At 69.6% G+C, this 51,410-nt stretch carries 43 protein-coding genes, 2 tRNA genes and 1 pseudogene; 8 read left to right on the forward strand and 38 right to left on the reverse strand.

Annotated features, from left to right (window positions below):
- Nucleotides 1–129: pseudogene (locus tag ABZ624_RS36365) on the forward strand (UTP--glucose-1-phosphate uridylyltransferase); the annotation flags it as partial.
- Nucleotides 130–229: 100 nt separating this feature from the next.
- Here ABZ624_RS36365 and obgE read toward each other — a convergent pair.
- From obgE to ABZ624_RS36435, 14 genes are all read right to left on the reverse strand, one after another.
- Nucleotides 230–1,675, reverse strand: coding sequence for a GTPase ObgE (obgE, locus tag ABZ624_RS36370; RefSeq protein WP_360098820.1), 1,446 nt, complete (start codon nucleotides 1,673–1,675; stop codon nucleotides 230–232).
- Between the two features lie 133 nt (nucleotides 1,676–1,808).
- A complete protein-coding gene (rpmA, locus tag ABZ624_RS36375) occupies nucleotides 1,809–2,063 on the reverse strand; it encodes a 50S ribosomal protein L27 (protein WP_023550764.1) in 255 nt (84 codons plus the stop codon).
- A gap of 14 nt (nucleotides 2,064–2,077) precedes the next feature.
- Nucleotides 2,078–2,398: a 50S ribosomal protein L21 gene (gene rplU / locus ABZ624_RS36380; protein ID WP_003990208.1), complete on the reverse strand. Its 321-nt coding sequence runs from the start codon at nucleotides 2,396–2,398 to the stop codon at nucleotides 2,078–2,080.
- Between the two features lie 191 nt (nucleotides 2,399–2,589).
- Nucleotides 2,590–3,651 carry an iron-containing alcohol dehydrogenase family protein gene (locus tag ABZ624_RS36385; RefSeq protein ID WP_360098822.1) on the reverse strand — a complete coding sequence of 354 codons (1,062 nt, stop codon included), beginning with the start codon at nucleotides 3,649–3,651 and terminating at the stop codon, nucleotides 2,590–2,592.
- Nucleotides 3,639–4,391, reverse strand: coding sequence for a phosphocholine cytidylyltransferase family protein (locus ABZ624_RS36390; protein WP_360098824.1), 753 nt, complete (start codon nucleotides 4,389–4,391; stop codon nucleotides 3,639–3,641). Before ABZ624_RS36390 ends, ABZ624_RS36385 begins: the two co-directional genes overlap by 13 nt.
- A gap of 100 nt (nucleotides 4,392–4,491) precedes the next feature.
- Nucleotides 4,492–8,964 carry an Rne/Rng family ribonuclease gene (locus ABZ624_RS36395; RefSeq protein WP_360098826.1) on the reverse strand — a complete coding sequence of 1,491 codons (4,473 nt, stop codon included), beginning with the start codon at nucleotides 8,962–8,964 and terminating at the stop codon, nucleotides 4,492–4,494.
- 262 nt (nucleotides 8,965–9,226) lie between these two features.
- The gene (locus ABZ624_RS36400) at nucleotides 9,227–10,003 is read right to left on the reverse strand and encodes a TIGR03936 family radical SAM-associated protein (RefSeq protein WP_360098828.1); all 777 of its coding nucleotides are present in this window, start codon (nucleotides 10,001–10,003) and stop codon (nucleotides 9,227–9,229) included.
- Between the two features lie 46 nt (nucleotides 10,004–10,049).
- Entirely contained in the window at nucleotides 10,050–11,141 is a 1,092-nt protein-coding gene (locus ABZ624_RS36405; protein WP_360098830.1) for a hypothetical protein, read from the reverse strand.
- A 54-nt stretch (nucleotides 11,142–11,195) separates the two neighbouring features.
- Complete coding sequence (locus ABZ624_RS36410) at nucleotides 11,196–13,727, reverse strand: amino acid permease (protein WP_360098893.1); 2,532 nt, start codon at nucleotides 13,725–13,727, stop codon at nucleotides 11,196–11,198.
- 284 nt (nucleotides 13,728–14,011) lie between these two features.
- Nucleotides 14,012–14,476 (reverse strand): hypothetical protein, encoded by a 465-nt coding sequence (locus ABZ624_RS36415; RefSeq protein ID WP_360098832.1) that lies wholly within the window; start codon nucleotides 14,474–14,476, stop codon nucleotides 14,012–14,014.
- Between the two features lie 146 nt (nucleotides 14,477–14,622).
- Nucleotides 14,623–14,898 carry a hypothetical protein gene (locus tag ABZ624_RS36420; RefSeq protein ID WP_360098834.1) on the reverse strand — a complete coding sequence of 92 codons (276 nt, stop codon included), beginning with the start codon at nucleotides 14,896–14,898 and terminating at the stop codon, nucleotides 14,623–14,625.
- 138 nt (nucleotides 14,899–15,036) lie between these two features.
- Nucleotides 15,037–17,430, reverse strand: a complete 2,394-nt coding sequence (locus ABZ624_RS36425) for a GH92 family glycosyl hydrolase (protein WP_360098836.1) — start codon at nucleotides 17,428–17,430, stop codon at nucleotides 15,037–15,039.
- Between the two features lie 165 nt (nucleotides 17,431–17,595).
- Nucleotides 17,596–18,027 carry a hypothetical protein gene (locus tag ABZ624_RS36430; RefSeq protein WP_360098838.1) on the reverse strand — a complete coding sequence of 144 codons (432 nt, stop codon included), beginning with the start codon at nucleotides 18,025–18,027 and terminating at the stop codon, nucleotides 17,596–17,598.
- 114 nt (nucleotides 18,028–18,141) lie between these two features.
- Nucleotides 18,142–18,594, reverse strand: a complete 453-nt coding sequence (locus ABZ624_RS36435; protein ID WP_360098840.1) for a hypothetical protein — start codon at nucleotides 18,592–18,594, stop codon at nucleotides 18,142–18,144.
- A 467-nt stretch (nucleotides 18,595–19,061) separates the two neighbouring features.
- Here ABZ624_RS36435 and ABZ624_RS36440 point away from each other — a divergent pair, with 467 nt between their 5' ends.
- The 5 genes from ABZ624_RS36440 (at nucleotide 19,062) to ABZ624_RS36460 (ending at nucleotide 24,592) form a co-directional block, all read left to right on the forward strand.
- Nucleotides 19,062–19,616, forward strand: coding sequence for a hypothetical protein (locus tag ABZ624_RS36440; protein WP_360098842.1), 555 nt, complete (start codon nucleotides 19,062–19,064; stop codon nucleotides 19,614–19,616).
- Between the two features lie 1,781 nt (nucleotides 19,617–21,397).
- A complete protein-coding gene (mycP, locus tag ABZ624_RS36445; protein ID WP_360098844.1) occupies nucleotides 21,398–22,708 on the forward strand; it encodes a type VII secretion-associated serine protease mycosin in 1,311 nt (436 codons plus the stop codon).
- 1 nt (nucleotide 22,709) lies between these two features.
- On the forward strand, nucleotides 22,710–23,150 hold the full coding sequence (locus tag ABZ624_RS36450; protein WP_360098846.1) for a hypothetical protein: 441 nt from the start codon (nucleotides 22,710–22,712) through the stop codon (nucleotides 23,148–23,150).
- A 3-nt stretch (nucleotides 23,151–23,153) separates the two neighbouring features.
- A complete protein-coding gene (locus ABZ624_RS36455; protein WP_360098848.1) occupies nucleotides 23,154–24,392 on the forward strand; it encodes a hypothetical protein in 1,239 nt (412 codons plus the stop codon).
- A 5-nt stretch (nucleotides 24,393–24,397) separates the two neighbouring features.
- Nucleotides 24,398–24,592 carry a hypothetical protein gene (locus ABZ624_RS36460; RefSeq protein ID WP_360098850.1) on the forward strand — a complete coding sequence of 65 codons (195 nt, stop codon included), beginning with the start codon at nucleotides 24,398–24,400 and terminating at the stop codon, nucleotides 24,590–24,592.
- A gap of 324 nt (nucleotides 24,593–24,916) precedes the next feature.
- On the opposite strand, the gene ABZ624_RS36465 is transcribed toward ABZ624_RS36460, so the two are convergent.
- From ABZ624_RS36465 to ABZ624_RS36515, 11 genes are all read right to left on the reverse strand, one after another.
- The gene (locus tag ABZ624_RS36465; RefSeq protein ID WP_360098852.1) at nucleotides 24,917–26,887 is read right to left on the reverse strand and encodes a TIGR03960 family B12-binding radical SAM protein; all 1,971 of its coding nucleotides are present in this window, start codon (nucleotides 26,885–26,887) and stop codon (nucleotides 24,917–24,919) included.
- Between the two features lie 70 nt (nucleotides 26,888–26,957).
- Complete coding sequence (locus tag ABZ624_RS36470) at nucleotides 26,958–28,490, reverse strand: CYTH and CHAD domain-containing protein (RefSeq protein WP_360098854.1); 1,533 nt, start codon at nucleotides 28,488–28,490, stop codon at nucleotides 26,958–26,960.
- Between the two features lie 97 nt (nucleotides 28,491–28,587).
- The gene (gene rodA, locus ABZ624_RS36475; RefSeq protein ID WP_360098856.1) at nucleotides 28,588–29,787 is read right to left on the reverse strand and encodes a rod shape-determining protein RodA; all 1,200 of its coding nucleotides are present in this window, start codon (nucleotides 29,785–29,787) and stop codon (nucleotides 28,588–28,590) included.
- Entirely contained in the window at nucleotides 29,784–32,042 is a 2,259-nt protein-coding gene (mrdA, locus tag ABZ624_RS36480; RefSeq protein WP_360098858.1) for a penicillin-binding protein 2, read from the reverse strand. Before mrdA ends, rodA begins: the two co-directional genes overlap by 4 nt.
- A 116-nt stretch (nucleotides 32,043–32,158) precedes the next feature.
- Nucleotides 32,159–32,839, reverse strand: a complete 681-nt coding sequence (gene mreD, locus ABZ624_RS36485) for a rod shape-determining protein MreD (RefSeq protein WP_360098860.1) — start codon at nucleotides 32,837–32,839, stop codon at nucleotides 32,159–32,161.
- Between the two features lie 13 nt (nucleotides 32,840–32,852).
- Nucleotides 32,853–33,791 carry a rod shape-determining protein MreC gene (mreC, locus tag ABZ624_RS36490; RefSeq protein ID WP_360098864.1) on the reverse strand — a complete coding sequence of 313 codons (939 nt, stop codon included), beginning with the start codon at nucleotides 33,789–33,791 and terminating at the stop codon, nucleotides 32,853–32,855.
- A gap of 165 nt (nucleotides 33,792–33,956) precedes the next feature.
- Nucleotides 33,957–34,976, reverse strand: coding sequence for a rod shape-determining protein (locus ABZ624_RS36495; RefSeq protein ID WP_031158632.1), 1,020 nt, complete (start codon nucleotides 34,974–34,976; stop codon nucleotides 33,957–33,959).
- A gap of 314 nt (nucleotides 34,977–35,290) precedes the next feature.
- Entirely contained in the window at nucleotides 35,291–35,704 is a 414-nt protein-coding gene (gene ndk, locus ABZ624_RS36500) for a nucleoside-diphosphate kinase (RefSeq protein WP_351245956.1), read from the reverse strand.
- Nucleotides 35,705–35,768: 64 nt separating this feature from the next.
- Entirely contained in the window at nucleotides 35,769–36,131 is a 363-nt protein-coding gene (locus ABZ624_RS36505; RefSeq protein ID WP_351245954.1) for a DUF4233 domain-containing protein, read from the reverse strand.
- Nucleotides 36,132–36,140: 9 nt separating this feature from the next.
- A complete protein-coding gene (locus ABZ624_RS36510; protein WP_360098866.1) occupies nucleotides 36,141–37,655 on the reverse strand; it encodes a folylpolyglutamate synthase/dihydrofolate synthase family protein in 1,515 nt (504 codons plus the stop codon).
- Nucleotides 37,656–37,961: 306 nt separating this feature from the next.
- Nucleotides 37,962–40,586 carry a valine--tRNA ligase gene (locus ABZ624_RS36515; protein ID WP_360098868.1) on the reverse strand — a complete coding sequence of 875 codons (2,625 nt, stop codon included), beginning with the start codon at nucleotides 40,584–40,586 and terminating at the stop codon, nucleotides 37,962–37,964.
- Nucleotides 40,587–40,723: 137 nt separating this feature from the next.
- Here ABZ624_RS36515 and ABZ624_RS36520 point away from each other — a divergent pair, with 137 nt between their 5' ends.
- Entirely contained in the window at nucleotides 40,724–41,713 is a 990-nt protein-coding gene (locus tag ABZ624_RS36520; protein ID WP_360098870.1) for a hypothetical protein, read from the forward strand.
- Between the two features lie 178 nt (nucleotides 41,714–41,891).
- On the opposite strand, the gene clpX is transcribed toward ABZ624_RS36520, so the two are convergent.
- The 5 genes from clpX to ABZ624_RS36545 form a co-directional block, all read right to left on the reverse strand.
- Nucleotides 41,892–43,178, reverse strand: coding sequence for an ATP-dependent Clp protease ATP-binding subunit ClpX (clpX, locus tag ABZ624_RS36525; RefSeq protein WP_360098872.1), 1,287 nt, complete (start codon nucleotides 43,176–43,178; stop codon nucleotides 41,892–41,894).
- Between the two features lie 171 nt (nucleotides 43,179–43,349).
- Complete coding sequence (locus ABZ624_RS36530; RefSeq protein WP_360098874.1) at nucleotides 43,350–44,015, reverse strand: ATP-dependent Clp protease proteolytic subunit; 666 nt, start codon at nucleotides 44,013–44,015, stop codon at nucleotides 43,350–43,352.
- A 67-nt stretch (nucleotides 44,016–44,082) separates the two neighbouring features.
- Complete coding sequence (locus ABZ624_RS36535; RefSeq protein ID WP_360098895.1) at nucleotides 44,083–44,688, reverse strand: ATP-dependent Clp protease proteolytic subunit; 606 nt, start codon at nucleotides 44,686–44,688, stop codon at nucleotides 44,083–44,085.
- 259 nt (nucleotides 44,689–44,947) lie between these two features.
- The gene (gene tig, locus ABZ624_RS36540) at nucleotides 44,948–46,336 is read right to left on the reverse strand and encodes a trigger factor (protein WP_360098876.1); all 1,389 of its coding nucleotides are present in this window, start codon (nucleotides 46,334–46,336) and stop codon (nucleotides 44,948–44,950) included.
- Between the two features lie 190 nt (nucleotides 46,337–46,526).
- Nucleotides 46,527–46,603, reverse strand: a tRNA-Pro gene (locus ABZ624_RS36545).
- Nucleotides 46,604–46,763: 160 nt separating this feature from the next.
- Between ABZ624_RS36545 and ABZ624_RS36550 the strand changes: the two genes are divergently transcribed.
- A tRNA-Gly gene (locus tag ABZ624_RS36550) sits at nucleotides 46,764–46,834 on the forward strand.
- A 69-nt stretch (nucleotides 46,835–46,903) separates the two neighbouring features.
- Here ABZ624_RS36550 and ABZ624_RS36555 read toward each other — a convergent pair.
- From ABZ624_RS36555 to ABZ624_RS36590, 8 genes are all read right to left on the reverse strand, one after another.
- The gene (locus tag ABZ624_RS36555; protein ID WP_360098878.1) at nucleotides 46,904–47,902 is read right to left on the reverse strand and encodes a tyrosine-type recombinase/integrase; all 999 of its coding nucleotides are present in this window, start codon (nucleotides 47,900–47,902) and stop codon (nucleotides 46,904–46,906) included.
- Between the two features lie 146 nt (nucleotides 47,903–48,048).
- Nucleotides 48,049–48,261 (reverse strand): excisionase family DNA-binding protein, encoded by a 213-nt coding sequence (locus tag ABZ624_RS36560; RefSeq protein WP_360098880.1) that lies wholly within the window; start codon nucleotides 48,259–48,261, stop codon nucleotides 48,049–48,051.
- On the reverse strand, nucleotides 48,254–49,651 hold the full coding sequence (gene repSA, locus ABZ624_RS36565) for a replication initiator protein RepSA (RefSeq protein WP_360098882.1): 1,398 nt from the start codon (nucleotides 49,649–49,651) through the stop codon (nucleotides 48,254–48,256). The genes ABZ624_RS36560 and repSA overlap by 8 nt, the downstream gene beginning before the upstream one ends.
- A 4-nt stretch (nucleotides 49,652–49,655) precedes the next feature.
- Nucleotides 49,656–49,838 carry a hypothetical protein gene (locus ABZ624_RS36570; RefSeq protein WP_360098883.1) on the reverse strand — a complete coding sequence of 61 codons (183 nt, stop codon included), beginning with the start codon at nucleotides 49,836–49,838 and terminating at the stop codon, nucleotides 49,656–49,658.
- A gap of 91 nt (nucleotides 49,839–49,929) precedes the next feature.
- On the reverse strand, nucleotides 49,930–50,163 hold the full coding sequence (locus ABZ624_RS36575) for a hypothetical protein (RefSeq protein WP_360098885.1): 234 nt from the start codon (nucleotides 50,161–50,163) through the stop codon (nucleotides 49,930–49,932).
- 17 nt (nucleotides 50,164–50,180) lie between these two features.
- Complete coding sequence (locus ABZ624_RS36580; RefSeq protein WP_360098887.1) at nucleotides 50,181–50,732, reverse strand: GGDEF domain-containing protein; 552 nt, start codon at nucleotides 50,730–50,732, stop codon at nucleotides 50,181–50,183.
- A gap of 5 nt (nucleotides 50,733–50,737) precedes the next feature.
- Entirely contained in the window at nucleotides 50,738–51,031 is a 294-nt protein-coding gene (locus tag ABZ624_RS36585) for a SpdD protein (RefSeq protein ID WP_360098889.1), read from the reverse strand.
- Nucleotides 51,032–51,053: 22 nt separating this feature from the next.
- A complete protein-coding gene (locus tag ABZ624_RS36590) occupies nucleotides 51,054–51,209 on the reverse strand; it encodes a hypothetical protein (protein WP_360098891.1) in 156 nt (51 codons plus the stop codon).
- Nucleotides 51,210–51,410: the final 201 nt, after the last annotated feature.

A 51,410-nucleotide genomic window follows, 5' to 3' on the forward strand; every position in this document is an offset into this window, starting at 1 on the left:
ACCGGCGACCGCGGCGACTATCTGCGTGCCATTGTCAGACTCGCGTGCGAACGTGAAGACCTGGGCCCGGACTTCCGGACCTGGCTCCGCAGTTATGTCGGCCAGGAGCTGGCGGGCGACGACAGCTGACACCGACACCGAGAAGGTGAGAGGGCGGGCCGGAGGAGAACCTCCGGCCCGCCCTCTTTCGTTGCCGCTGCTCCGCGCGGCGGGGCGGGAACGGCTCTGGCTAGAACGGCTCGAAGTCGTCGAACTCCCGGCCGGCCTCGTCCCGTTCGGCCTGCCGGTCCCGGCGCCGCTGGGCGGCAGGACGGGACTCTTCGAGGCGGTGGTCCTCGCCACGACGCCCGAGCATCTCCGCGCCGGCCATGACCGACGGCTCCCAGTCGAACACGACCGCGTTCTCCTCGGGGCCGATGGCGACGCCGTCACCGGAACGGGCACCCGCCTTCATCAACTCCTGCTCGACACCGAGACGGTTGAGCCGGTCGGCGAGATAACCGACCGCCTCGTCGTTGTTGAAGTCGGTCTGCCGCACCCAGCGTTCGGGCTTCTCGCCGCGCACCCGGAACAGCGGCTCCCCGCCGACATCCTCGCGGGTGACCGTGAAGCCCGCGTCGTCCACGGCCTTGGGCCGGATGACGATCCGGGTCGCCTCCTCCTTCGGCTTCGCGGCGCGCGCCTTGGCGACCAGTTCACCGAGCGCGAAGGACAGCTCGCGCAGTCCGATGTGGGCGACGGCCGACACCTCGAGGACGCGGTAGCCGCGCTCCTCCAGGTCGGGGCGGACCATCTCGGCGAGGTCCTTGCCGTCCGGTACGTCGACCTTGTTCAGGACGACGATCCGGGGCCGGTTGCCGAGGCCGCCGTACTGCCGCAGCTCCTCCTCGATGACATCGAGGTCGGAGAGCGGGTCACGGTCGGACTCCAGGGTCGCGGTGTCCAGCACGTGCACCAGGACGCTGCACCGCTCCACGTGCCGCAGGAACTCCAGGCCCAGGCCCTTGCCCTGGCTGGCACCGGGGATCAGGCCCGGCACGTCCGCGATGGTGTAGACGGTGGAACCGGCGGTGACGACACCGAGGTTCGGTACGAGCGTCGTGAAGGGGTAGTCGGCGATCTTCGGCTTGGCCGCGCTGAGCACGGAGATCAGCGAGGACTTGCCGGCGCTCGGGTAGCCGACCAGCGCCACGTCGGCGACGGTCTTCAGCTCCAGGACGATGTCCCGCAGGTGCCCGGGCTCGCCGAGCAGCGCGAAGCCGGGCGCCTTGCGGCGGGCGGAGGCCAGCGCCGCGTTGCCGAGGCCGCCGCGGCCGCCCTGGGCGGCGATGTACGAGGTCCCGTGCCCGACCATGTCGGCGAGCACGTTGCCCGCCTTGTCCAGGACGACCGTGCCGTCCGGCACCGGCAGGACCAGGTCCTCGCCGTCCTTGCCGGAGCGGTTGCCGCCCTCGCCGGGCTTGCCGTTGGTGGCCTTGCGGTGCGGCGAGTGGTGATAGTCGAGCAGCGTCGTGATCGACTGATCGACGGTGAGGATGACGTCACCGCCGCGTCCGCCGTTGCCGCCGTCCGGGCCGCCGAGCGGCTTGAACTTCTCGCGGTGTACGGAGGCACAGCCGTGACCTCCGTTACCCGCGGCGACATGCAGTTCGACGCGGTCCACGAAGGTGGTCATGGTTCAGTGCCTCCAGATAGTGCGGGTATGTCCAGTCGTTGACACAGGGGTCAACACGCGAAAGGCGGACCCGCCTTCCCGAACGGGAAGTGAGGTCCGCCTCGCGAAAGCGTTCGGTGCTGAATCAGGCGATTCAGGCGACCGGAACGATGTTCACGACCTTGCGGCCACGGTGGGTACCGAACTCCACCGCACCGGCCTGCAGCGCGAACAGCGTGTCGTCGCCGCCACGGCCGACACCGGCGCCGGGGTGGAAGTGGGTGCCGCGCTGGCGGACCAGGATCTCACCCGCGTTCACGACCTGACCGCCGAAGCGCTTCACGCCGAGCCGCTGGGCGTTGGAGTCGCGACCGTTCCGGGTGGACGATGCGCCCTTCTTGTGTGCCATCTGTTCTCAGTCCCTTACTTCGCAGCCGTGGGGATCTCAGTGACCTTGATCGCCGTGTACTGCTGGCGGTGGCCCTGGCGACGGCGGTAACCGGTCTTGTTCTTGTAGCGCAGAATGTCGATCTTCTGGCCCTTGTGGTGGTCCACGACCTCGGCCTGGACCTTGATGCCGGCCAGCACCCACGGGTCACTGGTCACAGCGTCGCCGTCGACAACGAGCAGGGTCGAGAGCTCGACCGTGTCGCCAACCTTGGCAGTGGAAATCTTGTCAACCTCAACGATGTCGCCGACAGCAACCTTGTGCTGGCGACCACCGCTGCGCACGATGGCGTACACGCGGATCTCACTTTCGCTCGTTCAGAACCGGCACCCCCGCAGGCCAGCCGCCCAGAAACGACACGGACGACCTCTCCCGGCCAACCCAGTGACCGGGAGGAAGAGGTTTACGGGGATGTGGCGTGCTCAGTGGACACGCCGACGGTCAAGGTTACGGGGCACGGCCGTAGGGGTCAAACTGGGCGCCCAGCTCAGGCGGCGACCGCGGTGACGTAGTCCGCGTACGCCTCCTTGATGCCCCTCGACGACAGCTCGAGGTGCTCCAGGACGGTGTACCGGCCGGGCCGGGTCTCCGGGGCGAACTCCACGGCCCGGACGAACTCGTCGTCGCTGAAGCCGATCTCCTCCGCCAGCACGGGCAACCCGTGCCGGCGCAGCACGTCGGCCATCAGCCGGGCCCCCTCGTGATCGCCCCGCAGGTGCGTGGCGAAGGCGGCACCGAGACCCACCTGCTCGCCGTGGCTCGCCGCCCGCTTCGGATACAGCAGGTCGAGCGCGTGACTGATCTCATGGCAGGCGCCCGACGAGGGGCGGGTGTGTCCGGCGATCGACATGGCGACGCCCGACAGCACCAGCCCTTCGGACAGCACGGTCAGGAACCCGTCGTCACCGCATCCGCCCGGATGGCGCAGCACGGCCTCGCCCGCCTGGCGGGCCATGGCGGCGGCCAGGCCGTCGAGCTTCTCGCCGTTGACGCGGTTGGACAGTTCCCAGTCCGCGACCGCGGAGATGTTGGACAGGGCATCGCCGATGCCCGATCGCACGAAGCGGATCGGGGCCTCCCGTATCACCGTGAGGTCGATGAGGAGGGCGATGGGGGTGGGCACGCCGTACGAGCCGCGGCCGGCGTCGTTGTCCAGGATGGACACGGGCGAGCAGATGCCGTCGTGGGAGAGGTTGGTGGCGACGGCGACCATGGGCAGTCCGATGCGCGCCGCGGAGTACTTCGCGCAGTCGATGATCTTGCCGCCGCCGAGTCCGACGACGGCGTCGTAGTGGCCGGACTTCATCTCGTCGGCCAGCCGGATCGCGTCATCGAGGGTGCCGCCGCCGACCTCGTACCAGGTGGCGCCGGGCAGCGAGGGGGCGATGCGCTCCCGCAGCCTGGCGCCCGAGCCGCCGCTGACGGCCACCGCGAGCCGGCCGGAGTGCGAGATGCGCTGGTCGGCGAGGACGCTCGCCAGGTCGTCCAGGGCACCCGGGCGGATGTCCACGACGACCGGCGAGGGAATCAGCCTGGTCAGTACCGGCATGCGATCTTCCGTCCCCGGGCGAGATCGTCGTGGTTGTCGATCTCGACCCACGGCACGTCGCCGATCGGCTGGACGTCGATCTTGAAGCCGCGGTTCACCAGCTCCTGGTAGCCGTCCTCGTAGTACAGCTGCGGGTCGCGCTCGAAGGTGGCCCTCAGGGCGTCGGCCAGCTCCTCGGCGGCGTCGCCCTCGATGAGCGTGACGCCGATGTACTCGCCGGTCGCCTCGGCCGGGTCCATCAGCTTGGTGATGCGCTGGACGCCCTTCTCGGGGTCCACGACGACCTTCATCTCCTCGTCCGCCAGGGACTTCACGGTGTCCAGGGCGAGGATGATCCTCTTGCCGTCGCCACGGGCCGCGAGCAGCGTCTTCTCGACGGAGACCGGGTGCACGGTGTCGCCGTTGGCGAGGATCACACCGTCCTTGAGGGCGTCACGGCCGCACCACAGGGAGTAGGCGTTGTTCCACTCCTCGGCCTTGTCGTTGTCGATCAAGGTGAGCTTGAGGCCGTACTTCTGCTCCAGGGCCGCCTTGCGCTCGTAGACGGCCTCCTTGCGGTAGCCGACGATGATCGCGGCCTCGGTCAGACCCACCTCGGCGAAGTTGCCCAGGGTCAGGTCGAGGACGGTGAGGGCGTCCGGTGCGTCCTCTGCCCCGACGGGCACGAGAGCCTTGGGCAGAGTGTCGGTGTAGGGGCGCAGACGCCGTCCGGCACCAGCCGCCAGCACGAGGCCTATCATCGCGGTTCTCTCCTTTGTTTCACATGGGTGCCGGCCCCACCGCAAACGGGTGTGGTCCTGTCCGCACGGGGACAGGACCACACCGTGTCACAGCGGCAGGTCAGCTCTCGTCGGCGGAGGCGGACGACACCGTCTGCGGGGCCGCCGTGGTCTTCTTCGCCGTCGACTTCGCGGCGGCCGTCTTGACGGTCTTCGCCGCCTTCTTGGCCGTCGTCTTCTTGGCGGCCGTCTTCTTGGCCACGGTCTTCTTCGCCGCGGTCTTCTTGGCGGCTGCCTTCTTCGCCGTGGCCTTCTTGGCGGTCTTGCGGGCCGCCTTCTTGGCCGGAGCGGCCTCCTCGGCCGGCACCTCGGCCGCCTCCTCGGCGACCGGGGCCTCCTCCGCCACGGCCGACGGAACGACCACGACGGCCGTCTCCTCGGACGCGGTCGGCGCGCTGGCCACGCGTACGGCACGGCGGCGCGGGCGGGCCGGGGCGGCGCTCTCGGCGGGCGCCTCCTCGACCGGAGCCGTGGCCCCGGGCTGTGCCACCGGCGCCTCGGCCGCGGACGCGGTCTCGGGCACCGTCACCACGGCCGCCTCGGCGCCCGCGGGGGAACCGGCCGGCGCCGACACCTTCCGGGTCGCACGACGGCGCGTACGGCCCTTGGGCGCGGCTTCCCCGGCGGCCTCGGCCTGCGGCGCCGGAACCACCTGGTCCTCGACGGCCACCGGCTCGGCCAGGGCCTCGGCGGCCGGCTCCGGGCGCACGGGGCGCGTCGCCGCCTCCTCGGCGGTGACCTCCTGAGCGGTCGGCGCCTCGGCCGCCGGGGCCTCCGCCTGAGCGACCTCGGCCTGCGGAGCCTCCTCGCGAGGAGCCCTCGCGGCCCGCTCCGCCTTCGGAGCGCCCGCCGGAGCCGAGGCCCGGCGGCTCGCCCGGCGCCGGGTACGGCCACGGGTGGCCGCCGCCTCCGCCTCGGCGACGCTGCTGTACAGCTCCTCGTCCGGCGCGAAGTCCGGGGCCGGCAGGGCGACCGGCTCGGCGACCTCGGCGGCCACCTCGACGGCCGTCTCGACCTCCGGCTCGACGGCCTCACCGGTCTCCACCGCCACGGCGGCGGTCTCGTGCACGTGCTCGTGCACGTCACCGCCCCGGCCGCGCTTCTTGCGCTTGCCGCCACCGCCGCCCGCGGCGGCCGGCTGCTCCATGTGCACGATGACACCGCGGCCGTTGCAGTGGACGCAGGTCTCGGAGAAGGACTCCAGCAGGCCCTGGCCCACCCGCTTGCGGGTCATCTGCACCAGGCCCAGCGAGGTCACCTCGGCCACCTGGTGCTTCGTACGGTCGCGGCCCAGGCACTCCAGCAGGCGGCGCAGCACCAGGTCCCGGTTGGACTCCAGCACCATGTCGATGAAGTCGATCACGATGATGCCGCCGAGGTCGCGCAGCCGCAGCTGGCGCACGATCTCCTCGGCCGCCTCCAGGTTGTTCCTGGTGACCGTCTCCTCCAGGTTGCCGCCCTGGCCGGTGAACTTGCCGGTGTTGACGTCGACGACGACCATCGCCTCGGTCCGGTCGATCACCAGCGAACCGCCGCTGGGCAGCCAGACCTTGCGGTCCAGCGCCTTGGCCAGCTGCTCGTCGATCCGGTACGTGGCGAAGACGTCGACCTCGGAGGTCCACTTCGAGAGCCGCTCAGCCAGGTCCGGGGCGACATGCGAGACGTACCCGTGGATGGTCGACCAGGCCTCGTCGCCGCTGACGACGACCTTGGAGAAGTCCTCGTTGAAGATGTCGCGCACGACCCGGACGGTCATGTCCGGCTCGCCGTACAGCAGCGTCGGGGCGTTGCCGTTCTTCGACTTCTTCTGGATGTCCTCCCACTGCGACTGCAGCCGCTCGACGTCCCGGCGCAGCTCGTCCTCGCTCGCGCCCTCGGCGGCGGTACGCACGATGACGCCCGCGTCCTCGGGGACGATCTTCTTGAGGATGGTCTTCAGCCGGGCCCGCTCGGTGTCGGGCAGCTTGCGGCTGATGCCGGTCATCGAGCCCTCGGGGACGTACACGAGGTAGCGGCCCGGCAGGGAGACCTGGCTGGTCAGACGCGCGCCCTTGTGCCCGATCGGGTCCTTGGTGACCTGTACGAGGACGGACTGCCCCGACTTCAGCGCGGACTCGATACGACGGGGGCCGTTGGCCATCCCCAGCGCCTCGAAGTTGACCTCACCGGCGTAGAGAACGGCATTCCGCCCCTTGCCGATGTCGATGAAGGCGGCCTCCATCGACGGCAGCACGTTCTGGACCTTGCCCAGGTAGACGTTGCCGACGTACGAGGTCGACTGCTCCTTGTTGACGTAGTGCTCGACGAGCACGCCGTCCTCCAGGACGCCGATCTGCGTGCGCTCGCCGTGCTGGCGCACGACCATCACGCGCTCGACGGCCTCGCGGCGGGCCAGGAACTCGGCCTCGGTGATGATCGGAACGCGGCGGCGGCCCTGCTCGCGCCCCTCGCGGCGGCGCTGCTTCTTGGCCTCCAGACGGGTCGAGCCCTTGATGGACTGCACCTCGTCCGACGGCTCGCTGGGCTTGCGCGGCTCACGGACCTTGACGACCGTGCGCTCCGGGTCGCCCTCGCCGGGCTCGGTGTCGGCGGCCGTGTCACCGGCGCGGCGCCGGCGACGGCGCCGGCGACGGCTGCTGGAGCTGGAGAAACCGCCCTCGTCCTGGGCCTCCTCGGCGTCCTCTTCCTCCTGCTCGGCGGTGTCCTCGGCGTCCTGCGCGGCCTGCTCGGCGGCCAGTTCCTCGGCCTCCGTGCCCTCGCCCTCGCCGTCGGCGGCGTCACCGCGACGACGGCGGCGGCCGCCCCGGCGGCGACGGCGACGCGAGCCGGACTCCTCGAAGCCCTCGGCGCCCTCCGTCTCCTCGGCCTCCTCGCCCTCCTCGGCCTCGGCGAGGTCCTCGACGGGCTCCGGTGCCTGCTCGGGCTCCTCGGGCTGCTCGGCCTGGGCGGTCTGCGTCTCCTCGGCGGCGGCGCCCCGGCGGCGACGGCGGCGGCGCGAGCCGGTCTCGGCGGGCTCCTCCGCCTGCACCTCCGGCTCCTCCGGCTCCTCCGGCTCGGCGGCCTCAGCGGCGGCCGCGGCCGCGGCGCGCTCGGGGGTCTGGAACCTCGGCTCGGTGAACACCGGCGCCTGGAAGACGGCGACGGCGGGCCGGGCGGGCCGGCGCGGGGCGTCGCCCTCGGCGTCCTCGGTCTCGGCGGCCGGCGCGGGCTCGGAGAACCCGAACACGGGGCGCACGGCCCGACGCCGGGCACGACGCGGAGCGGCCTCCTCGGTGGGGGCCTGCGGCGCCTGGGCGGCGGTGGCGGCCTCGGTGGTGTGCGTGCTGACGGGGACCTCCGGGGTGTGTGCCCCGGCACCGGCGTCGGCGGACGCGGCCTCGGCGGCGGTCTTCTCGGTCTCGGCCTCGGCGACGGGAGCGGCGGCGGCCTCGGCGGGCGCGGACACGCGGCGCGTGGCCCGGCGCCGGGCACGACGCGGAGCGGCCTCCTCGGCGGCACCGCTCACCTCTGCGGCAGCGGAGGCGTCGGCGGCGGGGGCCGCCTCTGCGACGGCAGCAGCCGGGGCTTCCTCGGCGGCGGCCTTCGGTGCCCCGACGGGCGCGGACGCGCGGCGGGTGGCACGGCGGCGGGTGCGGCCGGCGGGCGCGGCCTCCTGCGCGGGGGCGGGCGTCCCGGCGGCGGCAGGCTCCTCCTGGATCGTCCCGGCCTCGGCGGCCGTGGCCGTACCCGAAGCGGAGGCGGCCGGTACGACGGTCTCGACGGCCTCCGCGGAGACGGGGGCCCCGGCCGGCGCGGACGTGCGGCGCGTGGCCCGGCGGCGCGGCCGGCCGGCGGGAGCCTCGGCCTCGGTGGGAGCGCCAGCCCCGGCGGGAGCCTCGGCCTCGGTGGGAGCGCCAGCCCCGGCGGGAGCCTCGGCCTCGGTGGGAGCGGCAGGAGCAGCAGCCTCGGCGGCCTCCTCCGCCGCTCCGGTGGCGCGGGTCGGCGCAGCCACGCTGCGCGTGGCGCGGCGGCGGACGCGGCGCGGGGCGGCCTCCTCCCCGACGACGACCTCGCCGCCCTCGGCGACGGCAGCGGGCTTCTCGGTCTCGGCGACGGCGGGCGTGGCCGGTACGACGGTCTCGGCGGCCTCGACGGTCGACGGTGACCCCGTGGGCGCGGACGCACGGCGCGTGGCCCGGCGGCGCGGACGGCCGGAGGAGGCGGCCTCCTCGGCGCCGGGCGCCGGGGCGGGCTCTGCGGTCTCGGGGCTCTCCACGTCGGCCTCCACAGCCGCTTCTTGGGCCTCGACGGCCTCCATTGCCTCTTCGGCCTCAGCGGCGGCTACGGCCTCCTCGGTGCCCTCCGCCGCAGCGGCCTGGGTGATCTCGTCCGAGTCCGCGGCCGGTATGGCCGGCACCGTCACCTCGGCGGGTGCCTCGGTGCCGGCGGGCGGCCCCGCCGGGCGGGAGGCGGCACGGCGACGCCTGCGCGGCGGCAGGGTGTCGCTCGGAGTGTTCAGTTCGGAACCCTCGCGGGGTTCGGTCGGCTCGAGCATGCGGGCGGTTCTCCCGTCAGGCTCCCGGGCGCCGCGCCTGGTCCGGCGACGGTCTCTGTGGACCGTCCGCCGTTGACGTCCGCGGCCCGCGGGATCCGCGATGGCCGCCGTCCGGGGCGCGGGCGCCGCACGGGAGCACTCTGTGTCCTGTCTCGCCGGTTCCGTACGCCTTGTCGGTACGGCCTGGCGAAAGTCTTCTGGTCGGTGCGCTGCCCGACCCAGGTGGCTCCCGAGTACGAGGGCGGCGCTACGACGTCCGTCCCTACGCGGGACCTTCCGGCGTCGGCGCCGTCGCGGCGGCAGCCGGCGGGGCCGTCAGGGCCTCGGCTGCCTCGCGGTCGGGCGCGAGCGGGTCGGTCACCGTGCCGGTCTCTTCATCGAACAGCCCCTGCGCCAGCCTGGTCACCGCTGCGGGGACCGGCGGCGCCAGGTCGGCCACGGCGCGGAGACCGGACAGGACGTCGTCGGGTCGTACGGCAGGCGTCACGTGCCGAACAACCAGCCGCAGTATCGCACAGGGCTGGTCGGTCGGCCTATCAGCCGGTGAACCGTGCGTTTCCAGGCTCACCACGGCCGGGCGGGCGTCGAAGGTACGGACGCCGTTCTTGGTCATCCGCTGCACCTCGACGGTCCCGGCCTTCCGGAAGGCCTCGGCCGCGCGCTCGGCGTCGGCCGGGTCGACGCCGTCCAGCCGCAGCTCCCACACGGAAGCCGTGAGCCGGTCGGCGAGGCCCGAGGTCCGCGCCTCGACCGCCTCGGTCACGTCGAGCCCGGCGGGCAGCGACTCGTCGAGGAGGACGCGCAGCGTCTCCGGGTCGCGCGGTGCGGTGAGCGCGATCTCCAGATACTCCGCCTCACTGCCCGTGCCGGTGGGTGCGGCATTGGCGTACGACACCTTCGGGTGCGGCGTGAACCCGGCCGAGTACGCCATGGGCACCTCGGCGCGGCGCAGCGCCCGCTCGAAGGCGCGCTGGAAGTCTCGGTGGCTGGTGAACCTCAGGCGGCCGCGCTTGGTGTAGCGCAGTCGGATGCGCTGCACCGCGGGTGCGGGCGGCGGGCCTTCGGGCTGTCGCTTGCCCAGTGTCCTAGTCCTTCGTGAGTGCGGTCGTACTGCTACCAAGAGTACGTGTCGCGGGGCCCTGAGGTTCCCGCCGGTCCACCGCGGCCGGTTGCCGGGGCTCGCCGAACAGCATCCGCCGGAAGTCCGCGCGGGCCTGCCGTACCGTGTCGCGGGCGCCTGCCAGCGCCTCGCGCACGGACCGGCCCAGCACGCGCGCACCCTCGGCGACGGGCCGCAGGACCGCGTCCCGGACGACGTGGCCGACCGGGGTGAGGACGGTCAGGTACACCCAGCGCACCGGCTCCACGAAGATCCACCGGAAGAGGGTCCGGAGCGCGCGGCCGACGGCCCGCGAGATGCGTCCGGCGATCCGCCAGGCGTGCCCGAGGGCGTCCCCGGCCTCCCGCGCGACGAGGGCGAGGAAGCGGCCGACGGGCGCGAGGACCCAGCGCCACAGCGCGAGGGCGGGCAGGACGAGGAGGACGCGCAGGGTCCAGTACAGGGCGACGCCGACGCCGGTGGCGATCACACCGAGCAGCCACCCCAGCCCGCGTAGGCACCAGGCGACGGCACGTCCGACGGGCGCGAGGACCCAGTCGTACAGCCACCGCGCGGGCACGACGAGCAGATACCGCACCAGCCAGGCGACGGCCGTGTACACGCCGGTGCCCACGGCGGCGAGCACGGCGCCGATGCCCCTCACCAGCCGGGCGACCGCGTGTCCGACGGGGCACAGCACGCGCGCGTACACCCCGCGCGCCAGCCACGCGACGGCGTGCCCGACCGGCGTGAGCACATACCGGTACATCCACACGGCCGGTACGACGACGAGGACGGTGCCCAGCCACGCGAGCGCCTTGCCGACGGGCACCAGGACATAGCGCCACAGGCCCACGAACGGCCAGACGAACAGGGCCGTTGCGGCCCACGTCAGTGCCCGGCCGAACGGCCCGAACACGGTGTCCCGCAGAAGCCTTCCGGTGATGACGAGCACGTCCCACCCCATCCGCACCGGCACCACCAGCACCAGGACGAGAATCCGCAGGGGGACGCGGATCGCGACGGTGAGGCACCCTTCCGGCTGCCGGGGCTGGGGAGGCGGCTTGTGCAGTTCCATACAGGGGTAGACGCCGGGCCCGTCCGTTCGGATCCGGTCAGGTCGTGCGCTCGGTCACGGCAGGTCCTGTTCGGTCCAGATCGTCTTGCCCGTCGGGGTGTAGCGCGTGCCCCAGTGGTGGGTCATCTGGGCGATGATGAACAGGCCCCGGCCTCCCTCGTCGTCGCTCGCGGCGTGCCGCAGGTTGGGCGAGGTGTGGCCGGTGTCGGAGACCTCGCAGGTCAGGGTCCGGTCGCGGATCAGGCGTACCTGGATCGGGCCGCCGGCGTAGCGGATGGCGTTGGTGACCAGTTCGCTGACGATGAGTTCGGTGGTGAACGCCAGGTCGTCCAGCCCCCAGTCGCCGAGCTGCTTGGTGACGGCGGTGCGGATGGTCGCCACCGCCGCCGGGTCCGCGATCAGCGCCCACTCGGCGAACCGGTTCCGGTCGAGCCGGCGGGTGCGGACCGTGAGCAGCGTCGCGTCCATGTCCACCGCCCCGGGCAGCAGGGCGGTCACCGCCCTGTCGCACAACGCCTCCAGAGACGCGTCTGCGCCGCCGAGGACCTGGCAGAGCCGCGCGAGTCCGGCGGCACGGTCGTCGGCCGCCTGGAGGAGGCCGCCCGTGAAGAGGGCGACGAGACTGCCGGGCGCCACCTCCACCTCCATGCTCCGGTAGGGCGGGCCGCCGACACCCAGCGGCGGTCCGGGCGGCAGCTGAAGGGGGTCGACGGCGCCCCCGTACGGCGCGACGACCGCCTGCACCGACTCCCCGGCCCGCGCCAGGCTGCACTTGCCCGAGACCGGGTCGTACACCGCGTACAGGCAGCTCACGCCCAGGGCCGCGTCGGGCTGCTGCCGCCGGATGCCCGGGCCGTGGCCGGGGCCGCTGTCGTGCCCGGTCTGGTCGACCAGGTCGTCCAGGCGGGACAGCAGCTCGTCCGGGGCCAGGTCCAGCCGGGCCAGCACGCGCACCCCCGTGCGCAGGCGCCCCATGGTGGCCGCGGCGCGCAGGCCGTGGCCGAGCACGTCCCCGACGACCAGCCCGACCCGGGTGCCGGACAGGGGGATGACGTCGTACCAGTCGCCGCCCACCCCGGAGCCGCTGTCGGCGGGCAGATAGCGGCTCGCCGAGTCCACGGCGGCGTGCTGCGGCAGACGGCGCGGAAGCAGGCTCCGCTGGAGTTTGAGGGCCACGCTGTGGCCCCGGGTGACCAGCGGCATCAGCAGGAGACCGATCAGCAGCGCGCCCAGGCCGAGCACCGTGACCCCGCCCGTCCTGCCGATCAGGGGCAGGTCGACGGTGGTCGTGCCGTACCGGGGGTCGGCGTAGACGACGAAGGTGGCGTAGAGGAACAGCAGGGCCATGGCCAGCCCGCCGAGCCCGGGCAGTACGCCTTTGAAGACCAGGTCCCGGGCGCTGCGGGTGAGGACCTTGCGGTGGTACCAGACGCAGGCGAAGCCGGTCAGTCCGTACTGGAACGCGATCGCGAGACCGACCGAGTCGATCGAGTCGGCCAGGACGTTCTGGCTGAACGACGCCAGCAGGCCGAACAGGGCGATCGAGGCCGCTCCCATGCCGACGGTTCCCCAGGTCGGGGTGAGGAACCTGCGGTGGACCCGGGCGAACCGGGAGGGGACCGCCTTGTGGACCGCCATCGAGAAGACGGTCCTGGCCAGCGGCAGGATGGTGGTCTCGGCGGAGGCCAGCGCGGAGGTCAGCACCATCAGGATCAGCAGTCGCGACAGCAGCAGCCCCGTGCCCTGGCTCCCGAACACGGCCTCGCCCAGTCCGGAGAGCACATCGTCGGTGTTGTGCGTGTTGCCGAGTCCGATGCCCGAGGTGCCGACTCCCGCGAACGCCTGCGCCGAGGTGGACACCAGCGCGTACATGACCAGGAGCAGCACGGTGGACAGAACGGCGGCGCGCCCGGGGATGCGGGTGCTGTCGACGGTTTCCTCGTTGACCGAGAAGGCGGTGTCCCAGCCCCAGTAGATGAAGACGCCCGCGAGGACGCCCGAGGTCAGGGCCGTCGCCGATGGCACCCGAAAGGGGTTGAACCAGGACGCGGAGACATGGATCGCCGTCGGCGGAGGATCGGTGTAGACCCTGATCAGTGCGGCGACCGCGAAGAGGACCAGCATCACCACTTCCAGGCACAGCAGCCAGCGCTGGACGGCCGCCGAGACCTCGATGCCGACGTAGCAGATCACGGTCAGCACGGCGATCCAGACGACGCCCGCCAGGGTGGTCCACAGCCGGCTGCCGGCCAGCTCGTCCAGGCCCACCAGCCGGAAGCCGTAGGCGGCGGCGATCGCGGCGAGGTTCGCCATGACGATGATGTTGGCGACGATGATGCCCCAGCCGCCCATCCAGCCGGTGCGCGGCCCGAAGGCGCGGGTGGCCCAGATGAAGGTGGTCCCGCAGTCGGCGTTGCTCGCGTTGAGCTCCCGGAAGGCGTACGCGACCAGGAGCATCGGGATGAACGCCAGCATCGTGACGACCGGGGCCTGCAGTCCGACCCCGGCCACGATGAGACCCAGCGTGGCGGCCAGGCTGTACGCCGGGCCGGTGGACGCCAGGCCCATCGCCACCGAGGAGAACATGCCCAGGGCGTCGTTCTTGAGCCCCTTACGGCCGACCGCCGTCCCGGGAGCGGGGCGGCCGGCGGACTCGGCGCCGCCAAAGTGCCTCACACTTGATTGCAACGCCGGGGCGCTTGCCTCCGCAACAGCGCGGGGCGGCGGGCGGCACCGGGCAGCGGGCGGCACCGGAAACACCACTGAGCCCCCTCCGCATCGGGACGGGGCTCAGAAGGACGCTTCCTCAGCAGGTCTGCCAGCGGTCGCTGCCAGCGATGGCTGTCAGCGGTCGCTGTCAGTAGTTGCTGTCAGTAGTTGCTGGGAATGACGCAGAAGTCGATGTGGCTGAGGTCCGCGAACTTGCCGCTCGGGTTGATCGGGGTGTGGAGCGATCCGTCCATCGTGATGCCCGCGGGGAAGCCCGTTGTGCTGTCGTAGGTGTAGACGTTGGCGCCGCCGGTCCCGCCCTTGGCGGTGACCTTGACCGCGGCGCGGTGATCAGTCGCGGGGATGCTGAAGCTGAACACCTGTCCCGCCGAGGTGTTGGTGACGGTGATCTGGAAGGTTCCGTCACCGGGAATCGAGACGGTCCCGGTGGCGGGGTCCTCCACCCGGAACCCGGTCGCGCCCGCGGGACAGGACACGGGCGGGTTGTCGTCCACTTCCACGGGCTGCACCCCCGCGTTGCTCGGCGGGCCCGCCTGGGCCAACGCCGGACCGGCGGCGGCGCCGAGTGCCGCGGCCGCGGTCAGACCGGCGCCGGCGATCCTCACCCCCCATCTCGCCCGTCCCGACCACGTCTTTGCTGGCGCTGCTCCTCGCATGACGAGCATTCCTCCTTTTTCCTCGGACACCGCTGGTACCGGATCTCGGATACCTGAGCTCGCCAACGATCACATGGTCAGACCGTCATTCTGTGTTACGACTCCTTTCCCTGGACCGTTCGGGTGAGAGGCTTGGCAGCCTTCCCGGGAAGGTGGGCCGCGACCAGCTGCACAAGAACCAGGATGGTGATCGCCACCACCAACCAGACGGCCTCGTGCAGCACGCTGGTCATCGTGTCGCCGTTGACCACACAGGCCATTACGCCGGCCAGGGCGATCGTGCTTTTATGGCGGCTGCCACTTCCGCACACAACAGTCTGGAGTGGGTGGACTTCGAGTGCAGAAAATCCACCGAAACCGTGAATGGACATTGGCCTCCTTGGTTACTCGGAAGGCTTGACCTGCGGTGATACTCCGCTATACCACACAGTACTAAAAAATGCCGCGCCGGCTCAATTGACACGCCCTTGAGCCACATACCGATTTCAGGAAAAGCACGGCGGTCTCGGTCAATGAATTCCCGTCGCCGGGTGGTGCCCGCGCGCGTGACACCTGCCGGGATGGTGGGGCCGGCCCCGGCCGAGGTGACGGTGGCATCGTCCGGCGTGACAGCCTCGCAGTGCACAGGGGTGCCGGGACGGGGTCTGCCCGCCGCGGAAGGACGGCGGGGCGTCACTCCGTGCGGCACCCCAGGTCGTATCGGGGACGTCGCCGAGCGTGTAGTCGAGGGTCCCGCCATGACGGACGAAGGACTCCGGGAGCCAGGCCCTGGAGGATCTGACGCCGTTGACCTTCAGGGCATGCACATAGGGCCTGTCCGCGCCCGCACCGGGCGCACGGATTCTCATCGGCCGGCCGGCGTCACGGTGCACGGTGACGGCCGGGAACAGGGGGCCGGCCAGGACCAGTTCGGCCCGAGCCGGCACCTGCGGATACATGCCGAGCGCCGACCAGACGTACCAGGACGACAGGGTGCCCAGGTCGTCGTTGCCCACCTCGCCACCGGGGCCGGGGCCCCACAGGGTGTTGACGGCGCGGCGGACCACGTACTGCGTGCGGTAGGGGGCGCTCGCGTAGACGTACGTCCAGGGAGAGTTCAGGGACGGTTCATTACCGAGGAAGGCGTGCGGCGCGGCCGGCCCGGCGTTGAATTCGGTGAAGAACTCGTCAAGCCGCGGAACGACCTTGTCGTTGCCGCCCATCGCCGCAAAAAGCCCGGCGAGGTCGTACGGCACCATCCACTCGTATTGGGCGGCGTTGCCCTCGACATAGCCTTTGCTGTCGGCCGGGTTGAACGGCGACCTGAAGGAGCCGTCGCGACTGCGCGGCTGAATCCAGGAGCTGGCGGGGTTGAACAGGTTCCGCCAGTATTGTGCCCGCTTCATGAACGTCGTCTCGGTGTCGGTGTCCCCGAGCCGTCCGGCCAGCGCCGCGATTCCGAAGTCGGCGGTGGTGTACTCAAGGGTGGTCGACGCGTCGTCGGGCAGGTATCCGAGCGACAGGTAGTCGGCGAGACCGGGCCGCTCGACGTAACGTGCGCCGGCCTTCTGGATGGTGGTCGCGCCCTTGACCATGGACGCCAGGGCTGCCTTGGCGTCGAAATCGGTGGCCCCGAAGGCGTACATGCTGGCGAGGATCGAATGGTACGGGTCGCCGTTCATGACGCCCGCGAAGTCGTTGTCGACCGACCACCGGTCCCACACGTCATGGGCCTGGCGCGCCTGGTTGTACATGGACTGGGCGATGTCCGAGGCCACGTTCGGCGCGAGGAGGGCGAGCAGTTGCGCCTCACAGCGGTATATGTCCCAGCCGGAGAAGTTGGCGTACTGGTGGTGGCCGCCGTGGACTGTGTGGACCCGGCCGTCGAAGCCGATGTACCGGCCGTTCACGTCGTCGAAGACGTTGGGCTGGAGGAGAGAGTGGTAGAGGGCCGTGTAGAAGGTTGTTCGCTGGACGTCGGTGCCGCCGGCGACCTCGATCCGGTGCAGCCGGGCGTTCCACTGTGTCCGGGTGTCTTCAGCAACGGTGTCGAACGACGCCGAGCCCTGCTCCCGCGCCGCGTTCTCGGCGGCACCGGCAACGCTTACATACGACAGGCCGACCTTGACGCCCACGGTGCGTGACCGGGTGGTGTCGAAGGTGACGTAGGCCCCGTGCTGGGCCGGGGCTGGGCCGACCGTCCTGCCGCCGGGGGCGACGACGCCGTTGTGCCATGTGCCGACAGAGGCGAAGGGCTGGTCGAAGGTGACCGAGAAGTACACACGGTAGCGGTTGCCGCTGCCGCAGAAGCCGCCGCCGGTGACATAGCCGGTGACAGCGCGGCGAGCCTCGTCCACGGTCGCTCGGGCGTCGGACGCGCCGCGCAGGGAGCCGGAGAGACCGATGAGGAGGGACGCCGCACGGCCGGCGGGGTAGGTGAAGCGGCCGGCGCCGGAACGCTGGGTCGCGGTCAGCTCGACCTTCGTACCGGAGGCGAGCGTGACACCGTAGTAGCCGGGCCGCGCCGACTCGGCGTCGTGCGAGAAGCCGTCCAGATAGGTGTCGGGCTCGGTGGCCGGCGACTGGTCCACCGTGCCCACGTGGGGCATGAACGGCAGGTCCTGGGCGGCGGTGCAGCCGGCGCCGGAAAAGTGCGTCAGGCTGAAGCCACGGATCTCATGGTCGGTGTAGTCGTAACCGCCGGGCCGGGGACTGCGGGTGTCCGGGCTCCACTGCACCATGCCGAAGGGAGCGTCGGCGCCGGGGAAGGTGTTGCCTCCGTCGTAGCTGGTACTGCCGGTTTTCTCGGTGCCGACGAACGGGTTGACGTACGGGGTGAGGTCCTGCGGGATGCTGCCGGCCGCCTCGTCGGCCGCTGCCCGGACGGGGGGCGTGGCAGCGGTCGGTATTCCGGCAGTGACCACTATGGCCAGGACTAACCGGCCCCATCGCCACGCATTCGTCAGCACTGGCACGGGAAGCCTCCTCCGCCAAACCGCCCTCTCAAACCTCCCCGTCACCAGGAGTATCCATGGCTTGAACGGTGAGTGAGCAAGTGGGTGTGGCAAACGAGGCGCGGGCGGTCCGGATCAGCCCTGGACCGGCTCCGCCGAGACACCGTCCCAGGTGAACCGGTGACGATTCCTGTCCCGGTCGAAGGCCAGGCCGATGTCGATGCCGGCTATGCCGCAGTTCTCCCGCAGACACTCGATGACGGCCGCGGCGGCGACTTCCTCCTGGTAGTCCGTCAGCATGGGCACGTCCCAGTCGTCCACCCGCACCATCAGGGCGTCGCCTCCGTCCCTGAGAGCATCCAGCTGCCCTGCCACCAGCCCGAGGCCGAACGCCATCCATGTCTCGTCCGCCGAGGTGAGTCCCTGCGGCAGCTGCCACCAGACACCCGAGTCGTCGATTCGGCGCGCCTCGCGCGGCGGCTCGGCCATGGGCCGGACATCGAGGGTGACGCGTGCGACGAGCCCCCACGGACCGACGCGCCTCTTGTACGTATGCGTGAATGCCACGAGTGTCCTCTGCCGGGTGTGGGTGAAGAGATCAGCCGTGCGTTCGCGTTCGAAGGGTGCCGCGAACAGATTCGGTGCGGGCCACTCACCTGGGGCGACCGTGGTCCGCCTCCGTCACCGGGCGCCCGCCTCGGACACCCACGTGCCCGCCTTGCGGACCTCCGGCCCCTCGACGTGCGCGGCACCGGCCGCGTACAGCAGCCACAGCAGGTCGAGGGACCCGAAGAAGGACTCCCCCCCCCACGGACCTCCCGCACCTCGCCGCAGGTACGCGGTGCGGCCGTCCTGGGCGAACCCCTCCCGCACCTCACCGTCCCGGGCGGAGACCGCCGTGAACCAGTCGGGGAATGCATCCGCCGGCAGCTCCTCGTCGCCGAACTGCGCCGTACAGGCCAGGTGGAGCGCGGCGGCGGAAAGGACATCGCGTACGCGCCGCGCATACGCCTCCGGGGCACCGTCGGCGACGTCGACGGTGAAGGCGGCCAGCACCGGCGGAGCCGACTCGGCCCGGGGACGCTGCCGTACCCGAATCCGTTCGGCCGCGACGGTCTCGTGGCTGTGGATCACTGCCCGATCCTGGCTCGCGCCCTTGGCCGGTGAGCCACTCGACCCCCTGCCTGTCGCCTCAGTGCGCGTGACCGCTCGAAGCCGGCGTCGGACCAGCGTTCTTGACCGTCAGGGGGAGCAACTTCTTGCCGGTCGGGCCGATTTGTATGGCTGTGTCCATCTGCGGGCGGGGAGCCATGCACACTCGCGCCACGCTCGCGGCTGACACATGGGGCTGTCGCCGACCCGCTTCTGCAGTTCGACCTGGGCTCCGCCCCAGCGCGGGAGGCGCCGGGGAACAGGGCCGACCGTAAGGCGTGGTCATTTTCCAGCCAGCCGTGCCCCGGGGCGGCGTAAGAGTTCCGTGATCAGGCAAGGTCACGACTATCGTGCCGGGGTTGCATCTGTTGCGGATATCAGATGGCAGGGGCACCACAAGTGACTGGCTAAGGTGCTGCTGAGGGGATGACTGCACGGGGGAGGACTCGATGGCCGACAACGCGGGGGATCCGCAGGCAACTGCCGCTGCGCTGGAATCGGCCGCCGGTGCGCTGGCCGCGTCCGGCATCGGCCCGATCGCAGGTGTAGGTGCCGTCATGGCCCGGGAGTTGCGGGTCGAGGCCGAGACGCTGACGGCCTTCAAGAACCGGGTGAACGACCTCCTGAATCGGCTGGAGAAGTCGAAGGCTGCCCCGCACAGGATCGCGGACGGCGCCCTGCCGGCAGGGCGGTTGGGCAACTTCGACGAAGCAGACGCGCTCCACGGTGCCTACACCCAGGTGCATTCCCAACTGGAGCGCCTTTCCAAGGTGCTGGCTCTGCAGATCGAGGGGCTGATGGTCACGGTCGACGCGTCGAAGAGCAACTATCACAATCTCGACGCCGACGTTCGCGATCGCCTGCACCGCATCCGTGTGGAGGCCGACAAGCTGGCTGTCGATGAGGTCGGGCCGGGATCAAAGGGACACGCTCACGGCGGGGCGGATGCGTCCGGCCATGGCGGACACAGCTCCACGTCGGACTCGCAGACAGGTGGCCTGTGATGCCCGTGGTGATGAGACAGCGCGACGGCATGCTCAGGGCAGCAAAGATGGTGGGGGCCCATGTCTGACTTTGTCAGCCGCATGTGGGAGACGGTCAGGCAGGAGCGGTTCCTGGTCCAGGACCCCGAACAGTTGTGGGCCATGGTGGAGTCGGCCGACGGGCCGACGGCCAGCGGTCTCGGTGAGCTTCTGAAGGAGGCCGCCAAGACGATCAAGGAGATCGGCGGCGATCTGCGGACCCACAGCATGGCGGTCGAGTGGGAAGGCGAGGGCGGCCAGGCGTTCCGAACCTGGTGCTACCAGGCAGCGCTGGCCACACTGAGCCTGGGTGATTACAGCGAGAACGCGGGTAAGTGGTTGGGCCACGCGGCGGACACGCTGCACGAGGTCAAGCCGCAGCTTGAGATGCTACGGAACCAGAGTGTCAGTGCGCGCTCGGTGCTTGACGCGCATGCGGCGAAGGCGACGAACGTCGGCGATCACGGCGGCGGCCCGTCGGACTCCGCGGTGGCGAAGGCCAAGACCCAGTACGCCAACACCCGTGCTGAGGCCGGCGGGCTGATGATGAAGCTTGCTCAGTCGTACACGACGTCGACGGAGCAGATCAGCGCGCTGGCTGCACCGACGTTCCCGGAGTTGCCTCAGCGGTTCGTGCCGGATCGGTTCGGCGGCGAAACCCACATTTCCGCCCCTACCGACGGGCGGAAGGGGACTTACCCCGGGATGCCCGTGCGAACAGAGGTACCAGCACGGCAGACGACCGTCGACTCCAGCGTGAGCCGGACAAGTCCTGTACCGAGGGTCTCCGTGCCACACCATCCAACGGATGTACCCAGCGTGTCAGATGTGCCGCTGCCGCGACATCACGTAGATGCCGCGAACACGGTGATCGACAGCACAGGCACCCTGCCGTCTCCGGTGATTCCTGCCTCCCCGTCAGCGCCGCCTGTCGGAGCGGGGGGCAGTCCGGACGGTCGGGCACCGGTGGTGACCGGACCGCTCCCGCCGGCGTTTGGGACCGGAACACCCTTGCCTCCCAGCGTCCGAGGAGGGAGCGAGCTTCCTGTGTACGGGGGCCGGGGCCCTCTGGCCACGCCATCCGGACCGGGGACGTCCGCAGGCCCGCGTATTCCAGGACGCGGATTCTCCGGCCCCTACGGCCCCGGTGCGACCGGCGGTCAGCCCGGCGCTGAGCCCGGGCCGACTGGCTCCCCCTCGGCCAGGAGCGGCGGTGGCATCACTGGCGGTCGTCCCGTCTCGCCAACGCCCGGACGGCCTGGCGGTGCGTTTCCACGTGGCAACGTCATCGGTGGCACTCCGAACGAGCAGCAAGCTCCCAGCGGCCGTGGCGCCGGGCTGAGAAGCCGTGCTGCAGGGGCCACGCCAGCCCGCGACGACGACGGCGCTGCGAGCCGGGAGGGTGTGACGCGAGGGCGAATGCCTGCCTCGTCCAACCCGATCGTCGGGGGGCAGCCCCGACCTTCCCGAGACCGCAAGCGGGCAGGTTTCGCCTCGCGAGGTGTCCGACCCGCAAACGAAGTGTGCGCAGACGAGCCGCTGCAGCAGCGAGGTGGACCATCCCGTGGTGCCTCCACCCCCGTCCCGAAGCCTGATGACCGTGCAGCCCGGGCCAGGCGCGCTGGCAGCCGCGAGACCGACCAGGCGGAGGGCAGGGAGCACCAGGCAGAGGAAGACGCGGAGCATCAGGCAGAGGAGAAGAAAAACCGACCACTCCCGCCGCCACTGCCCAAAGGGCCCGATGGAGACCTACGACGAGAAGGATGACCATGCGCAGCCGCAGTGAGCGGGCCAGATGGCGCAGCAAGGCCGTGTCCGCGGCCGCGGGAGCCTTGTTGGCGAGCATTGCCGTTACTCCCGCGCACGCTGACAGCGTCCGCGAGCGGCAGTGGTACCTCGATGCCATGCACGCCGATGAGATGTGGAAGACCAGTACGGGCAAGGGCATCACGGTCGCGGTGATCGACACCGGTGTCCAGGCCGACATTCCGGACCTGCGGGGCCAGGTCGTGGCTGGCAAGGATTTCTCGAAGCGCGCCGGTGACGAACGTACGGACTACGACGGTCACGGCACCACCATGGCCGTGCTCATCGCCGGCACGGGTGCCAAGGGTGCCACTACGGGCTCGTACGGCCTGGCCCCCGGGGCCAAGATCATGCCGATCCGCACTCCGGGCTTCATCGAGCGCAACCGCGCCGACGGCAACCAGGACGACTTTCCCACCGCCACGGCGAAGGCCATTCGGTTCGCGGCCGATTCCCGCGCTCAGATCATCAGCATTTCGGGAGGCAGTGCCGCGAACTCTCGGGAGTTGACGGATGCTGTCGCCTATGCGCTGTCCAAAGGCAAGCTGATCTTCGCTGCTGTGGGCAATGACGGCGACGCCCTCAACGAAGTCAATTACCCGGGCGCCACTCCCGGCGTAGTGGGCGTCGGAGCGATCGACAAGACCGTCAAGGCGACGAAGGAGTCCGAGCACGGCCCCCAGGTCGATCTGGTCGCGCCGGGCGATGACATTATCTCCGCCTGCCTCGGCGGCACAGAACTGTGCAGTTCACACGGCACCAGCGACGCCACCGCCCTCGCCTCCGCCTCCGCTGCCCTGATCTGGTCCAAGCACCCGAACTGGAGCAACAACCAGGTCCTGCGGGTCATGCTCGACACCGCGAGCAAGCCGACAAGCGGCAAGGAGCGCACCGACTACATCGGCTACGGCGCCGTCCGCCCCCGCATCGCGCTGACCAATCCCGGCGACCCCGGCCCTGCCGACGTCTACCCGCTGCCCGACTTCAAGCAAGCGGCATCCAACGCGCCCAATGGGGCGGCCACGGCCTCTGCGAAGGATGAAAGCAGGCCATCGGCGAAAGCATCCGCATCGACGGGCGGTGGCTCTGCACTGCCATGGATCCTCGGGGGTGCGGGAGTTGTCGTGGTTGCGGGTGGGTTTTTCGCCGCTGGGGCGGTGCGCAGACGCCGACGTGCAGCGGCGGTAGCCCAGGCTCACCCGGCCATGCCGACTGAGCCGGGGCGGACGCCGTGGTACGGAGACAGCAACTACGGGGGGAGGCCCTGAGATGGCGTGGGATGAGTGGGAGCAGCTGAAGGCCGACGCGCTGGCCCGCAGGCAGGACGGCATGCGGCTGGACAGCGCTGCCGACGCAGCGGGCGGAGGTGGTACCGGAGCTGCGCCGGACCTGAAGATGAACCACGCGGGCAACAAGGCCGCGGTCAAGGCGCTGCGGGAGGAAATTCGGCCTGACACGGATAAGGCCGGCAGCCACGCCGACGACTCCTCCTCCACAGCGGCCCAGAAGTTCAGTAGTTGGGCCACCGGATCCGCCCTCAAGGCCGCGCACGCGGAGTGGGAGCTGCAGGTCAAGAACCTGAAAGGGCGTCTGGGAGGAGACCAGAACGCCCTGGAGAAGACCCATCAGGACTTCCGATATACCGACATCGGCGTCAAGAGCCGGATAGCGCAGATAGACATGGGATCCATTCCCGGAGAGGAGGGCTAGGAGATGGGAACGGGCAATCTCACCTATCAGGACGTGGTCACCGTCGACCTCAATGTGCTGATCACAGCGGCCAAGGACTGGGACGACATGGCCCGCACCTTCGACGACCTGGGAGGCCTGTACGGGGCGAAGGTGGAGTCCATAGCGAACGACGGCTCCTGGACTGGCGTCAGTAGCAACGTCGCTTATACACGGTTCACCAACACACGTAAACAATTCACCGATGCCCATACGGAAGCCCACGCAATCGCCTCCCTTCTCCGGAGCGCCCACGAGCGCTTCTCCAAGCTGATCGGCCATGTGAGGAACCTGGTCGAGCAGGCTGAGAAGGACGAGATGACTGTCAACGGCGTCGGTGAGGCGGTTTATGACTTCAGGAAACTCACCCCGATGCGCCACGACCCGGATTACCCGAAGTACGTGACGCAGGTGAAAGACGCCGAGGCCGCCTGGACGAAGAAGATCAAGGATGCCGTGCAGGCGGTCGACGACGAAGATCAAGTCGTGGGCCGCGCTCTTCGCGAGGCAGCCGGCGTCGGGAGCTTCCTCGAACAGATATTGGACCCTCTGGGCCAGGCTCAAAGCTTCAACGGGGCGGCAGTCGGCGACCTAACCACATATGAGAAGGAAGTCAAGAAGGAGGAAGCGGAGCAGAGGGCAGAAGCGGAGCGGAAGAAGAAGCACGACGATACCGTGCGGACTATCGGCAATGGCATCGTCAAGGGACTTTCGATCTTTAACGGGGAGCCCGGTCCCGACCTGGGAAGTAAGTTCATTGGAACGCTAATCGACGGCGTCGCTAACGCCACAGGCTACAACAAAACGCGGGGGATCACCCTCGGCGTGGGAGCCGGCTGGGGAGGCGGAGGAATCGGATACTCGATCACTTTGGCGGAGACGCAAACACCGGACGGGAAGACCCAGATCGGGATCCTGACGTCGAAGTCCATACATTCCGCTGGTGCCGATTTCGGCGTTTCCGCAACGGCCGGTGAGTTCTATAGTAACGCCGATGACATTGGTCAGCTCGAAGGCAAGGGCTGGGATAAGGGTGGATCCGCCAAGCTCGGTCTCGGCCTGTACGGGAACCATCAGACGGAGGTCGGAACGACTAACTCGAAGGGCAAAGGCGTCAACGTCATCGAGTATGGGTTGGGGGCCGGTCTGGGTGCCGAGATCGGCGGCGGGTACAGTGACGCCAAGTCGCGTTGGCAAACAGAAGTCGGATCGGAAAAGAAGTGAATGGCTTGGACCCGGGACCGCTGCTCTTTTTCATCTTCGGCTGGTTCTTCGCCCTGAACATCAAAGGGATTGCAGACCGGACATACCAACATGCAGCCCGTTTCTTGCCAATGATCGGGGGCTCAGTCACACTTCGGATCATGGGCTGGATCTGGATCTTCGTGGGCGGCACGCTTGTCGCCTTGGACTTCTTGAGTTGAGTGGATCCCTGGGGCGGCGCTTTCCTGTGCAGGTGCGTGCTGACTCTCTGACCCGATAAGAATCCACTCAGCTACGAGCGCTCCTCCCATCAGGGAGGAGCGCGGGGGGCAGAACGTTCAGGCAAGCTGCAGGTCCCTCAGACCCACTCCACCTCGGAAACGATGTACGGGGTACTTCCAGGGCCCGGCAACGGCGTCCGAGACGGCGTCGGCGGCGTCGACGGGCGAGGGACCGAAGCGCCAGCCGCAGCCAGCGCAGCCGCCACCTCGTCCTCACTCGCCCCCGCCAGCGCCTCCATCACCCGATCGAGTGCCTCGTTCACGTCAGTGCTCGTGACCGCTCGAAGCCGGCGTCGGACCAGCGTTCTTGACCGTCAGAGGGAGCAACTTCTTGCCGGTCGGGCCGATTTGTATGGCTGTGTCCATCTGCGGGCAGACGCCGCAGTCGAAGCACGGGGTCCAGCGGCAGTCCTCGACTTCTGTTTCGTCGAGGGAGTCCTGCCAGTCCTCCCAGAGCCAGTCCTTGTCCAGGCCGGAGTCGAGGTGGTCCCAGGGCAGGACCTCCTCGTAGGTGCGCTCGCGGGTGGTGTACCAGTCGACGTCCACGCCGTAGGGGGCGAGGGCCTTGTCTGCGCAGGCCATCCAGCGGTCGTAGGAGAAGTGCTCGCGCCAGCCGTCGAAGCGGCCGCCGTCGTCATACACCGCGCGGATCACCGCGCCGATGCGGCGGTCGCCGCGCGAGAGGAGGCCCTCGACGATGCCCGGCTTGCCGTCGTGGTAGCGGAAGCCGATCGAGCGGCCGTACTTCTTGTCGCCTCGGATCTTGTCTCTCAGTTTCGCCAGGCGGGCATCCGTCTCCTCGGCCGAGAGCTGCGGGGCCCACTGGAAGGGGGTGTGGGGCTTGGGGACGAAGCCGCCGATCGAGACCGTGCAGCGGATGTCGTTCGAGCCGGAGACCTCGCGGCCCTTCTGGATGACGTGGGTCGCCATGTCGGCGATCTGCAGCACGTCGTCGTCGGTCTCCGTGGGCAGGCCGCACATGAAGTACAGCTTCACCTGGCGCCAGCCGTTGCCGTAGGCCGTGGCGACGGTGCGGATGAGGTCCTCCTCGGACACCATCTTGTTGATGACCTTGCGCATGCGCTCCGAGCCGCCCTCGGGGGCGAAGGTCAGGCCGGAGCGGCGGCCGTTGCGCGTCAGCTCGTTCGCGAGGTCGACGTTGAAGGCGTCCACGCGGGTGGAGGGGAGCGAGAGGCCGATCTTGTCGTCCGCGTAGCGGTCCGCCAGGCCCTTGGCGATGTCGCCGATCTCCGAGTGGTCCGCGGAGGAGAGGGAGAGGAGGCCCACCTCCTCGAAGCCCGTGGCCTTGAGGCCCTTGTCGACCATCTCGCCGATGCCCGTGATCGAGCGCTCGCGCACCGGGCGGGTGATCATGCCGGCCTGGCAGAAGCGGCAGCCTCGGGTGCAGCCGCGGAAGATCTCCACCGACATGCGCTCGTGGACCGTCTCGGCCAGGGGGACGAGGGGCTGCTTGGGGTACGGCCACTCGTCCAGGTCCATGACCGTGTGCTTGGACACGCGCCACGGGACGCCCGACTTGTTCGGGACCACGCGGGCGATACGGCCGTCGGGGAGGTACTCGACGTCGTAGAACGCCGGGATGTACACCCCGCCCGTCTTCGCCAGACGGAAGAGGACCTCCTCGCGGCCGCCGGGGCAGCCCTCGGCCTTCCACTCACGGATGATCCGGGTCATGTCGAGCACGGCCTGCTCGCCGTCGCCGATGATCGCCGCGTCGATGAAGTCGGCGATCGGCTCCGGGTTGAAGGCCGCGTGGCCGCCGGCCAGGACGATCGGGTCGTCGATCGTGCGGTCCTTGGACTCCAGGGGGATCCCGGCGAGGTCCAGGGCCGTGAGCATGTTCGTGTAGCCCAGCTCCGTGGAGAAGGACAGGCCGAACACGTCGAAGGCCTTCACCGGGCGGTGGGTGTCCACCGTGAACTGCGGGACGCCGTGCTCGCGCATCAGCGCCTCGAGGTCCGGCCACACGCTGTAGGTGCGCTCGGCGAGGACGCCCTCCTGCTCGTTGAGGACCTCGTAGAGGATCATGACGCCCTGGTTGGGCAGACCCACCTCGTACGCGTCCGGGTACATGAGTGCCCAGCGGACGTCGCACTCGTCCCACGGCTTGACCGTGGAGTTGAGCTCTCCGCCGACGTACTGGATGGGCTTTTGCACGTGCGGGAGCAGTGCTTCGAGCTGCGGGAACACCGACTCGGCGGCTTCGGCAGGCATCTCGCGAACCTTCGTGAGCTGACAGGGGTGACCACCAAGCGTAACCCGCCCGGCGGACTCCCCCGTACGCTCAGCCGGAGGCCGCGGCCCGGATCTCCTTCCACAGTCCGGGCAGCTCCGCCTCGGCCCGCGCCGCCCGGGCCTCCTCGCGCCCGTACAGCACCCCGTACGTGAACGCGCTCTCCCCCGCCGCGTGTGCCACCGCGGACAGCTCGCGCAGGGTCAGCCGGGTCATGACGCTGTCCTGGTGGTCGCCGAGGAGCGTGGTCAGGGACTTCATGGCCTTCGTCAGGGAGCCGGCCGGCTTTCCGAGGGCCGGGGTGGCCGCCTCGGCCGCGTACCGGGTGCGCTTGGCCTTCTTGCGGGCCTCGTGCACGGCCGTGTCGCGTTCCTCGCCGGGCGGGGCGGCGATCGCCTGCTCGACCAGGGCGGACAGGGCCGCCAGGTCCTCGTCCACGGCCTGGGCGAGGACCTTCTCCGGCTGTTTCCCGGCGGGCTTCCGCAGGGGCGGGTCGGTGAGCAGGGTGTCCAGGGTGTCCAGCAGGGTCAGGTAGCGGCGGGAGTCCAGGACGCCGGTGACACGGGCGTGTGCCCCGCCGTGCCGGGCCTCGGCCCAGGAGGTGAGGCGTTCACGGACCGGTCCGGTGACCAGGTCGGAGGGGAGGGCGTCGAGGGCGGCCGTCAGGCGTTCGGCCATCACCTCCTGGTCGCGGTCGAGGCCCAGCTCGCCCGCGAGCCACTTCAGCTCGGCCCCTACGGGGTCGGTGACGGCGCGGTCGAGTACGGAGCGGAAGCTGCGCAGGGTGCTGCGGGCCCGGCGGGTGGCGACCCGCATGCGGTGCACGGAGTCGGGTACGTCCCGGCGGACGGCGGGGTCCAGCTCGACCAGCGCGTCCCGCTGGGCGCGCAGATAGGCGAGGACATGGTCACCGGCCGTCTCCGGCGGCGCGTGCTTCTTGCTCTTCTTACGTCGGCGTTCTCCGGTCTGGTCAGTGACGGTCCGGTCAGTGGCGGTCTCTTCCAGGGCGCGGGCGAGCTTCGACGGTGACGCCGAGGGGCGCACCCCCGCCTTGCGCAGCCGTTTCTCCACCAGGTCGAGGAAGGCGGGGTCGCCGTCGTCGGCCAGCTCCACCTCGATCTCGGTCCACTGGGCCGCCCCGCCCCTGCCGGTGAGCCGCTCGGCGGTCACGGCGTCGACACTCGCCTCGGCCAGCAGGGTGCCGTCGGCGTCGACGAGGTGGCGCACATCGCGGGCGGAGCGCAGCCGGACGAGCGGGACGAGTTCGGCGTGCCGGACTCGGGAGCGCACGAGGGCGGCGATCTCCTCGGGAACCGTGTCGGAGAGCGGGGCCCGGATCTCGTCCCGCACCCCGGGAGCGACCGGGACCTTCAGATGCCAGCCGGCGTCCGAGCCTCCGGTGCGGCGGCGCAGGGTGAGCGCGGCGGCGGCCAGGCGTTCGTCGGCGGTGTCGTAGTAGGTGGCGTCGAGCTCCACCAGGCCCTTGTCCAGGACGGCCGCCACGCCGCCGACGCCGGTGAGGTCGGGCAGGCCACTGTCGTCGGACTCGTACTTGCGCTCGATCTCGCGTTTCGCATCCGCCATGAACTGAATCTAGTGGGCCGCGGGGTGCCGTGGCAGGGGGCCGCCCCGGGTGAATGGCGGGAGAATTCCACACATCCACCCGGCAAACGACCGCAGGTCACGCCGACATGGGTCTCTGCACCTTGATCGACTGCAACAGTCCCACGGCCACCCAGACCGCGAACATCGACGAGCCGCCGTAGGACACGAACGGCAGGGGCAGACCGGTGACCGGCATGATGCCGAGGGTCATGCCGATGTTCTCGAAGGACTGGAAGGCGAACCAGGCGACGATGCCGGCGGCCACGATCGTCCCGTACAGCTCGGTGGAGTCCCGGGCGATGCGGCAGGCGCGCCACAGCACCACGCCCAGCAGGAAGATGATGAGGCCCGCGCCGAGGAAGCCCAGCTCCTCCCCCGCCACCGTGAAGACGAAGTCCGTCTGCTGCTCGGGCACGAACTGGCCGGTGGTCTGCGAGCCGTGGAAGAGGCCGGCGCCGGTCAGGCCGCCGGAGCCGATGGCGATCCGGGCCTGGTTGGTGTTGTAGCCGACGCCCGCGGGGTCCAGGTCCGGGTTGGCGAAGGCGGCGAAGCGGTTGATCTGGTACTCGTCCAGGATGTGCAGCTGCCAGATGGCGACACAGCCCATCACACCGGCGATGAGCAGGCCGAAGATCCAGCGGTTGGAGGCGCCGGAGGCGAGCAGCACGCCCAGGATGATGGACACCATGGCCAGGACCGTGCCGAGGTCGGGCATGAGCAGCACGATCAGGATCGGCACGGCCGCCAGGCCGAGCGACTGCAGGACCGTGCGGTGGTCGGGGTACGGCTTGTCCCCGGCGTCGACCCGGGCCGCCAGTATCATCGCCATGCCCAGGATGATCGTGATCTTCACGAACTCGGCGGGCTGGAGCGAGAAGCCGCCGCCGAACACGATCCAGTTGCGGCTGCCGTTGATGGTGGCGCCGAGCGGGGTGAGCACCAGCAGCACCCCGAACAGCGAGATGCCGTAGAGGATCGGCACGGCGTTGCGCAGGGCGCGGTGTCCCAGCCAGACCGTGCCGATCATCAGGGCGAGCCCGATGCCGAGGTTCATCAGGTGCCGGATCAGGAAGTAGTACGGGTCGCCCTGGTTGATCTCGGTGCGGTTGCGGGTCGCGGAGTACACCAGCAGCGAGCCCAGCAGGGACAGCCCGGTGGCTGCGAACAGGATCGGCCAGTCGAGCCGGCGGGCGAGCGAGTCACGGGCGAAGATCCTGGTCCAGCCGGCCCGCTCGGGGCCGTACCCGGAGACGGAGAAGCTGTTCGCGCCGGTCATGAGGGCATCCTCCGGCTTCCCCTCGGGCGATTCCTGCGTGGCCGTCCGCGGGTGTTGCGGTTGCGCGTGGTGGGCGAGGGCGAGGTGGCGGGCTGCTGGTCGTCCCCGTTGCTGGGGTTGTCCTGCTGGGCCTTCTCGGCGTCCTTGGCGGGGTCGCCGGGGACCTTGGGGTTAATGATCGTGCCGTCCGTGCGGACCTTCGGCAGGCCCTTCTGCGGCGTGGGCAGCAGCGCCTTCTTCTTGTCGATGGAGCCGTCGCCCTGGACGCCGTAGAGCGCGCTGTAGATGTTGCGCACGGCCTCACCGGCGGAACCGGAACCCGTACCGGCCTGGGAGATCGTCATGATCACCGAGTAGTCCTTGGAGTACGTGGCCAGCCAGCCCGTGGTCTGCTTGCCGTAGACCTCCGCCGTACCGGTCTTGCCGTGCAGCGGGATCTTGTTCTGCGGCCAGCCGCCGAACTTCCACGCGGCCGTACCGCGGGTGATGACGCCCGCGAAGGCGTCGTCCATGCCCTTCAGGGTGGCCTGGGTGACCGGCAGCTTGCGCTGCAGCCTGGGCTTGATCTCCTGGACGGTCCTGCCGTCGGCGCTGATGATCGCCTTGCCGATGGTCGGGTAGTACTCGGTGCCGCCGTTGGCGACCGCGCCGTAGATCATCGCCTCCTGGATCGGCGTGACGAGGGTGTCGCCCTGGCCGATGGAGTAGTTGATCTCGTCACCCTCACGCATCTTGTTGCCTTCGAGGCAGTTCTCGTAGGCGATCTTCTCGACGTAGGAGCCGTCCTTCTTGCCGCTCTTGCACCAGGCGTCCTTGTTGGCCTTCCAGTAGTCGAGCTTCCACTGGCGGTCGGGGACACGGCCGCTGACCTCGTTGGGCAGGTCGACGCCGGTCTCCTTGCCCAGGCCGAACTGGTGGGCGGTCTTGAAGAAGTAGTCTTTCGGCTGGCCCTTCTTGGGATTGATGCCGCCGTCTCTCTTCCACTCCCTGTCCGCGAGACCGTAGAAGACGGTGTCGCAGGAGACCTCCAGCGCGCGGCCGAGGGAGATGGGGCCGAAGTTCTCGCCCTCGAAGTTCTTGAAGACCTGGCCGCCCACCGAGTAGGAGCTGGTGCACGGGTAGCCGCCGTCCCAGACGTAGCCGGCGTTGACCGCGGCGGCGGTGGAGACCACCTTGAACGTGGAGCCGGGTGCGGCCTGGCCCTGTATGGCCCGGTTGAGCAGCGGGTAGTCGGAGTCCTTGCCGGTGAGGGCCTTGTAGTCCTTGGCGGAGATGCCGCCCACCCACACGTTCGGGTCGTAGGTCGGCGCCGAGGCCATGGCGACGATCCGGCCGGTCTTGGCCTCCATGACGACGACGGCGCCGGAGTCGGCCTTGTAGTTCTCGCCGGTGATCTTGTCGTACTGCGTGCGGGCGGCCTTCATCGCCTTGTCCAGCTCGTACTCGGCGACGCGCTGCACCCGGGAGTCGATGCTGGTGACCAGGTTCGAACCGGGCTCGGCGGCGTCCGACTTGGCCTTGCCGATGACCCGGCCGAGGTTGTCCACCTCGTAGCGGGTGACGCCCGCCTTGCCGCGCAGCTCCTTGTCGTACTGCCGCTCCAGACCTGAGCGGCCGACCATGTCGGAGCGGAGATAGGGCGAGTCGGTGTCCTTGGCCTTCTGGATCTCGGCGTCGGTGACGGGCGAGAGATAGCCGAGCACCTGCGCGCTGTTGGACTTGCCCGGCCCCGGGTAGCGGCGCACGGCCTCGGGCTCGGCGGTGATGCCGGGGAAGTCCTCGGAGCGCTCGCGGATCTGCAGGGCCTGCTTGGGGGTGGCCTTGTCGGTGATCGGGATCGGCTGGTACGGCGAGCCGTTCCAGCACGGCTGGGGGGTCTTGGCGTCGCACAGCCGGACCTTCTGGATGACGTCCGCGGGCTTTATGCCGAGGACGCCGGCCAGCTTGGTCAGGACGGCCTTGCCGTCGTCCTTCTGTTTGAGCAGGTCGGTGCGCGAGGCGGAGACCACCAGGCGGGTCTCGTTGTCGGCGAGGGGCACGCCGCGGGCGTCCAGGATGTCACCGCGCACGGCGGGGTCGACGACCTGCTGGACGTGGTTGCCGGAGGCCTCCTTCTGGTACTGGGCACCCTCGCGGATCTGCAGGTACCACAACCGGCCGCCGAGCGTGCCGAGAAGGGAGAGGACGAGGATCTGGATCACGACGAGCCGGATCTGGACCCGTGGGGTCCGGCCGGTCTCGGGGATGTTGGTCACTGCGGTTGTCTCCCCCTCTCAGTGCGCAGATGCGAGAACGCGTACGAATGATGAACGACCGGCCTGTGGGCCCCCGTTCCGCGAAAGCTGACCCGTTCGAGTGAACTCGTGGGCACTCACAGCCGCTTGACCCCCTTGATCCGGCCGACCCGCGCGGAACGGGTGCGGGCCTTGGCCTTCAGCGCGCCGAGGCCGCCGCGCTGGCTGCCGATGCGCAGGCCGGTGCCGGAGGAGAGCCAGCCGGAGGAGATGTCGCCGGCCTTGGTGGCGGGGCCGCCGGTCTCGGCGAGCGGGTCGTTGTCGGAGCGGCGGGCCAGCCACATGATCCCGGGGACCACGAACGGGGCGAGCAGCAGGTCGTACAGGGCTGCCGAGAACAGCAGCCCGGGCAGACCGACATGGCGGGCCGCGGTGTCGCCGACCAGCGCGCCGACGCCCGCGTACAGCAGGGTGGAGCCGATGGCGGCGGCGACCACGACGGCCATCGGGCCGGTCGCCGACTTCAGGCGGCCGTTCTCCGGCCTGATGAGCCCGGCGAAGTACCCGGTGACGCACAGCACGAGGGCGTAGCGGCCGGCCGCGTGGTCGGCGGGCGGGGCGAGGTCGGCGAGCAGCCCGGCGCCGAAGCCGACGAGGGCGCCGCCGACATGGCCGTAGACCATGGCGAGGCCGAGGACGGTGAGCAGCAGCAGGTCGGGGACGGCGCCCGGCAGATGCAGGCGGGCGAGGACGCTCACCTGGATCACCAGGGCCACGACGACCAGCGCGGAGGAGAGCAGGATCCGGTTGACACGCATGGGGATTCAGCTCCTACTGCTGCTGGTCGTTGGCGGTCGCGTCGGCGGACGGGGTGACGGTGACCGTCACCGTCGGCGTCGGAACCGGCTTGGGCTTGGCCGGCAGGACCTCGTCGCGCGGGTCCTTCTTCGGGGCCTGGACGACCACACCGACGATGTCGAGTTTGGTGAAGCCGACGTACGGGGTGACGTAGATCGTGCGGGTGAGGCCGCCGTTGGAGGGCTCGACACGGGAGATCACGCCGACCGGCACGCCGGGCACGAACGGCCGGTCGGCCTCCGAGCCGAAGGTGACGAGCCGGTCGCCCTTCTTCACCTCCGCCTTGCCGTTGAGCAGTTCCACCCGCAGCGGGCGGTCGCCCTGCCCGGAGGCGAAGCCGAGTTCGTCGCTGCCCTCCATGCGGGTGCCGACGGTGAAGTCGGGGTCGTTGGCGAGCAGCACGGTGGAGGTGTCGGGGCCGACCGTGGTGACCCGGCCGACGAGCCCGTCACCGTTGAGTACGGTCATGTCGCGCTTGATGCCGTCGTTGGCACCGGCGTCGATGGTGATGGTCCAGGAGAAGCCCTGCGCCGCTCCTATGGCGATGACCTGGGCGCCCTTGATGCCGTACTGGCCGTCGCCGGCGATCTTCAGCATCCTGTCGAGCTGGTTGAGGCGGCTGCGGTTGCGGTCGTCGCTGCCGAGCTTCGCCTTGAGGGCCGCGTTCTCCTTCTCCAGGGTGGCGAGCCGGTCGTGCCGGCTGCCGGAGTCCCGGATCGCCGAGACGGCGTTGCCGACCGGGTCGACCGCCGAGGACAGCCCGTTCTCGACCGGGCCGAACACCGCGGCCGCGGCCTGCCGGGCACCGTCGACCGGGGAGTTCCTGCCCCCGCGGATGTCCACCGTGATCAGCGCGAATGCGATGGCAACCAGCAGGACCAGGAGCAGCCGGCTCTCTTTCGTGTCCCTCACGTGCGGCGGCCGTGCCCTTCCTCAATAGGAATTCGGGGAGCCCCTTTGCGGGCGCGATACGCGAAACGCAAGCCCGAGGGGCCCATTTGTGGGAGCTTATGCCTCTCATCAACGATCCGCCGCACGAGCGGAGAACGTCTCGTACGGCGGAATCGAAGTGTTATGTCATCTGCGCGGCTGGGCGTCGAGGACCTGCTGCAGCGCCTCGAACTCCTCGACGCACTTGCCGGAGCCGAGCGCGACGCTGTCCAGCGGGTCCTCGGCGATGTGGATCGGCATGCCGGTCTCCCGCCGCAGCCGCTCGTCGAGCCCGCGCAGCAGGGCTCCGCCACCGGTCAGAACGATTCCTCGGTCCATGATGTCGCCGGACAGCTCCGGCGGGCACTTGTCGAGCGTCGTCTTGACCGCGTCCACGATCGCGTTGACCGGCTCCTCGATCGCCTTGCGGACCTCGGCGGCCGAGATCACGACCGTCTTCGGCAGCCCGGAGACCAGGTCCCGGCCGCGCACTTCGGTGTGCTCGTCGGCGTCGAGGTCGTACGCCGAACCGATCGTGATCTTGATCTGCTCGGCCGTGCGCTCACCCAGCAGAAGGCTGTACTCCTTCTTGATGTACTGGATGATCGCGTTGTCCAGTTCGTCGCCCGCGACCCGGATGGACTGCGCGGTGACGATGCCGCCGAGCGAGATGACCGCGACCTCCGTGGTGCCGCCGCCGATGTCCACCACCATGTTGCCGGTGGCCTCGTGGACCGGCAGACCGGAGCCGATGGCGGCGGCCATGGGCTCCTCGATGATGTGCACCTGGCGCGCACCGGCCTGGGAGGACGCCTCGATCACGGCGCGGCGCTCGACACCCGTGATACCCGAGGGCACACAGACGACGACCCGCGGACGGGCGAGATAACGCCGCTTGTGGATCTTCAGGATGAAGTAGCGGAGCATCCGTTCGGTGATCTCGAAGTCGGCGATCACGCCGTCCTTCAGCGGGCGGACGGCCACGATGTTGCCCGGCGTCCGGCCGATCATCTTCTTCGCTTCGGCACCGACCGCGAGGATCCCACCGGTGTTGGTGTTGATCGCGACGACGGACGGTTCGTTGAGTACGATTCCGCGACCCCTGACGTACACCAGCGTGTTGGCGGTCCCGAGGTCGACAGCCATGTCACGGCCGATGAACGACATTGAGTTCCCCATCCGGATTCATCTGGCCTTCCCGAACTTTTGAGGGCATGTCAGGACGGCGAGGCGGGTGCTGTGACGTGAAGGCTTCCATCGTAAACGCGCCTGCACGGCCACTGTGCGAGGGTCTCCGCCATTGTCACCAGATGGCGGGCCGCCTCGCTTGTGGAGACGGTCCAACGGAGGCACGCGTTCCCCCGATCGGTAAGGCATATGCCAAGGGACGGCCGGAAATGTACGGCCGTCCCTGGTCGGGCACCAGCGGGCGGATCTGACGCCCTCTCAGAAAAATTATCGAAAACTCAGGCAGCCGCAGTTCACGCCCGGCCCGGGAAGAAGATCTTCACCTCGCGCTCGGCGGACTCCTCGGAGTCGGAGGCGTGGATCAGGTTCTCGCGGACGATCACGCCGTAGTCGCCGCGGATGGAGCCGGGAGCGGCGGCGATCGGGTCGGTCGGACCGGCGAGCGCGCGCACACCCTCGATGACCCGCTCGCCCTCGACGATCAGCGCGACGACCGGGCCGGAGGACATGAACTCGACCAGCGGCTCGTAGAAGGGCTTGCCCTTGTGCTCGCCGTAGTGCTGCTCCAGGGTCTCCTGGTCCAGGGTGCGCAGTTCCAGCGCGGTGATCTGCCAGCCCGCCTTGCGCTCGATACGGCTGATGATCTCGCCGGTCAGGCCCCGACGGACGGCGTCGGGCTTGAGGAGGACGAGGGTGCGCTGGCTCACGGAAGGACTCCTTACGACTGGCGTGTGCGGTGGGACGAGGTTACAGGGCGTGTCCGTGCGCCCGTTACGCAGCGTCAGCCGTGGAGGAGCCGGACTCCGCCTGCGCGGCGAATCTGGCCTTCGCCTCGTCCACCTTTCTACCGAAGTGCACCGACGCCCACCACAGCGCCGCGAACACCGCACCCATGAAGTACATGGTCGGGACGAAGACACCGGAAGCGATCAGCGCGATCTGCAGCGCCCAGCCGAGGGCCACTCCGCCGGGCCGGGTCACCATGCCGCACAGCAGCACGCTCAGCAGCATGGCGATACCACTGACCAGCCACACCGTGGACATGGACAGGCTCGGGTCCTTCATGGCGACGAGCCCGGCGAACCCGATGACGAAGAACTCGCCGATCAGGGTCGATGCACAGAGCGTACGCATCTACGATCCTCAGCCCTTCCCCAGCAGCAGCCGGGCCTCGCCGACGGTGATGACGGAACCGGTGACCAGCACGCCACCGCCCGCGAACTCGCCCTCCTCCTCGGCCAGCGTGATCGCGGCCTCCAGGGCGTCCGGCAGCCGCGGCTCGACCTGCACCCGCTCTTCGCCGAACACCTCGACGGCGATCGCGGCCAGCTCGTCCGCGTCCATGGCACGGTGGCTGGAGTTCTGTGTGACGACGACCTCGGCGAAGATCGGCTCGAAGGCCTCCAGCAGGCCCCGCACGTTCTTGTCGCCGCTCGCGCCCACGACACCGATCAGCCGGCTGAAGTCGAACGCCTCCTGGACGGCCTCGGCGGTGGCGCGGGCACCCGCCGGGTTGTGCGCGGCGTCCAGCACGATCGTCGGGGAGCGCCGTACGACCTCCAGGCGGCCCGGCGAGGACACGGCGGCGAAGGCCTTCCGCACGGTGTCGATGTCCAGCGATTCCGCCCGCTGCGCTCCGACGCCGAAGAACGCCTCGACGGCGGCGAGGGCGACCGCCGCGTTGTGCGCCTGGTACGCGCCGTGCAGCGGGAGATACACCTCGGGGTACTCGCCGCCCAGGCCGCGCAGCGTGAGCAGCTGCCCGCCGACGGCGATCTGCCGGTCGACGACCCCGAACTCCAGGCCCTCGCGGGCGACCGTGGCGTCCACCTCGACGGCCTTCTTCAGCAGCACCTGCGCCGCGTCCACCGGCTGCTGCGCCAGGATCACGGTGGCGTCCTGCTTGATGATGCCGCTCTTCTCGCCGGCGATCTCGGCGGGCGTCTCGCCCAGGCGGTCGGTGTGGTCCAGGTCGATGGGGGTGATCACGGCGACGTCACCGTCGATGACGTTGGTGGCGTCCCAGGAACCGCCCATGCCCACCTCCACGACGGCCACGTCGACGGGGGCGTCCGCGAACGCGGCGTACGCCATGCCGGTGAGGACCTCGAAGAAGGAGAGGCGGTACTCCTGCTGTCCGTCGACCATCTCGACGTACGGCTTGATGTCGTCGTAGGTCTCGATGAACCGCTCGGCGGAGATGGGCGCGCCGTCCAGGCTGATCCGCTCGGTGATCGACTGCACATGGGGGCTGGTGTAGCGGCCGGTGCGCAGTTCGAAGGCGCCGAGCAGGGCCTCGATCATGCGGGCGGTGGAGGTCTTGCCGTTGGTGCCCGTGATGTGGATCGAGGGGTACGAGCGCTGGGGCTCGCCGAGTACGTCCATCAGCGCGGAGATACGGCTGACCGAGGGCTCCAGCTTGGTCTCGCCCCAGCGGGTGGCCAGCTCCGTCTCGACCTCGCGCAGGGCCTTGTCGACCTCCGGGTCCGCGGGGCGGGCCGGTACGTCGGCCTCCGGCGAGCCGCCCTGGGTGCGCAGGGTTCGGCTGCCGGCCTCGATCACCGCGAGGTCGGGGTCGCGGGTGGTTTCGGCTTCGACGATCTCGTCGAAGCTGTCGAGGGGGTCGGGGGTGTCGCTGGTGCCGGGGTGGTCGCTCACGGGGCCCAGTCTACGGAGCGGCACTGACAAAGGGTGCGGTGGCTTGGCGGCGCGGGTGCGGGGTGGCCTGGCGGCGCGGATGCAGGGCGGCCTGGCGGCGCGGATGCCGGGTGGCCGTGCGGGTGCGGGTACGGGGCGGCCTGGCGGCGCGGATGCCGGGTGGCCGTGCGGGTGCGGGGTGGCCTGGCTTGTCGGGCGGGTGCGGGTCCGTCGTGGTTGCCTGCGCAGTTCCCTTGCCCCTGACGGGGCACGCGTAGGCCCCCGGTGCTTCCCACGCACCGGGGGCCTTCAGCGTCGTACGAACCCTTACGCCGGCGGCAGCTTCTCCAGCTGGGCGGTGATGCGGGCGATGTCCTCCTCGGCCTTGGAGAGACGGGTGCGGATCTTGTCCACCACGTTCTCCGGGGCCTTGGCCAAGAACGCCTCGTTGCCGAGCTTGGCCGTGGCCTGGGCCTTCTCCTTCTCGGCGGCGGCCAGGTCCTTCGCGAGGCGCTTGCGCTCGGCGGCCACGTCGATCGTGCCGGAGAGGTCGAGGGCGACCTCGGTGCCGGCGACGGGCAGGGTGGCCGTGGCGGTGAAGGACTCACCCTCCGGCTGCAGGCGCAGCAGCTGGCGGATGGCGGCCTCGTGGGGGGCCAGGGCCGTGCCGTCGAGGGTCAGGCGGGCCGGGACGCGCTGGCCCGGCTGCAGACCCTGGTCGGCGCGGAAGCGGCGGACCTCGGTGATGACCGACTGGAGGGTGGAGATCTCCTGCTCGGCCGCCGCGTCGCGGAAGCCACTGTCCTTCGGCCACTCGGCGATGACGACCGACTCGCCGCCGGTGAGGGTCGTCCAGAGAGTCTCGGTGACGAACGGGACCACCGGGTGGAGGAGCTTGAGGGTGACGTCCAGGACCTCGCCGAGGACCCGCTTGCTGACCTCGGCCGGTTCGCCGCCCGCCTGGAAGACGGTCTTGGACAGCTCGACGTACCAGTCGAAGACCTCGTCCCACGCGAAGTGGAAGAGGGTGTCCGACAGCTTGGCGAACTGGAAGTCGTCGTAGTAGGCGTCGACTTCGGCGACGACCGAGTTCAGGCGGGAGAGGATCCAGCGGTCCGTCGCCGACATCGCGGACGGGTCCGGCAGCGGGCCCTCCACCGTCGCGCCGTTCATCAGGGCGAAGCGGGTGGCGTTCCAGATCTTGTTGGCGAAGTTGCGGGAGCCCTGGACCCAGTCCTCGCCGATCGGGACGTCGACGCCGGGGTTCGCGCCTCGGGCCAAGGTGAATCTGAGCGCATCGCTGCCGTACTTGTCCATCCAGTCCAGCGGGTTGACCGCGTTGCCGAAGGACTTCGACATCTTCTTGCCGAACTGGTCGCGGACCATGCCGTGCAGGGCGATGGTGTGGAACGGCGGGGTGCCGTCCATCGCGTACAGGCCGAACATCATCATCCGGGCGACCCAGAAGAAGAGGATGTCGTAGCCGGTGACCAGGACGGAGTTCGGGTAGAACTTCGCGAGCGACTCGGTCTGTTCGGGCCAGCCGAGGGTGGAGAACGGCCACAGGCCGGAGGAGAACCAGGTGTCGAGGACGTCGGTGTCCTGGTGCCAGCCCTCGCCGGTCGGGGCCTCGTCGTCGGGGCCGACGCAGACGACCTCGCCGTCAGGGCCGTACCAGACCGGGATCCGGTGGCCCCACCACAGCTGGCGCGAGATGCACCAGTCGTGGAGGTTGTCGACCCAGTCGAAGTAGCGCTTCTCCATCTCCTGCGGATGGATCTTGACGCGGCCGTCACGGACGGCGTCGCCCGCCGCCTTCGCCAGCGGGCCGACCTTCACCCACCACTGCATGGACAGGCGCGGCTCGATGGTGGTCTTGCAGCGCGAGCAGTGGCCGACGGAGTGGACGTACGGCCGCTTCTCGGCGACGATCCGGCCCTCGGCGCGCAGCGCGGCGACGATCGCCGAGCGAGCCTCCAGGCGGTCCAGGCCCTGGAAGGGGCCGTGGGCCGTGATGACCGCGTGCTCGTCCATGATCGTGATGGACGGCAGGTCGTGCCGCTGGCCGATCTCGAAGTCGTTCGGGTCGTGGGCCGGGGTGACCTTGACGGCCCCGGTGCCGAACTCGGGGTCGACGTGGGTGTCGGCGACGACCGGGATGGAACGGTCGGTCAGCGGGAGCCTGATCAGCTTGCCGACGAGGTGCCGGTAGCGCTCGTCGTCCGGGTGGACGGCGACGGCGGTGTCACCGAGCATCGTCTCGGCACGGGTGGTGGCGACGACGATGGAGTCGTCCCCGTCGCCGTAGCGCATGGAGACCAGCTCGCCGTCGTCGTCCTGGTACTCGACCTCGATGTCCGAGATGGCCGTCAGGCAGCGCGGGCACCAGTTGATGATGCGCTCGGCGCGGTAGATCAGCTCGTCGTCGTAGAGGCGCTTGAAGATGGTCTGGACGGCCTGGGAGAGCCCCTCGTCCATGGTGAACCGCTCACGCGACCAGGCGACGCCGTCGCCGAGGCGGCGCATCTGGCCGGAGATCTGCCCGCCGGACTCGCCCTTCCACTGCCAGACGCGCTCGACGAAGGCCTCGCGGCCGAGGTCGTGCCGCGACTTGCCTTCCTTCCCGAGCTCACGCTCGACGACGTTCTGCGTGGCGATGCCGGCGTGGTCCATGCCGGGCTGCCACAGCGTCTCGTAGCCCTGCATGCGCTTACGGCGGGTCAGGGCGTCGATGAGGGTGTGCTCGAAGGCGTGGCCCAGGTGCAGGCTGCCGGTGACATTCGGCGGCGGGATGACGATGGTGTACGGCGGCTTGTCGCTCTTCTCGTCCGCCTCGAAGTAACCGCGCTCTACCCAGCGCTCGTACAGCGGCCCCTCTACATCGGCCGGCGCGTACTGGGTCGGCAGTTCGGGGTCGGGCGCGGGTGGCTGCTGCTGAGCGTTCTCGGTCACGGGGGTCAGTTTAGAGGTGTCACGGGGTGGTCCCGAAACGCGTTTGTTCTGTAACGGAGCGGCCCCCGGTGCCATGCGTTTCCCGGGCCTGGGACAGGATGTTCGGACCACATAAGGATCTGGAGGGGAACCCAGAGATGAGCAACAACCAGCCGGGCCCGTACGGCGGGCCGCCCCAGCAGCCGGGTCCGTACGGCCAGCCGGGGCAGCCTGGACCGTACGGCCAGCCGGGGCCCTATGGCCAGCCGGGCCCGTACGGCCAGCAGCCGCAGGCTCCGCAGCCCGGCTACGGCTACCCCCAGCAGGCGCCTCCGGCGGCCCCGCCGCAGCCGGGGTACGGCTACCCGCAGCAGGGCGTGCCGCAGCAGCCCAGCCCGTACGGCCAGCAGCCGGGTCCCTACGGCCAGCAGCCCTACGGCATGCCGCAGCCGCCGCAGGCCGGCGGGGGCAACAAGAAGACGGGCCTGATCATCGGCGCGGTGGCCGTGGTGGCGGCCGTGGCGGTGGGGGCGTACTTCCTCTTCAGCGGGAGCGGCGGCGTGGCGGACGACGGTCCGCACAAGCTGACGACGCCGGCCGCGGTCATCAACGGCACGTACACGAAGCAGGCGAACTCGACCTTCGACAACAAGGTCTCCTCGTCCGACCTGTCGGACTTCGAAAAGGCCGGGGTTAAGAACCCCACAGGCGTCAGCGGCTCGTACCAGAGCGGCAAGGGGTTCACTGCGAGAGGGCTCGCCTTCAAGGGTGTGTACGGCACGATCGACAACCCCGAAGCGGTCCTCGACGCAGAGTTCGCCACCGCCAAGGAAAAGTCCGAGAAGAACCAGAGCGACTCGGACATCACGGGCAAGCTGATCGGCAGCCCCGTGAAGGTCAACCCGGCGGGCTTCTCCGACGGCATCATGAAGTGCCAGGTGATGCAGCTCCACGACAACAGCTCCTCGTCGTCCGGCGGTACCCCGAAGACGATCAAGATGCCGGTGTGCATCTGGGCCGATCACAGCACGACCGCCCAGGTCTTCGTGTCCAGCGTCGCCACCTTCACCACGGGCGACGGCGGCTCGATCGACGACGCCGCGGAGCTGGCGGCCAAGCTGCGCAACGACGTGCGAGTGAAGATGTGACGTAGGTGTAGCCACGCACTGATCCGGCGGGGCGTCCACCGACAGCGTGGGGCGCCGCCGGACTCAAGAACACAGCGCCCAGGCGCAGGCGGTTTGGTATCGAGGCGACGAAACGCCCATGTGAGTGATGCCCGGCACCTCGCCAGTGCCGGGCATCACTTCTGCATGCGGTGTGGCGTCACGCCGACTTCTGCTCCCCCGGCCCCCGCCCCCGCGCATCCCGGGGGATCAGCGTCGGGTTGACGTTGGACAGGACGACGTCGGCTGTGATGACGACCCGGGCCACGTCCTTGCGGGACGGGACCTCGTACATCACGCCCTGGAGGACTTCCTCCATGATGGCGCGGAGGCCTCGGGCGCCGGTCTGGCGGAGGATGGCCTGGTCGGCGATGGCTTCCAGGGCCTCGCGCTCGAAGTCCAGCTCCACGCCGTCGAGTTCGAAGAGGCGCTGGTACTGCTTGACGAGCGCGTTGCGGGGCTCCACCAGGATCTTCAGCAAAGCCTCGCGGTCGAGGTTGTGGACCGAGGTGATCACCGGCAGCCGGCCGATGAACTCCGGGATCATGCCGAACTTGACCAGGTCCTCCGGCATGATGTCCTCGAAGACGTCCTTGGACTCCAGCTCGCGCTTGGAGAGGATCGTGGCGCCGAAGCCGATGCCCTTGGCGCCGGCCCTCGCCTCGATGATCTTTTCCAGGCCGGCGAAGGCACCGCCCACGATGAACAGGACGTTCGTCGTGTCGATCTGGATGAATTCCTGGTGGGGGTGCTTGCGGCCGCCCTGGGGCGGAACCGAGGCTGTGGTGCCTTCGAGGATCTTGAGGAGCGCCTGCTGTACGCCCTCGCCCGACACGTCGCGCGTGATCGAGGGGTTTTCGCTCTTCCTCGCCACCTTGTCGATCTCGTCGATGTAGATGATCCCGGTCTCGGCCTTCTTGACGTCGTAGTCCGCCGCCTGGATCAGCTTCAGCAGGATGTTCTCGACGTCCTCGCCGACGTAGCCCGCCTCCGTGAGCGCCGTCGCGTCGGCGATCGCGAAGGGCACGTTCAGCATGCGTGCCAGCGTCTGAGCGAGGAGGGTCTTGCCGGAGCCCGTGGGGCCCAGCAGCAGGATGTTGGACTTCGCCAGTTCGATGGCGTCGTCACGGCCGCCCGGGCCGCCGTTCTCGCCTGCCTGGACCCGCTTGTAGTGGTTGTACACCGCGACGGAAAGGGCCTTCTTCGCCGCTTCCTGGCCGACTACGTAGCCCTCCAGGAACTCGTAGATCTCGCGGGGCTTCGGGAGTTCCTCCCAGCGCACCTCGCTCGTCTCGGCGAGCTCCTCCTCGATGATCTCGTTACAGAGATCGATGCACTCGTCGCAGATGTACACACCGGGCCCTGCGATGAGCTTCTTGACCTGCTTCTGGCTCTTGCCGCAGAACGAGCACTTGAGCAGATCGCCGCCGTCACCGATGCGTGCCACGGTGTGCTTCCCCTTCGCCTGGGAGACGACTGGACGCTTTCGAATCCAGCGGCTCCTGGTGCTGCCTTATGTCCGACGGTACCTTGCCGGGCCCGGTGTTCGGGCCCCCCTTGGCAGGGTTCACTTTGACGTGCATCGTGCCAAGAGGGGCAAAGAGCGTGCCGCTCCGCGTCAGCGGACCGCGGCGTTGTTCAGCTTGCGGGTGGAGATGATCTGGTCGACGAGGCCGTACTCCAGCGCCTCCTCGGCCGTGAGGATCTTGTCGCGCTCGATGTCCTCGCGGATCTTCTCGATCGGCTGGTTCGAGTGCTTGGCCAGCATGTCCTCCAGCTGCTCGCGCATCCGGGTGAACTCGTTGGCGATGATCTCCAGGTCGGAGAGCTGGCCGCGGCCGGTGGAGCCCGCCGGCTGGTGGATCAGCACGCGCGAGTTCGGCAGCGCCATGCGCTTGCCGGGCGTACCGGCGGCGAGCAGGATGGCCGCCGCGGAGGCCGCCTGGCCCATGCAGACCGTCTGGATGTCGGGCTTCACGAACTGCATCGTGTCGTAGATCGCCGTGAGGGCGGTCATGTCGCCACCGGGGCTGTTGATGTAGATCGAGATGTCCCGGTCCGGGTCCATCGACTCCAGGCACAGCAGCTGCGCCATGACGTCGTTGGCGGAGGCGTCGTCGATCTGGACGCCCAGGAAGATCACACGCTCCTCGAAGAGCTTCGCGTACGGGTCGTACTCGCGGATGCCCTGGGAGGTGCGCTCGACGAAGCGCGGGATGACGTAGCGGCTGTCGGGGCGGGGCCCTTCGTACATGCCGTTGGCGGCGCCGGGGAAGTTGCTCATGGGGTTCACCGTCCTGGTGGCGTTCGGGGGGCTGGTGTCTCGGCGGTGCGTGGCGTGGCCGGGCCGGTCAGGCACCGGTGCCGCCGCCTCCCGGAACACCCGAGGCGTGCGTGATGATCTCGTCAATGAGACCGTACTCCTTGGCCTCTTCCGGAGTGAACCAGCGGTCGCGGTCGGCGTCGCGGAGGATCGTCTCGACCGACTGGCCGGAGTGCAGCGCGGTCAGCTCGGTCATGGTCTTCTTGGTGCGCAGCAGGTACTGGGCCTGGATCTTGATGTCCGAGACCGTACCGCCCAGGCCCGCGGAGCCCTGGTGCATCATGATGTCCGTGTGCGGCAGGGCGAAGCGCTTGCCGGCGGTGCCGCCGGTGAGCAGGAACTGGCCCATCGAGGCCGCCATGCCCATGCCGATCGTGATCACGTCGTTCGGGATGTACTGCATGGTGTCGTAGATCGCCATGCCGGCCGTCACCGAACCACCGGGGCTGTTGATGTAGAGGTAGATGTCCTTGTCAGGATCGGCGGCGAGGAGCAGCAGCTGCGCGGTGATCTTGTTGGCGATGTCGTCGTCGACCTGCTGGCCGAGGAAGATGATCCGCTCGCCGAGCAGCCGGTTGTAGACCTGGTCGCCGAGGCCACCACCGATGGAAGGCTCGCCGGCGGCGGAGGGCATCAGATTCGTCACGTATCCACCTGCTCGTCTTACGACGGCGCCGGGCCGTCTCATTGTTCTGCCTTTCATGGACCCTAACGCGATGGTCCCTTCGGGGAATCCCGGGAATGCGGGTGTTCGCCGGGGGCGTAGCGCTCCGCGGAAGCCGGGAGCCAGTTCCGCGCGCCCTGAGGTCGGCGCCGTCCCGCATACGACGAACGGGCCCCGGGGACAGTCCCCAGGGCCCGCTGTACGTGCCTTACCGGCGCCGTAGGGCCGTTCAGCCCTCGGTGTTCTCCTCGGAGGTCTCCGACGCCTCGGAGGTCTCCGACGCCTCGGCGGCCTCGGTCTCCTCCTCCTCGTCGTCCAGGTCGACGATCTCGCCGTTGGTGTCCTTCACCGTGGCGGCCTCGACCACGACGGCCAGGGCCTTGCCGCGGGCGACCTCGCCGACCAGCAGCGGCACCTGGCCGCCCTCGACGACGGCCTGGGCGAACTGGTCGGGGGACATGCCGGAGGAGGCCGCACGCCGCATGAGGTGCTCGGTGAGCTCCTCCTGGTTGACGTTGAGGTTCTCCTTCTTGACCAGCTCGTCCAGGACGAACTGGGTCTTGATGCCCTTGACCGCGGCCTCGCGGGTCTCGGTGTCGAACTCCTCGGCGGTCTTGCCCTGGATCTCCAGGTACTTGTCGAGGGTGAGGCCCATCTGGCCGAGCTGGTGGTGCTCCAGGTTGTGCTTGCGGGTGTTGATCTCGTCCTCGAGCAGCTTCTCGGGGACCGGGACCTCGACCAGCTCGAGGAGCTTCTCCAGGACGCGCTCCTGGGCCTGGGTGGCCTGGTCGAACTGCTTCATGTTCGCGAGGCGCTTACGGCTGTCGGCCTTGAGCTCGTCCAGGGTGTCGAACTCGGAGGCGAGCTGCGCGAACTCGTCGTCCAGCTCGGGCAGTTCACGGGCGGCGACCTGGGTGACCTTGACGGTGACCTCGGCCTCCTTGCCCGCGGCGGAGCCGCCCTTCAGCTCGGAGGTGAAGGTGGCCTCCTCGCCGGCGGACAGGCCCTTGACGGCGTCGTCGATGCCGTCCAGCAGCTCACCGGAGCCGATGGTGTAGGACACGCCGCTGGCGATGCCGTCCTCCAGCACCTCGCCGTCGACCTTGGCCTCCAGGTCGATGGTGACGACGTCGCCGTCCTCGGCGGCGCGCTCGACCGGGGAGGTGGAGGCGAAGCGCTCGCGCAGCTGCTCGACCGACTTCTCGATGTCCTCGTCGGTCACCTCGACGGCGTCGACCTCGACCTCGATACCGGAGTAGTCCGGGATCTCCAGGGCGGGGCGGATGTCGACCTCGGCGGTGAAGTTCAGCGTCTCGCCGTCCTTCAGCTCGGTGATGTCGACCTCGGGCTGGCCCAGCGGGCTCAGCTCGGCCTCGTTGACCGCCTCGGTGTAGAACTTCGGCAGCGCGTCGTTGACGGCCTCCTCCAGCACCGCACCGCGGCCGAACCGCTGGTCGATGACGCGGGCCGGGATCTTGCCCTTGCGGAAGCCCTTCACCGTGACCTGCTGGTTGATCTTCTTGTACGCCGCGTCGAGGCTGTCCTTGAGCTCCTCGAAGGGCACCTCGACAGTGAGCCGAACCCGAGTCGGGTTCAGGGTCTCCACGGCGCTCTTCACGGTTCGGTCTCCTTGTGGCTGACTTCTTGGGTTCTGCCGGAGCCAGACTGGTCCGGCGGATTCGCCGCCCGGAGGAGTACGTAGGCCGTGGGGGCCGGGTCACACGGGCGCGCAGCTTGCATAGTAACCGCAGCCGGTCAGCGCCCCAAAAGGCGATCATCACGACGTCGTGATCAGATGCGTGAGCAGATGGTCGGGGTGGCGGGATTTGAACCCACGGCCTTCCGCTCCCAAAGCGGACGCGCTACCAAGCTGCGCCACACCCCGTCTGGTGCGAGACGTAGGGTACATGCCCCGGACGATTACGTCGGCCGCATTCCCGGAGACGGCGCGCGCGACGACTCCGGAACCAACTCGTTGGCCTCGGCGGCGGGCGACCCGCTACGATGCCTCCAGTGCCGCGGTCACCGACCTGCGGCGCACTGTTGCGGGCGTAGCTCAATGGTAGAGCCCTAGTCTTCCAAACTAGCTACGCGGGTTCGATTCCCGTCGCCCGCTCTGAGTGCCGAAGGCCCAGGTAAGAGGTTGATTTCCTCTCCCTGGGCCTTCAGTCGTTCCCGGGGTCGATCAGCCCTCCATGTCCCCCGCATGCCCCTTCGGCCGACGACGCCGCTTCAGAGCGTTCACGATCACCGCGTCCACCCCGTCGGCGATCTCCCGCTCACGGCGATCCGAGGTGTGCTGATAGATCAGCGCCGCACGGGTCGAACTGTGGCCGAGCCGGGTCATCAGCTCACGCGTACTGGCGTTCGTCTGGGACGCCAGGGTGTTGCCGGTGTGCCGAAGATCATGGAAGCGAAGGCCCTTAATGCCGACCTCGGCGCAGGCCTTGTGCCACAGACCGTTGAAGTGGTTCCGGCGGGGTGTGGCGCCCTTCGCGCCGACGAAGACGCGGCCGTCAGCACCGGGCTCCGCGAACTGCTTCATGTGGGCGACGACGACCGGCATGATCGAACGCGGAATAGCCACGGACCGCTTGCCCGCCTCACTCTTGGGCGCCTTGTAGATCCTCTTGCCGCTGTTCAACTCGGACACCGAGCCGCGCACCCGGATCATGCTCGCGTCCAGGTCGACGTCCCGTCGGCGCAGGGCGACCAGCTCACCCCAGCGCAGGGCGCAGAAGGCGCCGAGCAGGACCAGGGCGCGGTAGCGGGGCTGGGAGGCGTCTGCGAGGGCGAAGACGTCCACGACGGAGGCCGTAGGACGCTCAGGGGTGGTCACCGTGCCGCCGTTCCTGATCTGGCACGGGTTGCGGCGGATCAGTCCGTCCTCGACGGCCGTGCCCATGATCGTGCGGAGCAGCGAGTAGGCCTTGGCGACCGTGGTCGGGCCAGTCCCCGCGTCCAGTCGAGCTCGGCGCCAGGTGCGGACGGCGGCCGGCGTGATGTCGGCGATGGACATGCGTCCGAAGGTGGGCACCAGGTGCACGCGGACGAGGATCTCGTACAGCTCCTGAGTGCTCTTGGCCAGCGGGCGTTCGGCAACCCATGCGTTCGCGTACTTCGCAAACGGGACCTTGGCCGCATCGGGGTCACGCCAGTCTCCCTGACGCAGTTCCGTCTGCATGTCGGCAAGCCAGTCGTCTGCCTCGCGCTTTGTCCGGAAGGTGTCGGGTGCAGGACGGAGCACTCCGTCAGGACCGACGTACCGAGCCTGGTAGCGGCCAGACGGGAGCTTGCGGACCCGGCCGAACTGCCGACGCTTCCCAGCCATCAGGCAGCCACCCCTCGATGGGCGGAGACACGGCGGCGAGGTTCGACGGTGTTGGCGGCGATGTAGTCCCGTACGGCGCTCTCGGGGATGCGGACGTGCCGGCCGACCTTCACGTAGGTAATCCGCCGCTCTTCGATCAGGCGCCGAGGGAAGCGCACGGTCGTGCCGAGCACCTCGGCCACCTGGTCAACGCTGAGGTACCGCTCATTCATGGTCGTGCGCTCCTTCCCGGTCGAGCAGGGCGGGCAGTTCTTCGCGGGCGATCTCGCGGTTGTGCTGGATGTCGCGGCGGATGTTGGCGGCGAGCCACGACTCGCCGGGGGTGTGGCCGTGGCCGGCGTAGGTCCAGTGGGCGAGGGTGAGAACGGTGGTCTCCTCGTCGCCGGGATCGGGCAGACCGAGCACGGCGCGTTGCTGAGTTGCGCGGTAGTCGGCGCGGACCTGGCGGAGGGCTCCGAGGGTGGTGGAGTAGCGGCGGGACTTGGTGGAGAAGTGGCCGCGGAAGCCGAGCATGTGGGCCCAGTCGCGGAGCTTGCGGTCGGGGTAGAGCGAGTGGAGGTCGAGGCAGGCCTCGATGAGCCGCCGGGGGTGGTCTGGGACGCCGAGCAGGACCAGGGCCTCTTTGTTGCCGATGCGGCGGTCGACGGTGCCGGTGGTCTCGGCCGCCTTGGTGGCGTACTTGGCGACGTAGGAGGCGACGGCTTGTTCGGTGATCTCCTCGCCGTCGCCGAAGGCCCGGATCGGGCGGACGTCGAGCTGGGTGCCCCATGTGAGGGTGCGGGAGGGCTGGTCCCCGGCGGGGGCAATGTCCACGGCGACGCGGGCGGCTGCGGCGTGGATGGCGTCGGTGAGCAGGTCGAGGGTGGCCCAGGCCGGTGGTGGGCTGTCGGGTCCGTCGGGGCCGTCGAAGCGGATCACGGCGTGGAAGTGGACGGCGCCGCGCTTTTGGTACTCGGCGACCTTGCCGAAGGAGACGCGGGACTGTTCGCGGGCGTCTTTCTGGGTGAGCCCGGCCCGGCGGGCGATCTCGCGACGCAGGTAGATCGTGAAGTAGCGCCACAGGTCGGAGGCGTGGTTGTTCCACAGCACGGCGCCCACGTAGTCGTACGTGTCGGGGTCGAGCGGGGTGCCGAGTTCGGGTGCGTCCTCGGTGTGGTGGGTGCCGCAGCGGCAGGGCCGGTTGCCGGGGCGATTGTGGACCGGACCGAACGACGGGGCGGTGAGGGTGGCGAAGACGCGCGGGTGATCCCGGATGGTGTGCGGGGTGCCCTTGTCGGGGTCGCCGACGAGTCCGGCGCGGATGAGGTGGTAGGTGTCGCCGGCGTAGGTCCAGGCGCAGGCGGGGCAGCGGGAGGCGCGGCGGTTGCCGCAGGCGAGGCGGAGTCGTCCGCCGGGTTCGCTGTCCGTGGAGTACGAGTGGAGGATCTGCCCGGTGGCCTTGTTGCGGGTGATGGTGGCACCGGTCAGGTGGATCGGGTCGGAGCAGCCGCCGGTGCGGCGGATCTGGTCTTGGAGGCGGTCGAAGCCGTATGACCCGGCCAGCCTCAGCACGTCGGTGAGGGTGGCCGGGTCCAGGGCCGCCATGGTGGCGGTGTCGGTCAACTGGTCACCTCCCAGCGCGGACGAGCTGGGCGGCGGGGAACTGGTGGCCGGTGCCCTTGCAGGCGCGGCAGGTGACGGTGAGGGTGGCGCGGCTGCCGTCGGTGTTGCGGGTGCCGGTGGTGATGGCGGCGGTGGCGAAGCCGTCGCAGTCGCGGCACACGGGCTTGTTCGGGGCGTGCTGGGGCATGATGGGGCTTCCCTTTCGGGTCCGTTGGATCTGGAAGTGGTGTGAGGCGCCGGGGCGGCGGTTCTTTGGCGAGAGAGCCGCCCCGGGGCCGTCAGCGGCGGCGGTTGCGTCCGCGCGGGATGGGCGGGATGGAGTCGTAGGTCTCCTGGCCGGCGCGGAAGTCGCTGAGGTCGGTCACGTCCTTGTCGTTGCCGACCTGGCGCATGATCCGGTTCATGGCCTTGGTGTCGCGGTGGCGGCGGGCGATGGCGTAGTCGCGGCCGAGTTCGACCATCTCTTCGTTGCGGGCGGGCTCAGGGTCCTTCTTGCGGTTGAACAGGCCCATCAGGGTTCCTTTCGGGATCAGAGGTGGGTGGTGTTGCGCCTGCCGTGGCCCTTGGCCGCGTACATCGCGGCGTCGGCGGCGGACAGGGCGTCGGTGAGGGTGGGGAGCGGCAGGTGTGCGCGGTGGGCGTGGCCGACGGAGGCCGACACCGGCAAGACGCAGCCGTTGTGGCGCACGGGCCGGTCCAAGACGATCCGCAGGGCGAACAGGCCCGGGGTACGGGCAAGGTCGGTGACGATGGCGGCGAACTCGTCTCCGCCGAGGCGGGCGGCGATGCCGTGGTGGCCGCACCAGTCGGTGAGGCGGCGGGCGGTGGCGGCGAGGACCGCGTCACCGGCGGCGTGGCCGTGGGTGTCGTTGATCGCTTTGAAGTCGTCCAGGTCGATCAGGAGGACCAGGGCGCCGGGGTGCTTGGCGAGCAGGCGCTCGGCGCGGGCGGTCCATCCGGCGCGGGTGTGCAGGCCGGTCAGGGGGTCGCGGCGGGCATCCGCCAAGCGCCGCAGGAGCACTCCCCCGTGGACGGTCCAGCCGAGCGCCGGTAATCCAGCTGCGATCAGGTGCGTGTCCACGCAGGTCACCGCCCCTTCCGGAGGTCTTTGACGAGGAGGCGCAGGACGACAGCGACTACGGCGACGGAGACGCCGGTGATGGCGACCGCCAGCAGGAGCGAGACCAGGACCGCGCCGACGACCAGGACCACGGCGCCTCCGCCGGCGGCGAGGGCGAGCGCGCTGCCCGGCGTGAGCTGGATGGTCCGCCGATCCGGAGCCGAGGCGACCGGTGCCGGTGTGGCCGGGGCGGTGGGCTGCGGCTGGATGGCCGCCGGGGGCGGTGCGGTGTCCGGGGGCGGGTACTTCGGTGTGAGCACGACGGTTGTCCCTTCGGATAGGTCAGTGGACGAGGGAGGCGACGACGGGGCCGAGGAAGCTGTGGGCGAGGAGGTAGCCGCCGAGAAGGAGCAGGGCCACGAGCCACCAGGGCGGGCGGACGTGCTTGACGCCGAGGTAGCCGAGGGCGATGACGGCGAGCCAGAGCGGAACGTCCATGCCAGGGGGTGTCCCTTCTAGGGCGTGTTGTGAAAGTGCTGGTCATAGCCACTCGTTGATGGCTGCGACCAGCACGGTCGCTTCGTAGCGGACGGCGAGCTTGTCGTACCTCGTGGCCACGGCCCGGTGGCGCTTGAGCCGGTTGATCCCGCACTCGACCGCATGCCGCTGCTTGTAATCGGTCTTGTCGAACTTCGGCGG

The sequence above is a fragment of the Streptomyces sp. NPDC007205 genome, from assembly GCF_040634095.1.
Lineage (GTDB): Bacteria > Actinomycetota > Actinomycetes > Streptomycetales > Streptomycetaceae > Streptomyces.

Excerpts from the sequence above, each read along its gene's own strand:
- ABZ624_RS36535 (WP_360098895.1), bottom strand. The coding sequence starts at position 44,688 with ATGCCCTCCGCCGCCGGCGAGCCTTCCATCGGTGGTGGCCTCGGCGAC.
- ABZ624_RS36395 (WP_360098826.1), bottom strand. The coding sequence starts at position 8,964 with ATGCTCGAGCCGACCGAACCCCGCGAGGGTTCCGAACTGAACACTCCG.
- ABZ624_RS36560 (WP_360098880.1), bottom strand. The coding sequence starts at position 48,261 with ATGAATGAGCGGTACCTCAGCGTTGACCAGGTGGCCGAGGTGCTCGGC.
- mycP (WP_360098844.1), top strand. The coding sequence starts at position 21,398 with ATGACCATGCGCAGCCGCAGTGAGCGGGCCAGATGGCGCAGCAAGGCC.
- ABZ624_RS36555 (WP_360098878.1), bottom strand. The coding sequence starts at position 47,902 with ATGCAGACGGAACTGCGTCAGGGAGACTGGCGTGACCCCGATGCGGCC.
- mreD (WP_360098860.1), bottom strand. The coding sequence starts at position 32,839 with ATGCGTGTCAACCGGATCCTGCTCTCCTCCGCGCTGGTCGTCGTGGCC.
- ABZ624_RS36455 (WP_360098848.1), top strand. The coding sequence starts at position 23,154 with ATGGGAACGGGCAATCTCACCTATCAGGACGTGGTCACCGTCGACCTC.
- ABZ624_RS36405 (WP_360098830.1), bottom strand. The coding sequence starts at position 11,141 with ATGGAACTGCACAAGCCGCCTCCCCAGCCCCGGCAGCCGGAAGGGTGC.
- ABZ624_RS36450 (WP_360098846.1), top strand. The coding sequence starts at position 22,710 with ATGGCGTGGGATGAGTGGGAGCAGCTGAAGGCCGACGCGCTGGCCCGC.
- ABZ624_RS36420 (WP_360098834.1), bottom strand. The coding sequence starts at position 14,898 with ATGTCCATTCACGGTTTCGGTGGATTTTCTGCACTCGAAGTCCACCCA.
- rpmA (WP_023550764.1), bottom strand. The coding sequence starts at position 2,063 with ATGGCACACAAGAAGGGCGCATCGTCCACCCGGAACGGTCGCGACTCC.
- ABZ624_RS36570 (WP_360098883.1), bottom strand. The coding sequence starts at position 49,838 with ATGCCCCAGCACGCCCCGAACAAGCCCGTGTGCCGCGACTGCGACGGC.
- ABZ624_RS36465 (WP_360098852.1), bottom strand. The coding sequence starts at position 26,887 with ATGCCTGCCGAAGCCGCCGAGTCGGTGTTCCCGCAGCTCGAAGCACTG.
- ABZ624_RS36440 (WP_360098842.1), top strand. The coding sequence starts at position 19,062 with ATGGCCGACAACGCGGGGGATCCGCAGGCAACTGCCGCTGCGCTGGAA.
- ABZ624_RS36470 (WP_360098854.1), bottom strand. The coding sequence starts at position 28,490 with ATGGCGGATGCGAAACGCGAGATCGAGCGCAAGTACGAGTCCGACGAC.
- rodA (WP_360098856.1), bottom strand. The coding sequence starts at position 29,787 with ATGACCGGCGCGAACAGCTTCTCCGTCTCCGGGTACGGCCCCGAGCGG.
- ABZ624_RS36590 (WP_360098891.1), bottom strand. The coding sequence starts at position 51,209 with ATGGACGTTCCGCTCTGGCTCGCCGTCATCGCCCTCGGCTACCTCGGC.
- obgE (WP_360098820.1), bottom strand. The coding sequence starts at position 1,675 with ATGACCACCTTCGTGGACCGCGTCGAACTGCATGTCGCCGCGGGTAAC.
- ABZ624_RS36410 (WP_360098893.1), bottom strand. The coding sequence starts at position 13,727 with ATGTTCTCCTCGGTGGCGATGGGCCTGGCGTCCACCGGCCCGGCGTAC.
- ABZ624_RS36530 (WP_360098874.1), bottom strand. The coding sequence starts at position 44,015 with ATGAGCAACTTCCCCGGCGCCGCCAACGGCATGTACGAAGGGCCCCGC.
- ABZ624_RS36385 (WP_360098822.1), bottom strand. The coding sequence starts at position 3,651 with ATGCCGGTACTGACCAGGCTGATTCCCTCGCCGGTCGTCGTGGACATC.
- ABZ624_RS36390 (WP_360098824.1), bottom strand. The coding sequence starts at position 4,391 with ATGATAGGCCTCGTGCTGGCGGCTGGTGCCGGACGGCGTCTGCGCCCC.
- ABZ624_RS36575 (WP_360098885.1), bottom strand. The coding sequence starts at position 50,163 with ATGGGCCTGTTCAACCGCAAGAAGGACCCTGAGCCCGCCCGCAACGAA.
- ABZ624_RS36520 (WP_360098870.1), top strand. The coding sequence starts at position 40,724 with ATGAGCAACAACCAGCCGGGCCCGTACGGCGGGCCGCCCCAGCAGCCG.
- ABZ624_RS36505 (WP_351245954.1), bottom strand. The coding sequence starts at position 36,131 with ATGCGTACGCTCTGTGCATCGACCCTGATCGGCGAGTTCTTCGTCATC.
- ABZ624_RS36495 (WP_031158632.1), bottom strand. The coding sequence starts at position 34,976 with ATGTCGTTCATCGGCCGTGACATGGCTGTCGACCTCGGGACCGCCAAC.